This window comes from Sphingomonas sp. Leaf37 (assembly GCF_920939475.1).
Taxonomy (GTDB): Bacteria; Pseudomonadota; Alphaproteobacteria; order Sphingomonadales; family Sphingomonadaceae; genus Sphingomonas.
This window is the reverse complement of sequence record NZ_CAKLAX010000004.1, coordinates 306,491-363,800: the sequence shown is the minus strand read 5'-3', so window position 1 is coordinate 363,800 and position 57,310 is coordinate 306,491. Positions and strand designations below refer to the sequence as shown.

The following is a 57,310-nucleotide window of genomic DNA, read 5'->3' as shown; positions in this document are numbered from 1 at the left end:
GAACGACGATGCCAGCTTCCTCGAACCGATTCCGTTCGGCTCGCTGCCGCTCTACGCGGGCGAGAACCGCCGCTTCCGCACCGACCTGATCCGCCTCGATCTGCCCGCCACCGGCGCGGTGCGGGCGCCAGGCGAGGCGATCGGCACCTTCGCGGTCGAAAGCGCGATGGACGAGCTGGCGGAACGGCTCGATATCGATCCCGTCGAATTGCGGCGCATCAACGAACCCACCGTCGATCCGGTCAACGGCAAGCCCTTCTCCACCCGTCGCCTGCTCGACTGCTACGACGAGGGCGCGCGCCGCTTCGGCTGGGATGTCCGCGAAAAGCGCCGCGATGGCGAATGGCTGATCGGCCACGGCATGGCGGCTGCATTGCGCGGCAACTTCACCGTCAATGCGCAGGCGCGCGTGCGTCTGGACACCGAAGGTCGTGCGGTGGTCGAATGCGACATGACCGACATCGGCACCGGCACCTACACCATCCTCGCGCAGACCGCGGGAGAGATGCTCGGCCTGCCGGTCACATCGGTCGACGTCCGCATCGGCGACAGCGACCTGCCCGCCAGCGCCGGTTCCGGCGGGTCGTTCGGGGCGGGCAGCGCCTGTTCGGCGACGGTGCTGGCGTGCGAGGACATCATCACCGAACTCGCCCGCCGGATGAACGCCGCGCCCGAAGACCTGACGTTGCACGACGGCTGCGTCACCGCCGGCGGCCGCAGCGTCGCGCTCGCCGACCTGATCCGCGGCGACCCGATCGTCGCCACCGGCAAGACCGGTCCCGGCGCGGAAACCAAGCGCACCAGCCAGGCGAGCCACGGCGCCCATTTCGTCGAGGTCGCGGTCAACGCCGTCACCGGCGAGGTCCGCGTCCGCCGCATGCTCGGCGTGTTCGACATCGGCCGCGTGCTGAATGCGAAGACCGCCGCGAACCAGCTGATCGGCGGCATGGTCTGGGGCCTGTCCTACGCACTCGGAGAGGAGGCGGTGGTCGACACCCGGAACGGCCATTTCGCCAACCCGGACTTCGGCGAATACCACGTCGCCGTCCATGCCGACGTGCCGAAGATCGAGGTGCATTTCATCGAGGAGATCGACGACAGCGCCAATCCGGTGGGAGCGAAGGGCGTCGGCGAACTCGGTATCTCGGGAGCCGGCGCGGCGGTGGCCAACGCGATCTACGATGCGTGCGGGATACGCGTGCGCGACTTCCCGGTAACGCTGGACAAGCTGCTGGCGGGATTGCCGAACCCCTGAATCATTCCTCCCGTGCCAGAGGGAGACAAGCAACGAACGTGGTCGCTCGCGGAACCGCCCCCTCCACCATTCGCTACGCGAACGGTCCCCCTGCCTCGCTTCACGAGGGAGGAACTGGAAAGAAGAACATGGCCGAAAACGATTCCGTCCTCACCGCCGCCCGCAACTGGCGGAACGAACCCCTCGCCCTCGCGACGGTCGTCTCCACCTGGGGCTCGGCCCCCCGCCCGCGCGGCAGCCACATGCTCGTCCACGCCGATGGCCGGTTCGAAGGCTCCGTCTCCGGCGGCTGCGTCGAAAGCGACATCCTTCAGACGGCGGCGGACGTCATCGCTGGCGCGCCGTTCCAGCTCAGGCACTACGGCGTCGCCGATGCCGCGGCATGGGAAGTCGGCCTGCCCTGCGGCGGTGAGATCGCGGTGATGGTGCAGCCGGTGTCCGCGGCAGGCTTCGATCCCGAACTGTTCGATCGCATCGCCGAAGCACGCGACCACGGTCAGGCGCTCACGGTCACCACCGATCTCGCCACCGGCCACAGCGACCTGCGTCCGGTCGAAACGGGCGAGGTGTTCGTCAACCGCTACGACCCGCCGCGCCGGTTGCTGATCGTCGGCGCGGTCCAGATCGCGCAGGCGCTCGCCGCGCTGGCCACCACGCTCGGCATCGACACGACCGTCATCGACCCGCGCGCGCGCTTCCTCACCGAAGAGCGCTTTCCCGGCGTCACCCTCGACGACCGCTGGCCGGACGAGGCGATCGAGGCGCTGAAGCCCGGCCCCTCCACCGCCGTCGTCACGCTCAGCCACGATATCAAGATCGACGATCCCGCGCTGATCGCCGCGCTCGCCTCCAACGCCCCCTATGTCGGCGCGCTCGGCAGCCGCCGCAGCCACGCCGCCCGCCGCGAACGCCTCGCCGCCGCAGGGCTGTCGGCGGTTCAGATCGACCGCATCGACGCGCCGGTCGGCATCGATATCGGCGCGATCGGTCCATCGGAGATCGCGCTGTCGATCGCCGCCGCGATGGTGGGAGCGTTCCATGATCGCCGCTGAGGATTGCGTCCTCGTCCTCCTTGCCGCCGGCCGTTCGCTCCGCATGGGTGACGTCGGCAGCAAACTGGACGAGCCGTTCCTCGGTCGCCCGCTCGGCCTGCACGTCGCGGTGGCGCTGGAGGACATGCCCTTCATGGAGCGCGTCGCGGTCGTCGGTCGGGCGGATTGCGATTATGCCGCGCACGGCTTTACCATCGTCCGCAACGACGACCCTGCTCTCGGGATGGGCCGATCGGTCGCGCTCGGTGTGGACTGCGCCCGCGCACGCGGGGCGAAGGCGGTGGTCGTCGCCCTTGCCGACATGCCGCGCGTCACCGCGAGCCACATCCGTACGTTGCTGGATGCCGCAGATGGCGAGGACGCCGTCGTCGCCTCCAGCGACGGCCGTTCCCCCAAGCCCCCGGCCGTGTTCGGCCGCGCGCGGTTCGACACGCTGCTGACGCTGGAGGGCGATGCCGGCGCCCGCGACATGGTCCGCGCCGGCAAGCACGTCGTGACGAACCCCGCGGAACTGATCGACGTCGACACGCCGGAGGAACTGGAGCGGTTGCGGGCGCTGGTGAACGCACCGGAGGCGTATACCCGGCGCCGTCACACCTGAAGGCGTTTCCCTATTCGTGTCGCAACGCGTCGATCGGGTTCAGTGCCGCCGCCCGCCGCGCCGGGAAATAGCCGAACACCACGCCGATCACCGCCGATATCGCAAACGCGATCAGGTTGATCTGCAGGTCGAACGTCCACGGCACCTGCATCAACGGCGACAGCGCCAGGATAACCCCCTGCGCGATGATCAGCCCGATCACGCCGCCCAGACATGACAGCGCCACCGCCTCGACCAGAAACTGCAATAGCACCTCGCGCGCGACCGCGCCGATCGCCAGCCGGATGCCGATCTCGCGCGTCCGTTCGGTCACCGACACCAGCATGATGTTCATGATGCCGATGCCGCCGACGACCAGACTGATCGCCGCCACCGCCGCGACGATGCGGGTCAGCAGCGTGGTCGTGCCGGTCAGCGTGTCGGAAATCTGCTTGGTGTCGAAGATGTTGAAATCGTCGTCGCGCGCGCCCGTCAGATGCCGCCGCTCGCGCAGCAGATCGGTGATCGCCGCCTGCACGTTGCTCGTCTGGTAATCGGTGTTGACGCCGACCAGCATCAGGCGCACGTCGCGGTTACCGGTGAAGCGCCGCTGCACCGTCTTGATCGGCATAACCACGACATCGTCCTGATCGCCGAAGCCGCCTTGCCCGCGTGTCGTCAGCGCACCGATCACGTCGCAGCTGATATTGCCCAGCCGGATACGCGCGCCGACCGGATCGGCCCCGCGGAACAGGTTCTGGCGCACGGTATTGCCGATCAGGCACACGGCCTTGCCCGCCTCCTGCTCCGCCGGCGTCCAGTATCGCCCCAGCGCCAGCGGCCACGGCTGCACCGTCAGGAACGCGCTGGTCGTGCCGTTGATCGAGGTCGACCAGTTGGCGCCCTCGTATATCGCCGTCGCCGAAGCGCTCGCCTGCGGCGCGACCGCGGTCACGCCCGCGACCTGCTGCGCGATCGCCTCGACGTCCTCCGGCTTGAAATTGGGCGGCTGCGGCCCGCCACCACCACGGCCGAAGCCCTGACCCGGCCGAATTTGAAGAATGTTGCTGCCGAGCGCGCTGATCTGCTGCTGCACCGCCGCCGTCGTCGCCTTGCCCAGCGTCACCATCGTGACGACCGCGCCGACGCCGATGACGATACCCAGAATGGTGAGGAACGACCGCAACAGATGTCGCCGTATCGACCGCAGCGCGAGGATGAGCGTGGTCCCGAGCATCAGGAAAGCCCCTCCTCTTCAGAGGAGGGGTTGGGGGTGGTGGGCGTCTCACCGGGACCAGCGCCCGATGACCCGGCAACCCCAACCCCTCGGTCGGAGAGGAGTGGCTTTTCCGGCTCCGGCATCTGACCCGGCCGATGCTGCGCCTCGATCCGCTCGACCAGCCCGTCCTTGAAGTGGATCACCGTCCGCGCGAACGCCGCCATGTCGGGCTCGTGCGTCACCATCAGCACGGTGATGTTGCTGTTCTGGTTGAGGTCGGTCAGCAATTCCATGATCTCGACCGAACGTTCGCTATCGAGGTTGCCGGTCGGCTCGTCCGCCAGCAGCACGTCGGGCTGCGTCACGATCGCTCGCGCGATGGCGACGCGCTGTTGCTGCCCGCCCGACAATTCGGCCGGGGTGTGATCCCACCAGCGATCCAGCCCGACCTTCGCCAGCGCCGCCATGCCCAGTTCCCGCCGTGCCTTCTTGTCCTCGCCGCGATACAGCAGCGGCAGCTCGACGTTCTCCAGCGCACTGGTCCGGCTGAGCAGGTTGAACCCCTGAAACACGAAACCGAGATACCGTCGCCGCAGCAACGCACGCTGGTCGCGATCGAGCGTCTCGACGTGATGCCCGCGGAACAGGAACGTTCCCCCCGACGGCACGTCGAGACAGCCGAGGATGTTCATCGTCGTCGACTTGCCCGACCCCGATGGCCCCATGACCGCGACGAAATCGCCCGCCTGGATATCGAGGTCGACGCCCTTCAGCGCCTGGAACTGCGTCGCGCCCATCCCGTACACCTTGGTGACGTTGCGCATCGTGATGAGCGGCTCAGGCATGCCGGTGCTCCGGCGCACGCCGGCGCCCACGACCAGACAGACGGTCGGCCTGCATGTCCCGCAGCCGTGGACTCCAGCCTACGCCGGAGGCCATGGGCACAAGGTCGACTGGCTTACTGCCCACCGGCCGCACCCTGCCGCCGCTGACCGCCGGCTCCGCTCCGCCGCGCTCCCGCCGCGCCGTCGCTGCCGCTCGACAGCTGGCCGGTGATCACCTGTTGCCCCGGCTTCAGGTTACCACCCAGCACTTCGGTCATCGTCCCGTTGCTGTCGCCGGTGACGACCTGCACCGGCTGCGGCTTGCCTTCGGCATCCTTGACGTACACCGTCTGGCTCGCCCCGCGCGCCAGCTTGGCGGTTCGCTCGGGCCGGTCGCGGCGCGGGCGGAAGGTCAGCGATCCGGCGATGCCGCCGCTCGATGCGCCCGCACCGGCAGCGGTCGGCTTGAACCGCAACGCCGCATTGGGCACCAGCAACACGTTCTGCCGGTCCGACGTGACGATGTCCGCGGTCGCGGTCATTCCCGGTCGTAATTGCAGCGATGGATTGGCGACGGTCAGGTCGGCGGCATAGCTCACCACCTGCCCGGTCGTCGCGGTCGTGGTCGTGGTGGAGGTCGAACTCGCCGAGCTGACCGTCAGGTTCGAACCCAGATCGACCCGCGTGATCTCCGCCGGGAACGTCCGCCCAGGAAAAGCGTCGACGGTGAAGTTCGCCTTCTGCCCGACCTTGACCTCGCCGACGTCGGCCTCGTCGATCGCGACCTCCAGCTTCATCTTGCTGAGGTCCTCGGCGATCACGAACAGCGTCGGCGTGTTGAACGACGCCGCGACGGTCGCACCCGGATCGATCTGACGCGCCAGAACGACACCGTTGACGGGCGAGCGGATGATCGCCCGCGCCCGCTGCGTCTGGCTCTGCGCCAGCGCCGCCTGCGATGCGGTGACGTTGGCCTGTGCGACCCGCAACGCCGCGACGCTGCGCTGGTAGTTCGCCCGGCCCGTCTGCAACTCGGTTCCCGACGGAACGCGGCCACCGGACAGCTTGAACACCTCTTCCAGCCGCGCCAGCTGCGCGCGGCTTTCGCCGACGGTCGCCTGCGCCTGATTCACCTGCGCCTGATTGGCCGCGATCTGCGCCTGTTGCTGGCGGATCTGATCCTCGATCTGTTCGGGATCGATCAACGCCAGCGGCTGGCCCGCCGTAACGCGGTCGTTGACGTCGACCACCACCTTGGTGACCAGCCCTGACAGCTGCGACCCCACCGTCACCTGGTTGGTCGGCGCCAGCTTGCCGGTCGCCGACACGGTCACCGTCAGATTGCCGCGCTCGGCCGCCTGCGTCGAGAAACCAGCCTCCGCCTTCGGCCCGAAACAGCTCTTCAGCAGCAACGCGAGCAGGATGACGCCGATCGCGACGAACACCCATTTCAGGTAGCGCCGCCATGCCGGAACCGGCTTTACGCCCAGGAAATCGTCGATCTGTTCGTCGGCCATCAGCGGGTCTCGCCCTCGGGAGTTGGGGTTGCGCCGCGATCGGGCGCTTCGGGGATGACGCTCGCGTCCCAGCCACCGCCGAGCGCATTGTACAGCGCGATCAGCGCGGTCGCCTGATCCGACCGCGCCTGCACGAGGCCGTTCTGCGCGGACAGCAGCGCCGCCTCCTGCTGGTTGAGCGTCGTGAAATCGGTCAGGCCGCTGCGATACTGGCTGCGCGCGAGGATCGCCGACGCGCTCGCGGCGTCATAGGCGATGCGGAATTGAGTCTCGCGCTGCCGCGCCGTTTCGAGCGCGACGATGGCGTTCTCGACATCCTCCAGCGCCGTCAGCACCGTACCGCGATAGGTGGCGAGTGCGGCGTCGGTCGCCGCCTCGCTCGCGCGGACCTGACTGCGCAGCCGCCCGCCGTTGAAGATCGCCTGCGTCAACCCGGCGAACAGGCCGCCGGTGATCGCATCGCCGATGTTGCCGATACTGGTCGCATTGGTGTTGATGTTGCCGGTGATCGCCAGCGCCGGATACAGCCGCGCCTTGGCGACGCCGATCTGCGCCGTCGCCGCGGCGAGCGCCCGCTCGGCCGAACGCACGTCGGGACGCCGGCGCAACGTATCCGCCGGGATACCGACGCCGACCGTCGCCGGCCCCTTCGGGATCGGCTTCGCCGCCGCCAGCGCGCCGCGCAGCGCACCTGGCGCCTGCCCGGTCAGTACGCCCAGCCGCGCAACCGACGCGGCATATTGCTGTTCGATCTGGGGGACGGTCGCGGCCGTTTGCGCCCGTTGGCTGCGTGCCTGTTCGACATCGACCGAGGATACCAGCCCGGCCTGCACGCGAAAGCCGGCGATCTCCAGATTGTCGTCCTGTATCCCCAGACTGGCGCGCGCATTGGCGAGCTGCGCCTGATAGGCACGCGCCAGCACGTAATTGCGCGCGACCTCGCTCTCGACGGTCAGCAGCACCGTCGCATAATCGAACCCGCTCGCCTCGTATTGCGCCCGGCTGGCCTCGACCGTGCGACGGATCTCACCGAACAGTCCGACCTGGTAGCTGGCGGACAGACCGGCGGAAAAGCTGTTGGTGCCGCCCCCGCCCGTGTCGACCACCGTACCGTCCGGCAGCGTGAACGAACGCCCGCCGCCACGCAGATTTTCGTTGCGCTGATAGCCCGCCGAACCCGACAGCGTCGGCAGCAGCGACGCCCGGTTCTGCACCAGCGCCTCGCGCGCCTGCCGCAATCGTGCGATCGCCTGCGCGATATCGGGATTGGCGAGCCGCGATTGTTCGACCAGCTGACCGAGCACGGGGTCGTCGAAGTTCGACCACCAGCGCGTCAGATCCTCCGGGCTTTGCTGTGCCGACACCGAATAGCCGTCCGGCACGCCGAGATCGGCGGCGCTGTTCGGGCGATAATCGGGACCGACGGTGCAACCGGCCAGCGCCGCGGTGGCGAAAAGAAGGGCAGGAACACGGACCATAGCCTATCATGTGCTGAGCACACCGCGCGCCGTCCAGCGATTTTATGTCGCAATTTGTCTCTTGGTCATGTCAGCGCCGACACATACCGCTTCTATCGCCCCGTGAAGGCCGGCTTCCGCTTCTGAAGGAACGCCATACCGCCCTCCAGCGAATCCGCCGATGCGCGTGCCGTCCGCTGCGCTTCCGCCTCCGCCAGCAACGCCGTCGGATAGTCGCTGTCCAGCGCCCGGCCCAGGGCCTGCCGCATCAGCCCGAGCGCGACCGTCGGCCCTGCCGCCAGCCGGGTCGCCAACGCCAGTGCTTCCGTATCGAGCGCCTCGTCCGCGACGACCTTGTGGATCATTCCCCACTCCAGCGCCTTCGCCGCCGGAACCCGCTCGCCGAGCATCATCATCTCGGCGGCCCGCGCGCGTCCGATCAGCCGCGGCAGCATCCAGGACGCGCCGCCATCGGGCACCAACCCGATATTGACGAAGGCCTGCAAAAAATAGGCCTCCGCACTAGCCACACAAAAATCCACCGCCAGTGACAGCGAGCAGCCGATTCCCGCCGCCGGGCCACGCACTGCGCTGACCACCGGCACGCCCAGTTCGGCTATGGCGGTGATCGTCGGATTATAATGCTGCGTGAGTGCCGCATACGTCGTCTCGCCCGGATCGTCGCTGCCCAGCGCGCCGCCGCCGACGTCCGCCCCCGAACAGAACGCCCGCCCCGCCCCCGCGATCAACACCGCGCGCGCGCCGTCCAGATTATCGAGAGCGGCCCGCAGCTCGTCGAACATAGCCGGCGGCGCCGCATTCAGCCGCTCGGGCCGGTTCAGCGTCAGCACCAGAACGTCGCCACGCGCCTCGGCCAGAATGTGCCGGTAGGTCATCAGACTCACCCCCGCTGTGCGCAGCGCGCCATGGTCGGGACTGCGATGATGTGGTGCACCCGACTGGATTCGAACCAGTGGCCTCTGCCTTCGGAGGGCAGCGCTCTATCCAGCTGAGCTACGGGTGCCTGGAGACGGCGCGTAGCAAAGGGTCGCACGCTACGCCAGTGGGATTATGCTACCGCATCTGCCGCAACGGACTTCGGTGGCGGCGTCTTCGGTTTGTACACACACAGGTCGGCGACGATACAACGCCAACATTCCGGCCGCCGCGCCTTGCAGACGTAACGCCCGTGCAGGATCAGCCAGTGATGCGCGTGAAGGCGAAAGGGCTGCGGCGTTGCTTTGTCGAGCGTCGTCTCGACGGCTAGCGGCGTCTTGCCGCGGGCAAGACCGGTACGGTTGCCGACGCGGAAGATATGCGTATCCACGGCAAACGTCTCCGCACCGAACGCGACGTTCATCACGACGTTCGCAGTCTTGCGCCCTACGCCGGGCAGCCGTTCCAGCGCGGCACGATTCGCCGGAACCGCGCTGTCATGTTCCGCGATCAGCACTTCCGACAAGGCGATGACGTTCTTCGCCTTGGTATTGAACAGCCCGATCGTCCGGATGTGCTGCTTCAGCGCGTCAAGCCCGAGCGCCACCATCTGCTCCGGTGTCTCCACCTTCGCGAACAGCGCGCTCGTCGCCTTGTTTACGCCGGCATCGGTCGCTTGCGCCGACAGCACCACAGCGACGAGCAACTGATAGGCATTGTTCGATTCGAGTTCGGTTTCCGGGTGCGGATTGGCCTCCGCCAGCCGCCGGTAGAACTCGAAGACGTCGGCCTTCTTCACAGGTCCGTTGCCTTCACAGGCCCAGCACGTCGCCCATGCGGTAACGCCCTGCCGGCTGCCGCGCGATCCACATCGCGGCGCGTACGGCCCCCTTGGCAAAGATGCTGCGATCCTGCGCCAGATGCGCCAACTCGATCCGCTCTCCCTCGCTGGCGAACACGACATTATGGTCGCCGATCACCGATCCGCCGCGCACCGAGGCCATACCGATCGTTCCCTCGGTCCGAGCGCCGGTCAGCCCGGCGCGGCCATCGACGCGCAGTTCGGACAGGGTCGTCCCCCGCCCTGCCGCCGCCGCTTCACCCAGCAGGATCGCGGTGCCGGACGGCGCATCCACCTTGTGCCGGTGGTGGCTCTCGACGATCTCGATATCCCAATCGGTGCCGAGCTTCGCCGCGGCGTCGCGAACCAGCTGCGCCAGCAGCGTCACCCCGAGCGAGGTGTTGCCGGTCTGGAGCACCGCGATATCCGCCGCTGCCGCATCGATTGCGGCATGCTGTGCCTGTGTCAGCCCGGTGGTACCGATCACCAGCGGTGTACCCGCGGCGCGCGCGATAGCGAGATGCGCCTCCAGTGCCGACGGTGTCGAGAAATCGACCAGTACGTCCGCCACCCGCGCGAGCGCCGCCGGATCACCGCCGGCATCGACGCCGCCGGCCAGCCGCGCCCCCTCTGCCGCGATCTGTTCGGCGATGGCACGCCCCATGCGGCCGCTGCTGCCGTAGATGCCGATCGCGGTCATGCGCGTCCTCCGACACGGCGGGAAACGGACAAGCGCTGGCGGGAGAACATCATGGGCGGCTTGTGGCATAAAGCATGCGCCGGGGACAGGCAGCGCGCGCAAGGTCCGCCAAACGTGGTGCCTTTTCCGCTGTACCGATACAGCATGGCAGCTACGCTGCACCGATGAATAGCGTCCGCAATATCGTCGTCCTGACCGGAGCAGGCATCTCCGCCGAATCCGGTATCGCCACCTTTCGGGGGCCGGGCGGGCTGTGGGAGGGCCATCGCGTCGAGGACGTGTGTACGCCAGAGGCGCTGGCGCACGACCCGGCGCTGGTACACCGCTTTTACGATCTCCGTCGGGCGGCGCTGGCGACCGTCGAACCGAACGCGGCACATCATGCGCTGGCACGGCTCGACCGGGAATGGCGCGGCGAGTTGCTGATCGTCACGCAGAACGTCGACGACCTGCACGAGAGGGCAGGTACGCGCCGTCTGCTGCACATGCACGGGGCGCTGCAATCGGCGCTGTGCGCGGCATGCGGCGAACGCCGGCACTGGATAGATGCGCTGCCTGTCGGGTCGCGCTGCGATGCGTGCGGCGCAGCGGCGTTACGGCCCGATATCGTGTTCTTCGGCGAGATGCCCTATCGGATGGAGCGGATCGAAACGGCACTGGCGCAGGCCGACCTGTTCGTATCGATCGGCACGTCGGGTGCGGTCTACCCCGCGGCGGGATTCGTCCAGCTGGCGGATGCCTGCGGCGCCGATACGCTGGAGCTGAACCTAGAACGGTCAACGGGCAGCGATAGCTTTGCCGAAACGCGCCTCGGGCGGGCCGGCGAGCTGGTGCCGGCATGGGTCGAGGCGGTGCTCGGCGCCGCCTGACGCCTATTCCACCCAGTCGAGCCCCAGATCCTTGTAGACGTCGCGATCCTCGTCCCAGCCGGGCTTGACCTTGACGTGCAGGTAGAGGTGGACCGGCCGGCCCATGATGCCCGCCAGCTCCGTCCGCGCGCGCGCACCGATCTCCTTGATACGGCTGCCGCCCTTGCCGAGTACGATCGCACGCTGCGTCGGGCGCTCGACGAGGATCTGCTGGTGGATCTCGACCGATCCGTCCTCGCGTTCGCTGTACTTCTCGGTTTCCACCGTGCTCGCGTACGGCAGCTCGGCATGCAGCTGAAGATACAGCTGCTCGCGCGTCACCTCCGACGCCAGCGCGCGCTCGGTCGCGTCGGACACCTGATCCTCGGGATAATGCCATGGTCCCGTCGGCATCGCCGCGGCGAGTGCGGACTTCAGCTCTGGCAGGCCGTCGCCGGTCTGAGCCGAGACGAACCACGTATCGGCGAAGTGCATCAGCGCATTCAGCTTCTCTGCGTGGAGCAGCAGCTTCGGCTTGTCCGCGACGTCGACCTTGTTGAGGATCAAGATCTTCGGCTCGGGGCGATCCTTCAGCGCCCCGGCGATCGCGGTGACCTTGGACCCGATGCCGCCCTTGCCGTCAACGACGAGCGCGATCATGTCCGCGCCCTCGGTGCCGCTCCACGCGGCCGACACCATTGCGCGGTCGAGCCGACGCTGCGGTTCGAAGATACCGGGCGTGTCGACCAGCAGGATTTGCGCATCCCCCTCGATCGCGACGCCGAGCAGCTTGGTCCGCGTCGTCTGCGCCTTGGGGCTGACGATCGCGACCTTCTGTCCGACGAGCGCGTTCACCAGCGTGGACTTGCCGGCGTTGGGTGCACCGACGACGGCGACAAGGCCGCAATGTTGATTTTGGGTCATGGTCGCTTCTTTGGGGGGCTTGGGAGTGGAGGGCAAGGCGAGCGCTTCGCTCATCCGGTCAGCTTCGCCAGCAGCGCCTTCGCTGCCGCGGTTTCCGCTACCTGCTTGTTCGCGCCCTCGGCCGTCGCGTCGGCAAAGGTACCGATCTTGACCTGTACCTTGAACCGCGGAGCATGATGCGGCCCGCTACGGTCGATCACGACATATTCCGGGGTGCGCCGGCCCGCCGCGGCGGCCCATTCCTGCAGGGCGGATTTCGGATGCTGCGGCGCCTTGTGGCCGCTCTGGACGCGGGCACCCCAGGCCTTGCGGACGAAGCTGCGCGCGCCATCCAGGCCGGTTTCGCGATACCAGGCGCCGATCAGCGCTTCCATCACGTCACCCAGGATATTGTCGCTTTCATATGCGCCATCGTCGCGAGCCTGCTTGCCGAGGCGCAGGTAGGCTCGCACGCCCATCTCCCGCGCCACGTCGGCGCAGACCGCACCGGTGACCAGAGCATTGAGCCGCTTGGACAATTGACCCTCGGGCTCGGTGGGGAACAGCTCCCACAGCCATTCCGCCATGACGAGGCCGAGCACACGGTCGCCAAGGAATTCCAGCCGCTCGTAATTCTCGGCCGCCTGACTGCCATGCGTCAGCGCCCGTTCGTAGGGTTTCAGGTCGGCAGGCTTGCGACCGAACGTCGCGCTCAGCCAACCGGACAGATCGCTGCTCAGAAGCCCTCTCCCACGCGGCTCCAGCGAGCGGCGGTGAACCAACTGAACGGGTTGATCCACGACGCATTGCCGTCGGTGGAGAAGAAGGTCACGACCGCCTTGCCCTCGATCCGCTCCATCGGGATGTAACCCATGCCGATCGGCGCCGGGAAACGGCTGTCGGCGCTGTCGTCGCGGTTGTCGCCCATCAGGAACACGTTGCCGGCGGGTACGGTGTACAGGCCGGTGTCGTCGGCCTGCGGAATATCCGCCTGATCAAGCACCATATAGCTTTTGCCATTGGGCAAGGTCTCGCGAAACCGGGGATAGCGGCAGACGGGAGCACCGGCGGCATCGACGTCCTGGAAGCTCGCACCGCATTTTTCGGCGTCGAAATTGCCGGTCAACGGCAGGACGAAATCCGCGACGCGCTGCTTGGGAATGGCTTTCCCGTTCAGGATCACCTGACCGCGGCGCACCTGGATCGTATCGCCCGGCAGGCCGATGACGCGTTTTATCACGTCGTGATCGTCCGGCTCGGGCGACCGGAACACGACGACATCGCCGCGGGTCGGGTCACGGCCCAGAATGCGCCCGGGGATCAGTGGTACGCCATAGGGCAGCGACCAGCGCGAGTAGCCATAGTTCCACTTGGTGACGAACAGATAGTCGCCGATCAACAGTCGCGGCAGCATCGATTCCGAGGGGATCGAAAAGGGCGCGAAGATGAAGCTGCGCAAGATCAGCACCGCCAGCGCGAGCTTCACCAGGAAGCGCATCGTCTCGTTCAGTTCGGAGCGCTGCGGTTTCGGTTCGGCAGCGGCTATCGCGGGGGTCTCGTCCATAGATGCGGAGCCTTAGCGCTCCCCGCGCGTCCTGAGTAGTCGTTCCGCGTGGGCCGACAGGACTTGTCCTGTAACACAGGTTCGATACGGAGCTGTCACGAACACCCCCTCCCCGAAGGATGGATATAATGAGCGACTGGACCGCGATCGAAGCCCTGCCCTCCCCGAAGCTCACCGAGCTGTTCGATCAGGACGGCGAGCGGCTGTCGAAGTTCAGCCTGGACGTGGCCGGCATCCATTTCGACTGGTCGAAGACGCATCTGACCACCGAGGCGGTAGATGCCTTCGCTGCGCTCGCCAGGGTGCAGGATCTGGCTGGCAAGCGCGATGCGATGTTTGGTGGCGAGCATGTCAACGTTACCGAGGACCGCCCGGTCGAACACACCGCCGAGCGCGGCGAAGGCAATGCCGAGAGTGTCGCGCGCGCTCGCAAGTTCCATGAACGGATGCGCTCGCTGATCGACGCAATCGAAGGCGGCGCGCTCGGCGACATCCGCCACGTGCTGCACATCGGTATCGGCGGATCGGCGCTGGGGCCGCATCTGCTGATCGACGCACTGGGGCGCGAGGATGCGCGTTACGACGTGGCGATCGTCTCCAACGTGGACGGTGTCGCGCTGGAGGATGCGATCAAGGATTTCGATCCTGCTGCGACGCTGCTGGTGCTCGCCTCCAAGACCTTCACCACCAAGGAAACGCTGCTCAATGCCCAGTCGGCGCTGCAGTGGATGACCGAACATGGCGTCGAGGACCCGTACGGCAAGGTCATCGCGCTGACCGCCGCTCCAGACAAGGCGATGGAATGGGGCGTTGACGAAACCCGCATCCTGCCGTTCGGCGAGGGGGTCGGCGGGCGCTATTCGCTCTGGTCGTCGATCGGCTTCCCCGCGGCGATCGGCCTCGGCTGGGGCGCGTTCGAGGAATTGCTGGAAGGCGCGGCGGAAATGGACCGCCATTTCCGCCTGACCGCGCTGCATGAGAATGCGCCGGCGCTCGCCGCCTTCGCCGACCTTTATTATACGCAGGTTCGCCACGCCGAGACTCGTGCGCCCTTCGCCTATGATGAACGGCTGCGCCTGCTGCCGAGTTACCTCCAGCAACTGGAGATGGAGTCGAACGGCAAGGGCGTGAAGATCGACGGCACGCCGGTCGGTCGGCCGACCGCGGCGATCACCTGGGGCGGCGTCGGCACCGACGCGCAACATGCTGTGTTCCAGCTGCTGCATCAGGGGACGCATCTGGTCCCGGTCGAGTTCATCGCCGTGATCGAACCGGGCGATACGCTGGCCGAGGATCACCACCGTGAATTGCTCATCAATGCCTTCGCGCAGGGCGCCGCGCTGATGAAGGGCAAGCAGGTCGACGATCCCGCGCGCAGCTATTCGGGCGATCGGCCGTCGTCGACGCTGCTGCTCGATGTGCTCGATCCTCGGACGCTCGGGGCATTGATCGCCTTCTACGAGCATCGCGTGTTCGTGAACGGCGTGCTGCTGGGAATCAATTCGTTCGATCAGTTCGGCGTGGAGCTGGGCAAGGAAATGGCCAAGGCCGCGGACAAGGGCGGACAATCGTTCGACCCCTCCACCGAGGATCTGATCCGCCGCGCCGGTCTGGATTGATGGCGTCGATCGGGATCCTCGTGCGTTGAGCGACGATGATCCCGATCCTGCTCGCCGCGGCGCTGGCCGCGCCATCGACGGTCGCCGACATGCGATGGCAAAAACGTGTGCTGCTGCTAGCTGCACCGACACCCGACGATCCCGGCATCGCAGCCCAACGGCAGGCGCTGGTCGGTTGGGATGCTGAGGCGCTGGAACGGGATCTTGCCATCGTGACGGTGATCGGCGACCGCGTCTTTGGGTCGACCGATCCAGGGCCGACCTTGCGCGCAAGATATCGGATACCGGCAGGCCGGTTCGTTGCGATCCTGATCGGCAAGGATGGCGGCGAAAAGATGCGAACGGCGAAGCCCATCGCGCCGCAGGTATTGGCGGAGGCGATCGATGCGATGCCGATGCGGCGCGCGGGACGGCATTGATTGCAGATCCGTCGGATCTTTGACTATGTGTATGGCCGCGGCGGAAGATACATATGCGGATCGACATCAACGATTGGCGAGTGACCGATGCCGCAGCCCGCAATCACCGCCACTTGCGCAGTCTCGGTATCACGATCGGCAAATCGATCGATTAGCTGATCGCCAAACGCTGCATTATCGACCGACCGCCCCTACTTTACAGTGTTCGGGACTTCGATCCCGTCATTCAGCATCTCGGCCTGCGGTCGGCGATGGACCTTGCTACCGGAGTGAACTGATGGCCGACTACGATTACGATCTCTTCGTCATTGGCGCAGGGTCGGGCGGCACCCGGGCGAGCCGCGTCGCCGCTGCGCATGGCGCTAGAGTGGCAGTGGCGGAGGAATATCGCGTCGGTGGCACCTGCGTGATCCGGGGCTGCGTGCCGAAGAAGCTGCTGATCTACGGTGCCCATTTCGCCGAAGACCTGAAGGATGCAAAGCGCTTCGGCTGGCAGGTCCCGGATCAGTGCGACTTCGACTGGAAGACGCTGCGTGACAACGTGCTGGAAGAGGTCGACCGGATCAACGGCGCCTACACCCAGACGCTGGAGAACCACGGCGTCGAGATCATCCACCAGCGCGCGACGATCACCGGTCCGCACAGCGTCCGGTTGGCGGATGGGACGGAAAAGACGGCGGAGCGTATCCTCGTCGCGGTCGGCGCGCGGCCGGCCGTCCCGCCATGTTCCGGCGCCGAACACGGCATCACCAGCAACGAGGCGTTCCATCTCGACGCCCTTCCGAAGCGGGTACTGATCGCCGGTGCCGGGTATATCGCCAACGAATTCGCCGGCATCTTTCACCAGCTCGGCGCACACGTCATCATCATGAACCGGACGCAGGACATCCTGCGCGGTTACGACCTGTCGATCCGCGATCGCCTGCTCCAGATCAGCATGATGAAGGGATTGGAATTCAAGTTCGATGCGAATTTCGAAGGCATCGACAAGGGTGAGGACGGGTGCCTCACGGTCCGTATGTCCGGCCATGAGCCGGTGACGGTGGACATGGTGATGTTCGCAACCGGCCGCGTGCCGAACACCGAGGATCTCGGACTGGAAGATGCCGGCGTGACGCTGGAAAAGGGCGCGATCGTCGTCGACGAGCATAACCGTTCCAACATCGACAGCATCTTCGCGATCGGCGATGTCACCAATCGCATCCAGCTGACGCCGATCGCGATCCGGGAGGGGCAGGCGTTCGCCGACACCTATTACGGCAACAAGCCGACGGTCGTCGATTACGCCAACATCCCGTCTGCGGTCTTCAGCCATCCGCCGCTCGCCGGCGTCGGCATGACCGAGAGCGAGGCCAAGCAGAAGCTGGGGTCGGTCAGCGTCTATTCCTCGGACTTCCGGCCGATGAAGAACGTGCTGGCCGGCCGCAACGAACGGGCGCTCTACAAGATGGTGTGCGATGGCGAGACGGGACGGATCGTCGGCCTCCACATGATCGGACCCGACGTACCGGAAATCCTGCAAGCCGCAGCGATCGCGGTGAAGGCCGGCCTGACCAAGGCGCAGTTCGACGAGACGGTCGCGCTCCACCCGACGATGGCGGAAGAACTCGTGTTGATGAAGTAAGCTTCGCCACACGACCGTCGGGCAAGCCAAGCAACCCGGGACGCCGCAAGGCGCTCCGGGTGACGACATCGGCGTTGACGGTGAGGTGGCTCGACGACCGCCGACGATCGTTTCTCAGGCTCCTACGAAGCGCCCGGGGCGGCGTTCGTTCACCGCCCTCACCCCTTCGGCGAAGTCTCCGGTCTTTTGCAGCCACGCCTGTTCCGCCAGCTCGTGATCGGTCTGACGCTGCACCAGATCGAACAGATCGCCGCGCATCGTCACGCGGGTCGATCGGACCGCGAGCGGCGCACCGGCGGCAATCTCCTGGGCCAACGCCAGCGCCTCGGCGCGCAGGCGATCGGCGGACGCCAGCACGTCGACCAGCCCCCATTCCGCCGCCTGCTCGCCTTTGATCCGTCGCGCGGTCAGGTTCATCAGCAACGCGCGCTGGCGTCCGACGACCCGCTCCAGCACCGCCGAAATACCGAAGCCGGGATGGAAACCCAGCGCCACGAAATTGGCGACGAAGCGCGCTTCGGGTGCAGCGACGCGGAAATCGGCGACGAGCGCGAGACCCAGCCCCGCTCCCACCGCAGCCCCCTGCACCGCAGCGACTACCGGCGTCTGCACGGCGTACAATCGTGCCGCCGCCACATAGAACGGGTTACGGCTGCCGGCAGGTTGATCTTCGGCCACCGGATTGTCGCGCGCCAGATCGGCACCGGCGCAAAAGATCCGGCCATCCGACTGGAGTACGATCGCGCGCACGTCCGGATCGGCATCCGCGGCAGAGAATGCCGCCCCGATCGCCTCGATCGTCGCGAGATCGGCGAAATTGTGGGGTGGCCGCGCAAAGGTCACGATCGCGACATGGCCGTCCCGAACGACCTGGATCGACGGTGCTGAAGCGGATGGGGCGTTGCTCATCGTGACATTGTGCCGTGTCGCGGATGCACATGCCAGCCATCAAGCGTCGAAAGCACCGTTGCAGCAATATCACGGTCGCGGACAGAAGTGGTTCCGGTTCGGAACCGTAATGGTTTTCGCCGTATTGAACTGGTGTTGTCGGACACTCCACCATAAGGGAGCGGCCCTTCGACACGATAGAGGCGGACCACCGCCCGATCACACCATGGGACGGGGCGTCTTGCTCCACTCCGGGGAGGGATGAACAGGGCGCGGTGGCCGGCACCATCGCTTCCCTGACGGCCGGACGCAATATCGGCCGCAGCTCCTTTCCCCGGTCGCAGGATAACAGCTGCATTCGCCGCCGGGCGGATCGCGCAGGGGAACAGACATGAAGACCACCACGATCGTGGCGCTGCGCGCCGCACTTGCCACCACCACCGTCCTTGGCGGCATCGCGATGACCGCGCCGGTCGCGGCGCAGACCACGACCGCGCAGGTACGCGGTCAGGTTCGCGGCGCGGATGGCGCGCCCGTCGGGGCCGCAACGGTGACCGCCGTCAGCACCGCGACCAATCAGACCTTCCGCGCGACCAGTGACGCGAACGGCAGCTATACGCTGAACGGCCTGCGTCCGGGCGAATACCGCATCACGATCGCGGGTGCCGACGGGTCGGTGTTCGAGCGCGTTGTGGTGGTCGGCGTCGGCCAGTCCGCCACACTCGATGCCACGCTCGGCGCTGCACAGACCGAGACGACGACGGTACCCGGCGGAACCACAGCGGGCGATAACGGCGAGATCGTGGTCACCGGCAGCCGTCTGGTCGAGACGCGTACCAGCGAAGTCGCGACCAACGTCAGCCAGACGCAGATCCGCACGCTGCCGCAGACCGATCGCAACTTCCTGTCGTTCGCCGCGCTGGCTCCCGGCGTCCGCTACAACGACAGCGAAACCGACAAGGGCTTCAGCTCGGGCGCATCGACGGCTAGCCAGGTCAACGTGTTCGTCGACGGCATCAGTCTGAAGAACAAGCTCCGCGAGGGCGGCGTCGCCGGTCAGCAGAACAGTCGCGGCAATCCGTTCGGCCAGCTTGCCGTGCAGGAATTCCGTGTTCTGACCCAGAACTACAAGGCGGAATACGAACAGGCCGGCGCGGCAGTCATCACCTCGGTGACCAAGTCGGGCACAAACGAATTCCATGGCGAGGTCTTCGGCCAATACACCGACAAGAAGCTGAGCGAGAAGGCCTTCCTCGACAAGCTCAACAACCGTCCCGAACCCGCGTTCGAGCGCAAGCAATACGGCATCGCGCTGGGCGGCCCGATCATCAAGGACAAGCTGTTCTTCTTCGGCACGTACGAAGGCAACGATCAGGATCGTGCCTTTAACGTCGCCTCGACCGCCTCGGCGACGCAGCGGGCGGACTTCGAACGGATCAGCGGACGTCGCCTGAACGAATTCGAGGGCGCGTTCGTCAGCCCGTTCCGCGGCGACTTCTACTTCGGCAAGCTGACCTTCACGCCGGATTCGAGCCAGGTGTTCGACCTGTCGTACAGCCGTCGCTCGGAAACCGATATTCAGGGCTTCGGTGGTAACACCTCGTTCTCGGCGGCGGAGAACAAGATCAATACAGTCGATACCTATCTGTTCAAATGGACGTACACCGGCGATAACTTCGTCAACGAAGTCAACGTCAACTATCTCAACTACAAGTTCAGTCCGACCTCGTTGAACCCCGACCTGCCACAGTTCGACTACCAGGGCATCATCGTGTTCGGCGGCAAGGATTCGACCCGCCGCGAAGTCCAGCAGAGCTACACCCTCCGTGACGACGTGACGTGGACCGCGATCGACGGTCACACGATCAAGGTCGGCGGTCGCGTCGAGGTGACCGACATCGAATTCAACAACCAGTCGTTCATCCAGCCGCGCTACACCTTCACCACGGCCGGCGCGAACACGCCGAACGACCTTACCGACGACACCAACATCTCATTCCCGGCCGAAGCACGCCTTGGCCTGGGCAACGGCCGCATCTTCGGTGCGAACACCCAGCTCGGCTTCTATGCCCAGGACGATTGGGACGTCACCGATCGACTCCAGTTGAACGTCGGTGTCCGCTACGATTACGAAACGAACGGCTTCAACAATCATTACGTCACACCCGGCCGGGCCGCGGCGGCGTTGCGCTCGTTGCCCAGCACGTTCTACTTCAATCCCGAGGATTACATCACGGACGGCAACGATCGGTCGCCGTTCAAATGGGCATTCGCGCCGCGCTTTGGCTTTTCGTGGGACATCAACGACGACCAGAGCACCGTCATCTTCGGCGGCGCGGGCCGGTACTATGATCGCAACAACTTCAACAACACCGTCGACGAACTCAGCCGGACGATCAATCCGATCGGCCTGTTCCGCTTCTCGGCGACCGGCCTGCCGCGCAACGGCCAGCCGACGGTCCCGTGGAACCCGTCTTACCTGACCCGTGACGGCCTGCTGGCACTGGCGGCGACTTCGACGCAGGGCCTGCCGGAACTGTTTGCGGTCAAGAACGACGCCAAGCCTCCGGTCAACGACCAGTTCAGCCTCGGCGTCCGCCAGAAGGTCGGTGTATTCCAGGCATCGGTGACCGCGTCCTACCAGCGCGGCCGCAACGGCTATACCAACCTGTTTGCGACCCGTCAGAACAACGGTCTGGGCGGTTGCTGCAACACAGCCAGCGCGATCCGCAACGGCTATGCCAACGTCATCGTCGGCTATGACGGCCTCGATACCCGGTACAAGGCGATTTACTTTACGCTCGACAAGAACTACACGCAGGCGAGCGGCTGGGGCGTCAACATCGCCTACACGCTGGGCAAGGCCGAGAAGAACGGCGGCGATCTGTTCAGCCTCGATGGTCTGACGCCGGACGGCTACGGCTGGCGCAACAGCCCGGGCGACGAACGTCACCGGGTCGTGCTGTCGTCGATCATCGACCTGCCGCTGAACTTCCAGTTCTCGACCCTGACGACGCTGGGTTCGGGTTCGGCGTATAACGTCACCGACGGAACGCGCGGCACGGATAGCGGTGCCGCTCTGCCGACCACCTTCTATCCGATCAAGAACTGCATCAAGGGCCTGTTCGCTTTCTGCGAAGTAAACCTGACCTTGGCAAACAAGACCAAGATCTTCGGCAACCACGAAGTGGAGCTGGCGCTCGACGTCCTTAACGCCTTCAACAATAAGAACTTCAGCGGATTCGATGGCTTCTTCAGCGCAAGCGATCCGCTGATCCGCACGGAGATCGGCACCAGCACGATCACCCTGCCCCGGCGCCTTCAGCTGCGCGCCGGATATCGCTTCTGACTTGCACGGGCGGCCTTTTCCCAAAGGTCGCCCGCTCCTTTCCGGTTCTGCGTAACAACATGAGGCGTTTGCGCCGATGATCGACAGACGACACCTTCTCGGCACCGGCGGGCTGGCGCTCGCCGGGGTGGTGGGCGGTTGCGCCACAACGCGAGCGCCCTCTCCTGCGTCGGCCAACGCGCCACTCGATCTGATCGCCGATCTTCAGGAACGCAGCTTCCGCTTCTTCTGGGACACCACCGATCCCGCCACAGGGTGGGCGCCCGATCGCTGGCCTACCCCCAGCTTCTCCTCGATCGCCGCGGTCGGGTTCGCGCTCACCGCCTATCCGGTCGGCGTGGTCAACGGCTGGATCACCCGCGAACAGGCCCGCGCCCGCACCCTCGCCACGCTGGAATGGTTCGCCGCCGCACCGCAGGGGTCGGGTGCCGACGATGCCAGTGGCCACAAGGGCTTCTTCTATCACTTCCTGGGCGTGACCAAGGGGTTGCGCTTCGCGCGTGCCGAACTGTCGACGATCGATACCGCGCTGCTGATCGCCGGGGTTTTGTTTGCGGGCACGTGGTTCGACGATGGCACCGATCCTGCCGAGGCGCGGATCAGGACACTTGCCGACCAATTGTATGTCGCGATCGACTGGACGTGGATCGTCCCGCGGCCGCCGTTCCTCTCAATGGGCTGGCACCCGGAAAGCGGCTTCATCCCGTCCGACTGGAATATCTATAATGAGGGGATGCTGATGTACCTCCTCGCGATCGCATCGCCGACGCACCCGCTGCCGCCCGCAACATGGGGTGCGCTGACGCAGCGTTTCGAAGCGGCGTGGACCGATGGCTGGGGCGAACCGTACCTGCATTATCCCCCCCTGTTCGTGCATCAGTACAGCCACGTCTGGATAGATTTCCGCGGCATCCAGGATCCCTTCATCAAGTCGAAGGGTATCGATTATTTCGAGAACAGCCGCCGCGCGGTGCGCAACCAGCGCGCTTATGGCATAGTCAATTCCGGCGGCTGGGTCGGCTATGACAAGGATTGCTGGGGCTGGACCGCATGCGACGGCCCCGGAGATTTCAAGTTGACGCTACGTGGCCGTCAGCGCGAATTCTTCAGCTATTCCGAACGGGGTCCGGGCACGCGCGACGACGGCACGATCGCGCCGACCGCCGCCGCCGGATCGATCGCTTTCGAACCGGAGCTGGCCGCGACCTGTCTCCGCACGATGCACCAGCGTTACGGCGAAGGCATCTACGGCAAATACGGTTTCCTCGATTCGTTCAATCCGACGCTGACCGACGCGAACGCACCGTTGAAACACGGGCAAATCGTGACTGGCACTGGCTGGGTCGACAAGGATTATCTGGGAATCGATCAGGGTCCGATCGTCGCGATGATCGAGAACCAGCGGACCGGCCTGATCTGGAAGACGATGCAGCGCAATCCGCATCTGCGCCGCGGACTCGAGCGGGCAGGCTTTCATGGCGGCTGGCTGGGATAACACCTCTTCCAACACTGCGGACCGCCGCCTAGAGAGGATGCATACCCGATCCTCGAAGGGCCTGCATCATGCGTGAAGCTGCGATCGTCTCCACCGCCCGCACCGCCATCGGAAAAGCGTATCGCGGCGCCTTCAATGCGACCGAAGCGCCGGTGCTGGCAGGCCATGTGATGAATGCCGCGGTCGAACGGGCGGGGATAGACCCGGCGCGGATCGACGACATCTTCTGGGGCGTCGGCAATCAATGGGGCATGACCGGCGGCAATGCCGGAAGGATGGCGGTGTTCGCCGCAGGCCTGCCGCAAAGTGTGCCGGCGTTCACGCTCGATCGCAAATGCGGGTCGGGCCTCACCTCCGTGGCATTGGCGGCGCGCACCATCATGTGCGGCGAGGCGGATGTCGCGCTCGCCGGAGGCATGGAATCGATCAGCCATACCGTGACGAAGGACGCGCCCCGCTACGTCAACCGTAGCGTCGTCGACCGGGAACCCGCCGCGTACATCCCGATGATCGAAACGGCCGAGATCGTCGCGCAACGCTACGGGATCACACGCGCCGCTCAGGACGAATATGCCGCGATGAGCCAGCAACGCGCCGCCGCCGGACTGGCCCGCGGCGCCTTTTTCGAAGAGATCGTACCGATCACGGTCGAGCGCACGCTGTTCGACAAGGGCGGCAATCGCACCGGCAGCGAGACGATCACCGTGTCTGCCGACGAAGGCATCCGCGCGGGCACGACTTTTGAGGGGCTCGCCGGGTTGAAGACGGTATGGGCCGGCGGTGACTTCACCGGTCCCGGCATCAGCGTCACTGCCGGCAATGCCAGTCAGTTATCCGACGGCGCGTCTGCGCAATTGCTGATGGACCGCGCGACGGCCGAAGCAGAAGGCAAGGATATCCTCGGCATCTACCGCGGCTTCCAGTCCGCGGGCTGCGGTCCGGACGAAATGGGCATCGGCCCCGTCTTCGCCGTACCGAAGCTCCTTGATCGCGCCGGACTGTCGGTGGCGGACATTGGCCTGTGGGAACTCAACGAGGCGTTCGCATCGCAATGCCTGTATTGCCGCGATACGCTGGGGATCGATCCCGACCGCTATAATGTCAACGGCGGTGCGATCGCGGTGGGGCATCCGTTTGGCATGACCGGCAGCCGCCTGATCGGCCATGCCCTGATCGAGGGCCGCAAGCGTGGCGTTCGCTATGTTGTGGTGACGATGTGCACGGCAGGGGGCATGGGAGCGGCCGGGCTGTTCGAGATCGTCTGACGCTGGATGGCGTTCATCGATACCAGCAATGGCGTGGTGTGCCCGTTTTGGACATTGTTCATATTGTTGAGGTAAGGTTCTCCTCATGCGGAGAACACAACGATTAGCCGCGATCATCGCGACCCTGTATTTCGCGGGTCCGGCCGACGCCGGGCCGGATCTGGAGCGTGATCGTATGTATGCAGCGACGGGTGCACGGCAACAGGCGTATTTCGTCGAACGGCTGAAGCGACTGGCCGCCGCCATCGACCGAAGCAGGGGACGCGGAGCCATCGCGCGCGCACCGGCTATGTTCATGCGTCAGGACCTGGATCGCGTCTGGCAGGAACTGAACAGGATACTCGCGCTCGACGGGCGGCTGCGCGCGCAGCAATATGCGAGCTGCGCCGCGATGCTATCCCGAATCGAACGCCGCCTGATCGAGGCCGGGTCGCAACGCGGCACGGCCCCGATCGCTACCGGCGTCAGTCGGCGAACAGCAGGACCGGCGTCTCCAGCTGCTTTTTGAGCGCCTGAACATAGCTGGCCGCGTCCCAGCCGTCGACAACGCGGTGGTCGCAACTGATCGACAGGTTCATCAGCTTCGCGCGCCGGATCTCGTCGCCCCGCCCCGTAAATACCGGGCGTTCAACGATCTTGTTGGGGCCGATGATGGCAACTTCCGGGCGATTGATGACCGGAGTCGTCGCGATACCGCCGAGCGGTCCCAGAGACGTCACGGTAATCGTGCCGTTTCCGAGTTCGTCCGGCTTCAGCTTGTTCGCGCGCGCAGCCTCGGCCAGGCGGGTGATCTCGGTCGCGAGTTGCCAGACGTTCTTGTCCTGCGCATCGCGGATCACCGGCACGGTCAGCCCCGCGTCCGTCTGCGCCGCCATGCCGAGGTGGACGCGGCCCGATCGCGTGACCACGCCGGCCTCGTCGTCGTAGCGCGCATTGAGCATCGGGAATTCGGGCAACGTGCGGCAAATCGCGACGATCAGCAGCGGCAGCATCGTCAGCTTCGGGCGTTGGCCACGGTGATCGTTCAGGTCGGCGCGCATCGCCTCCAGCGCGGTGACGTCGATTTCATCGACGTACGTGAAGTGCGGGATGTTGCGCTTCGACGCCGCCATGTTCTCCGCGATGCGACGGCGCATGCCGATGACGCGAACCTGCTCATCGGGGCGCGCGCGCGACGCACCGGGGGACTGGTAGCCCTGCCCGGCATTGTAACGCAGATACGCGTCGAGATCGGCGTGGCGCACGCGGTCGACGTCGGTCTTCACCTGGGCAAGGTCGATACCGAGGTCCTTTGCCCGCGCGCGGACTGCGGGCGATGCGAGGACATGCTCCCTCTCCCCTTGTGCCAGAGGGAGGGAGCCGCCAACGGCGGCGGAAGGGTGAGGGGGACTTTGAGGGGCGGACTCGCTTGCGCCACTCCCCCTCACCTTCCCACTCGGCTGCGCCGGGCGAGCCCCTTGCTCTGCCACAAGGGGAGAGGAGATTTTAGCCTCTTCGACCCCTGGGTTCTCCGCCTCATACTGCTGGGCGACCTCGGCCTGCTCCGGGCTGGGCGGCGCAGCCATCACGTGGCCATCCTCGTCCGCCGCATCGGTTTCGATGACCACCAGCGCGGCACCGATCGCAACCTGATCGCCGACCTCGCCCGCCAGTTCCACGACGACGCCAGATACCGGCGACTCCATCTCGACCGTCGCCTTGTCGGTCATCATGTCGGCGATGTTCTGGTCTTCCTCGACGCGGTCGCCGATCGCGACGTGCCATGCGACGATCTCGGCCTCGGCGATGCCTTCGCCGATGTCGGGCAGCTTGAAGGTGAAGCGAGCCATTATGCGTCCTTCATGATCTTCTTGAGGGCCTGGCCGATGCGGACCGGCCCCGGAAAATATGCCCATTCCAGGCTGTGTGGATACGGCGTGTCATAGCCGGTGACGCGCTCGATCGGCGCTTCGAGGTGATAGAAGCAGCGCTCCTGCACCAACGCCGACAGCTCCGCGCCGAAACCGCTGGTGCGCGTCGCCTCGTGCACGATCATGCAGCGACCGGTCTTCTTCACCGACGCCTCGATCGTCTCGATGTCGAGCGGCACGAGCGTGCGAAGGTCGACGATCTCGGCGTCGACGCCATGCTCGGCCATCACCGCGGTGCAGACGTGCACCATCGTGCCGTAGCAGAGCACGGTCAGCGCCTCGCCCTCTCGCACCACTGCCGCCTTGCCGAGCGGGACCTTGTAGTAACCGGTCGGCACCGCACCGGCGTCATGCTTCGACCAATTCTCGGCCGGCTTGTCCCAATAGCCGTTGAACGGGCCGTTGTAGATGCGCTTGGGTTCAAGAAACAGGACCGGATCGTTATCCTCGATCGCGGCGATCAGCAGCCCCTTCGCGTCATAGGGGGTCGCCGGGATCACCGTCTTCATGCCCGACACGTGCGTGAAGATGCCCTCGGGCGACTGCGAGTGCGTTTGTCCGCCGAAGATGCCGCCGCCGTAGGGCGAACGGATCGTGATCGGGGAGGTGAACTCGCCTGCCGAGCGATACCGCAGGCGCGCCGCCTCGCTGACCAGCTGGTCGAGCGCAGGGTAGATATAGTCGGCGAACTGGATTTCCGGGACCGGGCGCAGGCCATAGGCACCCATGCCGATCGCAACGCCCATAATGCCGGTCTCGGTGATCGGCGTATCGAACACCCGAGTCTTGCCGTGCTTCGCCTGCAAGCCGGCAGTGGCGCGGAAGACACCACCGAAATAGCCGACGTCCTCGCCCATCACCAGCACGTCCGGATCGCGGGTCATGCAGATGTCGAGCGCGGAGTTGATCGCCTGAATCATGTTCATGCGGGTGGTGTCGGCCGACGGTTCCGGCATGTCAGGCTGGTCCTGCATCATCGCGCCCTCGCTCACTTGCGTGCCCATGGCCGGCCGCTCGCTTCTTCTTCCGCCATCATCTGGGCCTGCTGTTCGCGCAAATGCCACGGCATCTCCTCGAACACGCCCTCGAACAGGGTATCGAGCGGCTGGTGCAGGCCGTGGCCGAGAATACCGTTCTTCTCGGCTTCCTTCTGCTCGGCCTTGACGTACTCGGCCAATTCCCGGTCCTGCGCCGCGTGGCGCTCCTCGTCCCATTCGCCGATGGTGATGAGGTGGTGCTTCAACCGCGCGACCGGATCGCCCAGTGGCCATGCCGTCGGTTCGCCCGCACTGCGATACTGGGTAGGATCGTCGGAGGTCGAATGACCCTCGGCCCGATAGGTGAAATGCTCGATCAGCGTCGGGCCGGCGTTGGTCCGCGCACGCTCGGCGGCCCACATCGTCGCGGCATAGACCGCCAGCGCATCGTTGCCGTCGACACGCAGTCCAGCGATCCCGTAACCGATCGCCCGCGCGGCGAAGGTCGTCGCTTCCGCGCCCGCGAACCCGGAGAAGCTCGAAATCGCCCATTGGTTGTTGACGACGTTGAAGATCACGGGCGCGCGATACACCGCGGCAAAGGTGCAGGCGGAATGGAAGTCGCCCTCCGCGGTCGATCCCTCGCCGCACCACACCGCGGCGATCCGCGTGTCGCCCTTCGCGGCGGACGCCATCGCCCACCCGACGGCCTGCGGATATTGCGTGGTGAGGTTGCCCGAGATCGAGAAGAACCCGTGGTCGCGCGCCGAATACATGATCGGCAGCTGCTTGCCCTGCAACTTGTCGCCGCGGTTCGAATAGATCTGGTTCATCATCTCGACCAGCGGATAGCCGCGCGAGATCAGCAGGCCCTGCTGACGATAGGACGGGAAGCACATATCCTCGAAATCGAGCGCCTGCGCCGCGGCGATCGACACCGCCTCCTCGCCTGTCGCTTTCATGTAGAAGCTGGTCTTGCCCTGCCGCTGCGCGCGAAACATTCGCTCGTCGAAGGCACGAAGCAGCGCCATGTTGCGCAACATCCGGCGCAATACATCGGGCGACAGCTTCGGATCCCATGGCCCGACCGCCCTGCCCTCTTCGTCGAGAACACGAACCATCGTGTACGCGAGTTCGGTGAAATCGTGTGCGGAATCCGCAGTATCGGGACGTCGCGCCGAACCAGCAGGCGGCACGTCCACACCGACGAAATCGACGGCATCGCCTGGCCGGAACTTGGGTTCCGGCACGTGCAGCGTAAGCGGCTGCAAATTGGCGCGAGGATGCTCGCTGGCCACGTGTCTCTCTCCTCTACGTCCGGCGAGAGTCGCCGACGCTGTTGATTGATCCTGTTGCGCCGTTGTAATTAAATTTCAAGCGGGTTTTATGGTGTGCGGGACGTACCGAATGGAACGCAGGATGTGCAGCGACGCTCCGAGCTCCTCCCCCGCTAAAGCGAGGGAGGAATCACAGCGACCTACTCCACCGTCTGCTCGATAACGCCAAAGATCGGGTGATGCTTGTCATCCTCCGCCCAGATGCGGATCGTATCCCCCTTCTTCAGGAACGGCGTCACCGGTTTGCCTCCGGCAATCGTCTCGACCGTGCGGATTTCTGCGAGACAGGAATAACCCACGCCACCCGCTTCGATCGTCTGTCCGGCTCCGCCATCCGGTCCGCGGTTCGAAACGGTGCCAGAACCGACGATCGTGCCGGCCCCCAGCTTCCGCGTCTTCGCCGCATGTGCGACCAGAGTGCCGAAGTCGAAGGTCATGTCCTCACCCGCCTCGGCGCGGCCGAACGGCTTGCCGTTCAGGTCGACCATCAGCTTGCGGTGCAGCTTGCCGCCCTGCCACCACTCGCCCAGCGCATCCGGCGTCACGAACACCGGCGAAAAAGCGCTCGCGGGTTTGGACTGGAAGAACCCGAAACCCTTGGCGAGTTCGCCGGGGATCAGGTTGCGCAAGGACACGTCGTTGGTCAACCCGACCAGTCGTACGGCGGCCAGCGCCTCGTCCCGGCTGGCGCCTAGGGGCACATCGCCGGTGACGACCACCACCTCGCCCTCCAGATCGCACCCCCAGGCCTCGTCGGCGAGCGGGATCGGATCGCGCGGGCCGAGGAAGCCGTCCGATCCGCCCTGGTACATCAGCGGATCATGCCAGAACGTCTCCGGCATCTCGGCGGCGCGTGCCTTTCGCACCAGCGCGACGTGGTTCACATAGGCCGATCCATCCGCCCATTGATAGGCGCGCGGCAACGGCGCTGCCGCGTCGTGTTCGTGGAACCGTTCGCGCGGGATGACCGCATGCTCCAGATCGGTCGCGAGATTCAGCAGGTCGGGAAGCAGCCGGTCCCAATCGTCGAGCGCCGCTTGCAGGGTCGGCACGATATGGCCTGCGTCGGCATACCAGGCGAGATCGTTGGACACGACGACGAGCTTGCCGTCACGTCCATGCTTCAGGCTGGCGAGTTTCATGCAGGCATCCTCTTGTCGTTGAACTGCCTGTGTATCGGCTCCGCCACGGCCGTGCACCGGAAAAGTAACACGCGATACCTATCGCCATAACATTTGTTACTTTGTACTTGACGGGTGACGCCGGGGTCCGCAGCCTCTCCGCAAAACGGAAGAGGAGAGATCGGCATGACGCTCGACGATGTCGCGGGACGGTTCGCCTATGGCGAGGATCAAGAGGCATTCCGCCAGACGGTGCGCAGTTTCCTGCGCAAGGAAGGCGTGCCGAACGTCACCGACTGGGAAGCGAACCGGCTGGTGCCCCCGTCGTTCTGGCGACAGGCGGGCGAGGTCGGCATGCTATGCCCTACGGTGCCCGAGGCATATGGCGGCCTTGGTCTCGACTTCGGCTACAACGCGATCGTCAACGAGGAGCTGACCTACAACGGCGTCCCCGCCGGCTTCACGCTGCAGTCCGACATCGTCGTCGGCTATCTCGAGCATTACGGGTCGGAAGAACAGAAGCGATACTGGCTGCCGCGCATGGTGTCGGGCGAGACGATCAGCGCGATCGCGATGACCGAGCCGGGGACGGGCAGCGACCTTCAGGCGATCCGCACCTCGGCGAAGCGCGACGGCAATCATTACGTCGTCAACGGCAGCAAGACCTATATCACCAACGGCCAGAACGCCGACCTGATCCTGGTCGTCGCCAAGACTGATCCCGCCGCACAGCCTGCCTATAAGGGCATGTCGATCATCCTCGTCGAGGCGGACCGCGAAGGCTTTCGCCGCGGCCGCAAGCTCGACAAGATCGGGCAGGAGGCGGCGGACACGTCGGAATTGTTCTTCGACGACGTGCGCGTGCCGATCACCAATTGCCTCGGCGAAGAGGGCAAGGGCTTCGTCTATCTGATGAGCCAGTTGCCACAGGAACGTCTGTCGATCGCGGTCGGCGCACAGGCCTCGTCCCAGAAGGCGTTCGACGAGACGGTCGCCTTCACCAAGGATCGCAAGGCGTTCGCCGGTGTGGTCTTCGATTTCCAGAACACCCGTTTCGTCCTGGCAGAGCTCGCGGCGAAGCTTCAGGTCGGCTGGGCGCATCTCGACTGGGCGATCTGCCGCCATCTGGACGGCAAATTGACCAACGAGGAGGGCGCCGCGGCGAAGCTGTGGCACACCGACCTGCAATGGGAGGTGATGGACGCCTGCCTCCAGCTGCATGGCGGGGCGGGATATATGAACGAATACCCGATCGCGCGGGCATGGCGCGCCGCGCGGGTCAGTCGAATCTACGGCGGCACGAACGAGATCATGAAGGAGGTGATCGGCCGCAAGCTATAGGCGGGATCGTCCGGAGGTCACGATGCCCGGATCGTACCGCTCCGCAATTCCCGGACCACGCTGTCCGTGGACACGCGCAGGCTACGCGCATGCTCCGACAGCCGCGCCGCCGCCTCGCGCACTTCGGCCGACAGCGTGCCGGCGGTGTTCGCCGCCGCGGCGACGTCGCCGATCCGCTCCTCGATCGTCTTCGCGCCCGCCGCCGCCTCTCGCACGCTGCGTTCGATCCGGGTCGCGGCATCGCGCTGGCCCTGCATGGCCGTCCGGATGTCCGCCGTCGCGATCGCCACGCGCGAGACCGCGGCGGATGCCTTGCCGAGATCGTTCGCGGCGGTGTCGACGCCATGTTCGACGCTGGCGATCAGCGCCGCGATCTTGTCCGTCGTGCGGCTGGTCGCGGACGCCAGTTGCTTGACCTCCCCCGCCACCACCGAAAAGCCGACGCCCGCGGCCCCGGCCCGCGCGGCCTCGATCGTCGCGTTCAACGCGAGCAGGTTCGTCTGGGCGGCGATGCCGTTGATTTCGCCGACGAAGCCGTTGATCGCACCGGCACGGACGGCGAGATCCTGCACCGCCCGATCGCCATTGGCCGCATTGTCCTGCGCGGTGACGGTCAAGGCGCTTTGCTCTTCCGCACTGCGCGCGACGCTGGCGATGGTGTTGGCGAGGTCGACCACATCCCGCTGCACGCCGCGTACCGCTTCCGCCGCCTTGGTCGCCCCTGTCGCCGCATCGTTGGCGCGACGGCCGGTATCGGCGGCGATCGCGTTGAGCGACGTCGCCGACCCCTCCAGGCGGCCGGAGGCTTCCTCCAGCGCAACGGCGACCTCGACGACCGTCGCTTCCATGCCGGCAGCAAGCGTCAGCAGCTCGGCATGACGGCGCGCCTTGATCCGGGCTTCCGCTGCATTGCGTTCGCGCCGTTCGTGCATCTCTCTCGCTTCGGCGCTGCGTGCCGCATCAAGTGCGGCAACCGCCCGCTCGCGCGCTTGCGCCGCCACGGCGCGTTCGGTATCCGCCGTCGCCGCCAGCCGCTCGCTTTCGACCCTTGCCACGTCTTGCTTCGTCAGCAGACGCAGCAGTTGCTCCGCCGCATAGCTCAGCGCGATCGTCTGCAAACCGACCGCCGCGGCATGGAATAGGACGCGGCCGGTATCGGTCTGGCCATCGGCGAACACCAACGCCGGCATCACCAGATCCAGCGTCAGATGATGCACGGCGATCAGCACCGCCGCGAGCACGATCGGCCGCCAGTCGCACAGCAGCACGAGCATCGACAGGCCCACGAAGAAGAACATATGGCCGTCCATCTGCCACGGCCCGCCCGCCAGCAATATCACCAGCAGCGCCGGAAGCAGCGCCAGCACGACGGCAATGGACAGCAATGCCGGCAGATCGGCGCGACCCTGCAGCGCCATCCGGGTAGGCAGCAGCAGGAACAGTCCGCCGATCACCGGACAGACGAGCGCGATGCCATGCCCGATCCCGATCGCCATGACGGCGAGTGCCGTGACACAGAGCCACCCGAACAGCACGAGCTTGCGCACACCGCCCGCACGCAAGGCATAGACCGAATCGACCGTCATGCCGCCGCCTCCTTCCCGCAGATCACCGTCGGCGCTCCGAGCGTCAGCACGCCCTTCGACAGCAACGGCCATGCGAGGCTCATCAGGCGCCCGCGAACCAGCAGACTGCCCCGTGTCGGCCCGGCCGCGACGATCAAAGCGCCATGGCGCACCGCTATGTCCGCCGGTGAGCGGTCAGACCGGAGCGGTACGAGCAACAGATCACCCTCGATCGGCGGCGCCAGGGCGAATGCGGGGACCAGCACCATCGCTGCCGCCACCTGCCATGCGGTTGCGAGCCAGGGGGATGATCGGGCGTGTCGACCGGAAAGAACCATAATGGTCACATACGGCCAGGCTGGTTTCCCGAAGGTAAACGCCGCGCCAACCAACAGCGGCTAACGGTCCGTCGACACTACATAAAAGACGGCGTTGACGTGCTGCACTGCGCTATTTCCCGCATCGTTGCGCCGCCGGTTTGCAAGACGCGTTTGCTGAATATCCGGCCGGTCGCATGCATGACGGACGGCCAAAATCCCATACGGCAGACAGCAGGATGGCTCCGATGCGAGCATCGGAGCCATCACGTTGCGTTCGGCTGTTACATGCGGTCGCTCGCCCGGGCAAGGCAGCGACCGCATGTGGCTATGCCGCGATCAGAACTTGAACTTGACCGCGCCGCGATACGCCTGGTTGCGGACGTCGTCGCGTTCGATCGTCGTGTCCGCGCTCAGCGACAGTTCGAACATGCCGCTCGAATAGGACAGCCCCGCCGCGATCTCGCCCCAGTTGCGATCCTGGCTCGTCAGCGCGAAGCCCGCCGGCGCGGTGCCGCCGAAGAAGTTCGCGGTGAACACACCCGGCTGGTTCTTGAAGTCGTGGACGAAATAGGCCGAGGCGAACGGCTTGAGCACCTGACCACCCGCGATCTGCAACCCTGCACGACCCTGATGGCTTTCCAGTTCGTACCGGTCGAACCGCAGCGCACCGTTCCCGCCGGTCTCCACCGTCGGGGTGAAGCCGACGCGGTTGATCCGGCCGGCGACGCGCGGCCCGATCTGGAAACCGCCGACGTCGAACATCTGCGCCACACCGACCTCCGCCGACACCGCGAGCGCATTGTCGCGACTGCGCAGGTTCGACGTGGTGCCGACGATCGACACGGTGCGATTGGTGCGTGCCTGGAACACGCCGCCGCTCACCTGTGCGTCGAGCACCTGACCGCTCGGGCTCTGCGCCTTGGCGAACAGCGTTCCCTGGAACAGCTCGCCACGCGCGCTCTGCGCCACGCCGCCGGTGCTGCCGTCGAGCTTGGTGTAGCCGAAGCCGAAGCCGATCACGCCATTGTCGCCGGCCTTCGCCTCGATCCCGCTGACCACATAGAAGCCGTCGAAATCGTCACGGCCACCGAAAGGCCGTGCATCGCGCAGGCTGCGGCTGTCGCCGTCGACATAGCCGCCTGCGATGAAGACGTTGACGTTCTCGGGCAGCACGCCCTCGCGGACCGTGGTCGACGTCGTGTCGCTCGCGGTCGCTTGCGTCGCCGGCAGGTCGCTCGCCATCAGCGAGGCGAACTGCAACGGCTGACCGGTCATGGTCAGCGTTCCGCCCATCGTCTCGCTGGCGTCGATCCCGGCGAGGTGCTGGCGATAGAAGCGCGACATATTCTCGGTCGCGACCGTGGCCATGCCGAACTTCAGCGGCGTGGTGCGCGGCGCGAAGCCTTCCAGCGTCGACTGGATCGTCGCCGCATTCTGAAGGTCGAGGATGCCGTACAGGCCGGACAGGCTGCCATAGTTCGCGGCGCGGTTACGATCGAGCAGGCCGGCGAACGCGGTCTGGATCGGCGTGGCGGCGACGACGCTGGCATAGGTGCCCGCGACGATCCGCGCCTGTACGCTGTTCGCCGAATAGACGAACTGCGGGGTCAGGATCGCGGACAAGGCGGCCGGCGACTGGAACGTGCCGGAGATGCCGCCCGCGGCGGTCAGAATGGTGTAGACGTCGTTGAAGCGGATCGTGTGTCCGGCCACCGCGGCGAAGCCGACGCGTCCGCCGATGTTGGCGAGACCATCGGTGGTGCCGTTGCGGACCACGGCGATGCTGTCCGACGATCCGTTCGGACCGACATCCACCAGCACCGTGCTGGCCGATGCCAGGATCAAGTTGCCGCCGACGGTCAGCGTGCCGATCGTCCCCGTCGTCCCCGGCGCGATCATGCCCGACACGTTGGTGAGGAACGGCGCATTGAACCGGCCCGAACCGGTGATCATGCCACCCAGGTTCATGTAGTCGCCGCGGCTGTTGATGATGCCGTTGTTGTCGACGACGCCGGTCACCTGCGTGACGCCCATCAGGCTGGTCAGCGATCCACCGGACGTGACCGCAAGCCGGGCGGTGCTGCCCGCGACGGTGAAGCGATCGATCGTCACCGCGGTGTTGAGCGTCGTCGTTCCCGCGGCCGTCAGCGAGACGTCGTAATAGCGCGCGCTCACCTTCGTCACCCGGTTCGGATCGACGTTGTTGGGGACGAAGTTGGTCGCACCGGGCAGACCGTTGGCCGGCGTCGGCGCTGGTGTGGCGACGACCGCCAACGGAGCGGCCTCGCCGGCCTGTGCGACGTTCTCTCCCCCGACCAGCAGCGATGCGTCGGCGCGCGTCGGCTGGCTGGCGTTCTCGACCCCGATCCCGGTGCCGACGATCGCAGCCGTATCGGCGGTGGTTGCCGGAACCGTGCCCGATCCCGCGACCGGCTGGCCGTTGATGAACTCGATGCCGGTCTTCAGATCCTGACAGTCACTGACCGTCGCGGTCTCGAAGCAGACCTTGCCGAACTTGTTGGCGTCCCCCGCGATGCCCGCACCCGTCAGGGTCGGCAGGCCGTTCGCCAGCTGGCCGTTGACGATCACCTGATAATTGGGATCGAGCGCCGTCACCCAGCGCGCTGCGTCCGTCCACAGGCCGTCGCCGGCCTTGGTCTGCGCATAGCGATAGGGATTGTTCGCGACCACATAGTCCCAGAACAGGTAGAGCGGCTGGTAGAAGCTTTCCGTTCCGTACGAGCCGAACGGCTGCGCGGCATAGAACCGGCTGCCACCCGACAGCACGCCGATCACGACCTGCTTCGCGAACGCCCGGTCGAGGATCAGCGGACCACCAGAATCGCCGCCTGCCGTGGTGCCCTCGTTGGGCAGCGCGTTGTCCTTGAACAGGTTGAAGTCGTACGGGCTCTTGGCGGCCGTGCCACGACGCGGATCGTCCATGTCGAGCTGGTACAGGTTCTGCGGCAGGCCACTGGTCGAACCGAAGATGAAGGCATCGCGATCGTTGAACGATCCGAGGATACCGATCGTGTTCTCGGCGATACGGCGGCGGTAATCGACGGCCAGCGTGTCGCCGGTGGTCGTCGTCGCGGTGCCGCTGCGCCCATAACCGGTGATCGTGACGTGATAGCCGGTTCCGGTCGTGTCGCTGATCGACGCAGGGGCCGGCAGAGCGGAGAACAGCAGCGCCCAGGTCGGCACGTTCGCCGCTGGCGTATCGAGCGTCGCGATCGCGACGTCCGCCTGCAGGAAGTTCTGTGCGAGACCGAGCTTCAGCGAGTCGGCGTTATAGACGACCTGATTGACGTTATAGAGGAAATTGGAGGTGCTGGTTTTGAATTGGTTGGCGTTGGCCGCGCCGGTGGCGGTCGTCGCCAGATACCAGTCGCGCACTGCGGGCAGGTTGTTCGCCTGGAAACCGAAGGCGATCGGGATGCCGCCGCCGGCGGAGCCATACTGCCACGGGTCCTGTGCGCCGGTGCCTGCGCTGTTCTCGTTGACGCAGTGCGCGGCGAAGATCACGGTGCGCGGGTTGATGAGCGTGCCGGTGCAGACGCCGATGCCGTCGGCATAGGCGATCGTCATGTTGCCGACGCCGTTGACGCTGGTGCCGAGATCGAGCGACGTCGTCGAAGTGCCCGGCTGGCGGATGACGATGTTCGGCTCGTTCTGCAGCGACGACAGCGGCAGCGCGCGATTCTGCTCGATCATCGCGCCGAGGTTCGCGAGCGGCGTCAGCGTCACGCCCTGTGCGATGTTGTCGACGAACACCGGCCGCTCCGAGTGGGCGATCGTGTCCAGACCGGAGATCGAAAGCCGGCCGGTGGCCTGCGCGACATTTTCCACCGATGTCGGTGCGACCTGCGCATGCGCCATCGTCGGCAGCGCGATCAGAGCAGTGGATGCGAGAAGCGCGCGGCGCGCGGCGCCACGGATTGCGGTGTCAGCCATCGTCGTATTAAACCCCTGTTTATCCGCCGCTCTCCCAAGCGGCTTATCGGATGGCGGCGACCGTATCGGTGGGCCGATGCGTGTCAAGGCAAGAAGCCGGCCGGGCGGGCTTTCGAACCAGATCGGACCAGAGTGTTGATAGAGTGCAACACTTCATGTTGGTCGCGTAACGGCTTTCGGCATCCGTCTTGACTTTTGCCGCAGCGCAGCGCACATGGCGCTCAATCGAGGCGTCATGCAGCGTGAACGGGTCGGCCTAGCGCCAACCCCGGCTCCGCCTCGGTCGATACGCTCAGGGCTTCCCTATTCACGCGGGGTGTCAGTTTCCCCCGCCCCCTGCGAGCCGTTTCCACCCATGGATTCCGGCGCGCGGGTCAGGCCCCGTTTTGAAGGCTAACTACCCATGTCATTCGCCAACCTCGGCCTCGCCGAGCCCCTCGTCCGTGCGCTCGAAGCCAAGGGCTACACCACCCCCACCCCGATCCAGGCGCAGTCGATCCCGATCCTGCTTGAAGGCGGCGACCTGCTCGGCATCGCGCAGACCGGCACCGGCAAGACCGCCGCGTTCGTGCTGCCGTCGATCCAGCGCCTGACCGAAAACCAGAAGCGCGTGCTGCCGACGCATTGCCGCATGCTCGTCCTCGCGCCGACGCGTGAACTCGCCAGCCAGATCGCCGACAATGCGCGTGGCTACGGCCAGTTCAGCAAGCTGTCGGTCGCGACCGTGTTCGGCGGCACCAGCATCAACAAGAACCGCCAGGATCTCAGCCGCGGCGTCGACATCCTCGTCGCCACGCCGGGCCGCCTGATCGATCTGGTCGAGCAGGGCATGTGCAACCTGTCGATGATCGAGATCCTGGTGCTCGACGAAGCCGACCAGATGATGGATCTGGGCTTCATCCATGCGCTCAAGAAGATCGTGCGGATGATCCCGCGCAAGCGCCAGACCCTGTTCTTCTCGGCGACGATGCCGGTCGCGATCCGCGAGCTGGCCAACCAGTTCCTGCACGAGCCGAAGACGGTGTCGGTCGTTCCGGCATCGACCACCGCCGAGCGCGTCGACCAGTATGTCACCTTCGTCAACCAGTCGGAAAAGCAGGCGCTGCTGACGATCGTGTTGCAGGACCCGACGATCAATCGCGCATTGGTCTTCACCCGCACCAAGCACGGCGCCGACCGCGTCGTGAAGCTGCTGGCGGGCAACGGCATTCCGGCGAACGCGATCCACGGCAACAAGAGCCAGGGCCAGCGCGAGCGCGCATTGGGCGAGTTCAAGGACGGCAAGACCAAGGTGCTGGTCGCCACCGACATCGCCGCGCGCGGCATCGACGTGTCGGGCGTCAGCCACGTCATCAACTTCGAACTGCCGAACGTCGCCGAGCAATACGTCCACCGCATCGGCCGCACCGCGCGTGCGGGTGCCAGCGGCATCGCTGTCGCGTTCTGCGCGGATGACGAGCGTCCGTACCTGAAGGATATCGAGAAGCTGACCCGCCAGAAGGTTGCCGTGCAGCCGCTGCCGGAGAACTTCCAGGGACTGTCGAACGAGATCAAGGCGACCCGCGTCAAGGCGATCGGTGCCGATCCCGCCCCGCGCGCCGACCTGCCGCGCGGCCAGCGCCAGCCGGCGCGGCCGCGCGCGACGCATGCGCCGACCGCAACGCGCAACTACGCCAACGCCAGCCGTGGCGGTCAGCGTAGCGGTAGCGGCGGTGGTTCGGGTGGTGGCGGTCGCGGCCGTTCGGGCGGCGGCGGCGGTGGTCGCGGCCAGGGCAGCGGCGCGGCGCGCTGATCCCCCTTCCCTGCTGACGCATGACGGCCCGGTGAGCTTCGCTTGCCGGGCCGTTTGCTTTGGGCTCGCAACCGACGCGGACCTCAGGCATTCTCCCGTCGAAGGAGAGCCAATATGGACGTGTCCACCACGCCGATCGCCGAACGGATCGCCCGCGTACTTGCCGGGCAGCGGATCAGCGTCAATGCCGGCGGCTACGCCGAGAGCGCCGGGGATCAGGTGGACAGCGCGTGGCGCGATTACCTGCCCGATGCGCTGGCCGTGTTGCGGACGCTACGCGAGCCGGATCAGGCAATGGCCGCGGCGGGCGATCCGGCAGTATGGGAGCGGATGGTGCTGGCAGCGATCAAGGAGTCGAAGCCGGTCAGCGTGGTTCTGTAGCTCCGCGGTCGCCCCAACGCTTCCGTCACCCCGGACTAGTTCCGGAGTGACGAAGGATGTTCGGTGGGCCTTTACGCCCAAACATCACAGTTGCCACTCACGCAACGACGCTCAGCCACTCCCCCGCATCCGCCCTCTCGCTCCGCAGCGCATTGGCCGGCGCATCGATGTCCTCGAACCCGATCGCCACGCCACAGAACAGCATCCGTCCCTCCGGCAGCCCAAGCGTCACCCCCACCGTCTCCGGAAACATCGCCCAGCATTCCTGCGGACACGTCGCCAGCCCCGCCTCCACCGCGAGCAGCATCAGCGTCTGGAGGTACATGCCGAGGTCCGACCATTGCGGCGGCCCCATTTCCCGGTCGACCGAACAGAAATACGCCGCCGGCGCCCCGAAGAAGCGGAAGTTCTCCGCGAACCAGCGCCGCCGGGCATCACGATCCGCCCGCGGGATGCCGAGGTGGCCGTACAGCGCCTCCCCCACCTCCGAGCGCCGCGCGCGATAAGGATCATCCAGCTCTAGCGGATAGACCGCATAGTCCGGCGTCTCCGTCTCGCCGCGCATCAGCTTCGCAGCGACCATGGCCTTCAGTCGCGCCAGAGCGTCGCCGTGAACGATATGCACGTGCCACGGCTGCAGGTTGCCCCCGGACGGCGCCCGCGCCGCCGCCTCCGCCAGCCCGCGCAGCGTCGCCAGCTCGACCGGCGTATCCAGGAACCCGCGCACCGATCGCCGCGCCTGCACCGCGTCCCGCACATCCATATCGATCCCCTTGCGCTTCGCCGCCGATTACGCGACACAGCACCACAATAACAAGAGTTATGGAGAGAGGATGATGGCGGAAGCCTATATCGTCGAGGCGGTGCGGACCGCCGGCGGGCGTCGCGGCGGACGGCTTGCGGGGTGGCACCCGGCGGACATGGCAGCGGCGGTGCTCGACGCGATCATCGACCGCAGCGGCATCGATCCCGCCGCGGTCGAGGACGTCATCATGGGCTGCGTCAGCCAGGGCGGCGAGCAGGGCTTTCAGGTCGGTCGCGGCGCGGTGCTCGCCTCTAAACTGCCGACCAGCGTCCCCGCCGTCACCATCGACCGCCAGTGCGGATCGAGCCAGCAGGCGATCCAGTTCGCGGCGCAGGCGGTGATGAGCGGCACGCAGGACGTCGTTATCGCCGCCGGCGTGGAGAGCATGACCCGCGTACCCATGGGATCGACCGGCGCATTGTTCGCGCAAGCGGGCCTCGGCAAGGCGAAGAGCCCGCGGCAGGAGGCGCGCTTCCCCGACGTCCAGTTCAGCCAGTTCATGGGCGCGGAGATGATCGCGCGCAAATACGGCTTCGATCGCGCGGCGCTCGACGCCTATGCGCTCGAAAGCCACCGCCGCGCCGCGGCCGCCACCCAGGCCGGCGTGTTTCGCGGCGAGATCGTCGGGCTGGAGGTGGAGACGCCCGACGGCCCGGCGCTGCACGACCATGACGAGGGCATCCGTTACGACGCCTCGCCCGAGACGATCGGCGCGGTCAAGCTGCTACAGGAGGGCGGCACGATCACCGCCGCCAACGCCAGCCAGATCTGCGACGGATCGAGCGCGGTGCTGGTGGTGAGCGAGGCGGCGCTGAAGACGTACGGCCTGACCCCGCTGGCGCGCATTCACAATCTGACCGTCACCGGCGGCGATCCCGTCATCATGCTCGAGGAACCGCTGTTCGCCACTGACAAGGCGCTGCGGCGCGCCGGCATGCGGATCGAGGACATCGACCTGTACGAGGTGAACGAGGCATTCGCACCGGTGCCGCTGGCATGGTTGCAGCACATCGGCGGCGACCCCGCGCGGCTCAACGTCAACGGCGGCGCGATCGCGCTCGGCCATCCGCTCGGCGCGAGTGGCACGAAGCTGATGGCGACCCTGATCCACGCGTTGCACGCGCGCGGCGGCCGCTACGGCCTCCAGACGATGTGCGAAGGCGGCGGCATCGCCAACGTCACGATCGTCGAGCGGCTCTGACCCGCCACGTTCCTCCCCCGCCAGGGGGAGGTGGCGCGGCGAAGCCGTGACGGAGGGGGAGGCAAGCGGCGAATTCTGTATCAAGCGCGTCGCTTACCTCCCTCTCCACCATTCGGCTGACGCCGAACGGTCCCCCTCCCCCTCGCGGGGAACGCATGCAGAGAAAAGGGAAAGCATGATCATCACCGACACCACAGCCGCCATCGTCACCGGCGGTGCCTCCGGCCTCGGCGCCGCGACCGCCCGCGCGCTCGCCGCCAAGGGGGCAAAAGTCGCGATCTTCGACCTGCAATGCGAAAAGGGCGAGGCGCTCGCGGCCGAGATCGGCGGCGTCTTTTGCGAGGTCAACGTCACCAGCGACGACAGCGTCGATGCCGGCTTTGCCCGCGCTCGCGAGGCGCACGGCCAGGAATCGGTGCTGGTCTGCTGCGCCGGCACCGGCAACGCGGTGAAGACCGCCAGCCGATCGAAGGAAGATGGCAGCATCAAGCACTTCCCGCTGGAAGCGTTCAACTGGCTCATCCAGATCAACCTCGTCGGCACCTTCCGCTGTGTCGCCAAATCGGCCGCCGGCATGCTGACGCTGGCGCCAGGTGAGCACGGCGAGCGCGGTGCGATCGTCATGACCGCCAGCGTCGCGGCGGAGGACGGCCAGATCGGTCAGGCCGCCTATTCCGCGTCGAAGGGAGGCGTCGTCGGCATGACCCTGCCGATCGCGCGCGACCTGATGAGCGAAGGCATCCGGGTGAACACGATCCTGCCCGGCATCTTCGACACACCGCTGCTGCAAGGCGCTCCGCAGCCGGTCAAGGACGGGCTCGCCGCCAGCGTCCCCTTCCCGAAGCGACTGGGCGATCCGGCAGAATATGCCCATCTCGCCCTGACGCTGATCGAAAACGGCTATTTCAACGGCGAGGATATCCGCCTCGACGGTGGGATCAGGATGGCGCCGCGCTGACGCCATCCCGAACCGGCGTTCAGTCGACGAACGCTCGCTCGATCACATACGTCCCGGCCTTGGCGTTCGACCCTTCCTCGAAGCCGATTGAGTCGAGCATCGCCGCCGTTTCCCGGATCATAGCCATGCTTCCGCACAGCATGATCCGGTCGGTTTCCGGATCGAGCTTCTTCGCACCCTGTACCGGATCGCCGAACAGCGCCGCGCTTTCGATCAGGTCGCCGATACGCCCCGTCGTCCGGAACGGCTCGCGCGTCACGGTCGGGATATAGTGGAACTGCTGCTGCGCCTCGTCCGATACCAGCGGGTCGTCCGCCAGCCGTGCCTGCAATTCGTCGTGATAGGCCAGATCGCTGACCTGCCGCACCGAATGCACCAGAATGACCTGATCGAACATGCTGTACACGTCGGGATCCCGCGCGAGGCTCAGGAACGGCGCAAGGCCCGTGCCGGTCGAGAAGAAGAACAGCCGCTTGCCGCCGACCAGAGCGTCGGTGACCAGCGTCCCCGTCGGCTTCCTGCCCATATACACTTCGTCGCCCGGCTCGATCAGCTGAAGCTTCGACGTCAGCGGCCCGTCCTCGACCTTGATCGACAGGAACTCCAGTTCCTCGGCATAATGCGGCGACGCGATCGAATAGGCGCGCATGATCGGCTTCGCGCCCTGGCCCTCACCCGGCAACCCGATCATCACGAACTCGCCCGAACGGAAGCGGAAGCTCGCCGGCCGCTCGACCGCGAAGCTGAACAGCCGGTCGTTCCAATGACGCACCCAGAGCACCTTGACGTTGGCGAACGCCTTGGTCTCGGGCAGGGTTATTGGGCTACGGACATCGGTCATCGATCAGGCGCTTCGGGTTGTTTGCGAAGGGATCGCATTATGAACCCCGCGCGCCACGGTCAACCAAAGCAAAGCTTTCCCGCCCTCCAGCGCTCCTGCGCACGCAGCAGCACACTGGTGTTCACGGTCTGTTGCCTCCACCCGCGCGCGCACCCATATTCATCATCGTATGGCCATCCAGATCCGCACCAGCCTCGCCGAACCTGAAACCGGCGAGAACTTTGTCCCCCACCGCCCCGCCCGCCCCGCGAAGGTGGAGGGCGGCCGCCCGTTCAAGCTGGTGAGCGAGTACAGCCCATCGGGCGACCAGCCGACGGCCATCGCCGAACTGACCGCGACGGCGCGCGCCGGCGAAAAGGATCAGGTGCTGCTCGGCGTCACCGGATCGGGCAAGACCTTCACCATGGCCAAGGTGATCGAGGAGCTTCAGCGCCCGGCGCTGATCCTCGCCCCCAACAAGATCCTCGCGGCGCAGCTCTACGGCGAGTTCAAGAGCTTCTTCCCCGAGAATGCCGTCGAATATTTCGTCAGCTATTACGATTACTACCAGCCCGAGGCCTACGTGCCGCGGTCGGACACCTACATCGAGAAGGAATCCTCGACCAACGAATCGATCGACCGGATGCGCCATTCGGCGACGCGGTCGCTGTTGGAACGCGACGATTGCATTATCGTCGCCTCGGTGTCCTGCCTGTACGGTATCGGCTCGGTCGAAACCTATTCGGCGATGATCTTCGACCTCAAGAAAGGCACCGCCGTCGATCAGCGCGAGATCGTACGCAAGCTGGTCGCCCTCCAATACAAGCGCAACGACGCTGCCTTCGCTCGCGGCAACTTTCGCGTGAAGGGTGACACGCTCGAAATCTTCCCGTCTCACTACGAAGACAGCGCGTGGCGGATCAGTTTCTTCGGCGACGATATCGAGGATATCACCGAATTCGATCCCCTCACCGGCAAGAAGGTCGCGAGCCTCAACAGCGTCCGCGTCTACGCCAACAGCCATTACGTCACGCCCGGCCCGACGCTCAAGCAGGCCGGCGACGCGATCAAGCACGAACTCGCCGAACGCCTCAAGGAATTGGTCGCCGAGGGTAAACTCCTCGAAGCCCAGCGCCTCGAACAGCGCACCAACTTCGACCTCGAGATGATCGCCGCCACCGGATCGTGCGCAGGCATCGAGAATTACAGCCGCTTCCTCACCGGCCGCCTCCCCGGCGAACCGCCCCCCACCTTGTTCGAATACCTTCCCGAAAACGCAGTGCTGTTCGTCGACGAAAGCCACCAGACCGTGCCGCAGATCGGCGCGATGGCGCGCGGCGATCACCGTCGCAAGATCACGCTCGCCGAATACGGCTTTCGCCTGCCGTCGTGCATCGACAACCGCCCGCTGCGCTTCAACGAATGGGACGCGATGCGCCCGCAGACAGTCAGCGTCTCGGCGACGCCGGGCAATTGGGAGATGGAGCAGACCGGCGGCGTCTTCGCCGAACAGGTCATCCGCCCCACCGGCCTGATCGACCCGCCCGTCGAGATCAAGCCGGTCGAGGAACAGGTGCAGGACCTGATCCAGGAATGTCACAAGACCACGGCGCTCGGCTATCGCACTTTGGTGACGACGCTCACCAAGCGCATGTCCGAAGACCTTACCGAATATATGCACGAAGCGGGCATCAAGGTCCGCTACATGCACAGCGACGTCGAGACGCTGGAACGTATCGAGCTGATCCGCGACCTGCGCCTCGGCGTGTACGACGTGCTCATCGGCATCAACCTGCTGCGCGAGGGATTGGACATTCCCGAATGCGGGCTGGTCGCGATCCTCGACGCCGACAAGGAAGGCTTCCTGCGTTCCGAAACCTCGCTGATCCAGACGATCGGCCGCGCCGCACGCAACGTCGACGGCCGCGTCATCCTCTACGCCGACCGGATCACCGGCAGCATGGAGCGGGCGATGAACGAAACCGCCCGCCGCCGTGAAAAGCAGGAGGAATACAACACCCTCCACGGCATCACGCCGACGACGATCAAGCGCAACATCGGCGACATCATCGCCCACGTCAGCCAGGGCGATCAGGTCACCATCCCGATCGACGAGGACCGCCCGCACATGGTCGGCCACAATTTGCGCGCCTATATCGAGGACCTCGAAAAGAAGATGCGCAAGGCGGCATCCGACCTCGAATTCGAGGAAGCCGGCCGCCTCCGCGACGAAATCCGCCAGCTGGAAAACGAGGAACTCGGCCTCCCCGTCGACGAACAGAAAGCACCGATCATGGGCCGCAGCAACGAAGGCAAACCCGGCACCCGCAAGACCCGCTACGGCAAGGAACAGAAGATGCGGATGGGCGGACGCCGCGGACGGTAGATACAGCGATCCTGTCATCCTCCCGGCGAGGACGACGGGATCGCTGCGTCGCTTACCCCGTCGTCAGGTTCGCCGCGCTCACCCCGTAATAGCTCGCCACGCGATCGGCATAGGCTTGGTCGAACACCGGCGCGTTGTTCGACCAGCTCGGCCCACCTTCCAATATGCGGCGGTCGATCGTCACCACGTACAGGTCGCGCACCGGGTCGAATTGCAGCAGCTCGAAGGGCAACGGATAGAAGCTCTTGCCCATGCCCAGAAACCCGCCCAGGCTAAGCACCGCATGCGTCGATCGGCCCGTGCCCTTGTGCACCATCAGCGCATAGACCGATCCCACCTGATCCCCGTCCCGGCTCTCGACCTTCAGCGAGTGGGCGATATTCGACTGGACGAGCAACTGGGTGGCGGCGGCGGTCTGGGTGTCGGTCGACATCGGATGCTCCTGATTGTTACGCCGGTGAACCGCCCGGCAGCCACGCCGGTTCCCTGATCCGCCGCACCATCGCGGGTTGAGGGCGACGCACCCTTCGCCCATAAGCCATGCGATGCGCCGTTCCCTTGCCCTGATCCCGATCCTTGCCGTGGCAGCCTGTGTCCCGCAGGCCGCTCCGCCGCCGCCCGCGCCCGCACCGGTGACGGTTGCCCCGCCGCCACCGCCGCCGGTCGTCAACGCCGGAAGCGACTGGCGGGACTGGCCGCTCACGCCCGGCACGTGGACGTATCGCCGCGACGATCGCGGCAGCATCGCGCTGTTCGGTGTCACAGGCAGCGACGCCCGGCTGACGCTTCGCTGCGACACGGCCGCGCGCCAGGTCTATCTGTCGGTCGCCGGCGCCGTGGCGACCCCGCTGACCGTCCGCACCACCAGCGTCACCCGTGCCGTCCCCGTCCGCCCGACCGGCGGCACCCCCGTCTACGTCGCCGCCGCGTTGCTGCCGAACGACGGACTGCTCGACGCGATGGGGTTCAGTCGCGGGCGCTTCGTCATCCAGCAGGCGGGCGGATCGACGCTGGTCGTTCCCACCTGGGCGGAGATCGAACGGGTGACCGAGGATTGCCGCGGCTGAGGCTGAGACTGCGGCGGCGGGGCAGGATCGTCCTGCAAAATGTCGTGCATTACAAGTCTTGCATCCACACGCGGGTATGCGCACATTGCCGGTGTGGCCGGGATACCGGTCACATGGCTAACACAAGCGAAAGGAGGTGATCCGATGTCTCATGGTTCAGCAAGGGGGTCGGTTCAGTTCGTTCGGGGGACTCGCTTCTAGAATCCGCTTGATGTCTGCCGGGGGGTATCCTCCCCCAATCAACGGCATGACGAGGGTTGTAGAGGCCTCATGGTCTCCCGGGCTGGAGCTCTCCGGCCGCTGACCATGTTTGGGGGGTGTCGGGTCGCCGGGAGGCGCCCGGCACCCTCTTCTCATTTTACGGTCAGAGGAACGTCCGCGCCCGGTTCAGCACCAGGTTGCACACCTGTCCCTTCACCTGTCCACGCAGCGTATCGAGCGACAGCGACGATCCCGCCGGCGTCTGCACCTGCCCAGCCTGTCCAGCCTCATATCCGGGCAAGGTCCGCACATCCTTCTTGCCGGTCAACCGGCCGAGCACGCCGGCCGCACCCGTTCCATTACCGGTCGCAGCGAGCAGCCTGTTCTTGACGCAATAGCTCAGCAATCCCGCAGCATTGCCCGCGCCGATCGACCCGATCTGCGGCAATCCGCCGCCCAGCAAGCTTCCCGCCTGCCCCAGCAACCCGCCGCCACGCGGCGCCGATGCCGTGGCGCCTGCAGCCGGCGTCGGGCTGGTGCCGGTCTGTGCAATGGCGACAGCGGGCGCGATCAGCAGCGCGGCTGCGAGGAACGTCTTCATGGCGGGGTCCGATCCGTCGGGAATGATCCGCATCAACCGCTCCACCGCCAACGCGTTCCCGTCATGCCGGCCGTCGCTGCGATGTCGGCGCGTCTGCCGCTCCCCGGGAAGCGAACGTGGATGCGCCGACGCCCCGCTCACGCCGGCGTCAGCAACCCCTCGCGCGCGATCTTGTCCCGCCAGACGAGCGGGGCGAGCTGGTGGACGTTCTTGCCCTCGCTATCCACCGCGACGGTCACCGGGAAATCGCTGACCTCGAATTCGTAGATCGCCTCCATCCCCAGATCCTCGAACCCGACGACCTTGCTGCCTTTGATGGCGCGGGCGACCAGATAGGCAGCGCCGCCGACCGCCATCAGATACGCCGACTTGCCCTCCGCGATCGCCTTGGTCGCATCGGGTCCGCGCTCGGCCTTGCCGACCATCGCCAGCAGGCCCTGGTCCAGCATCATGCGGGTGAACTTGTCCATCCGCGTGGCGGTGGTCGGACCCGCCGGCCCGACGACCTCTTCGCCGACCGGATCGACCGGCCCGACATAATAGATGACACGTCCCGCGAAATCGACCGGCAAGGCCTCGCCCTTCGCCAGCATGTCGGCGATCCGCTTGTGCGCCGCATCGCGCCCGGTCAGCATCTTGCCGTTGAGCAGCAGCCGGTCGCCATGCTGCCACGTCGCCACCACGTCGGGCGTCAGCGTGTCGAGGTCGACGCGGATCGCCGCCTTGTCGGGCGTCCAGTTCACCTGCGGCCATTCGCTCAGCTTCGGCGCCTCCAGATACACCGGGCCGGTCCCGTCGAGCGTGAAATGCGCATGCCGGGTCGCGGCGCAATTGGGGATCATCGCGACAGGCTTCGACGCCGCATGCGTCGGCCAGTCGAGGATCTTGACGTCGAGCACCGTCGACAGCCCGCCCAGCCCCTGCGCGCCGATGCCGAGCGCATTCACCTTGTCCATCAACTCGATACGCAGCGCCTCGATATCGTTCCGCGGCCCGCGCGCCTTCAACTGGCCCATGTCGATCGCGCCCATCAGCGATTCCTTGGCGAGCAGCATCGCCTTTTCCGCCGTCCCGCCGATACCGATGCCGAGCATGCCCGGCGGGCACCAGCCCGCGCCCATCTGCGGGATCATCTCCAGCACCCAGTCGACGATCGAATCGCTGGGGTTCATCATCTTGAACTTCGACTTGTTCTCCGACCCGCCGCCCTTCGCGGCGACTTCCACCGACACCTTCGATCCCGGCACCATCTCGACGTGCAGGACGCTCGGCGTATTGTCCTTCGTATTGCGGCGGGTGAAGGCGGGATCGGCCAGAATCGACGCGCGCAGCTTGTTCTCGGGGTGCAGGTAGGCACGGCGTACGCCCTCGTCGATCACCTGTTGCAGGCTGTCATCGCCGTCCAGCCGGCAGTCCTGTCCCCATTTGACGAAGACGGTGACGATGCCGGTGTCCTGGCAGATCGGTCGATGCCCCTCGGCGCACATCCGGCTGTTGGTCAGGATCTGCGCGATCGCGTCCTTCGCCGCCGGGCTCTGCTCCGCCTCATACGCCTCGCCGAGCGCGCGGATGTAATCCATCGGGTGGTAGTAACTGATGAATTGCAACGCGTCGGCGACGCTCTCGATCAGGTCGGCGGGGCGGATGGTCACGGTCGGCACGGGCAAGGCTCCTTCGCCGCCGCCTTTAGAACCAGCCTGCGCCGTCGCCAAGCGGCCGGCATCCGACCGTTTCACACCTTATCTCGCATTCCGTCGAAAATGTCGGGGATCGCAAAGCTTTCTCAACCATCACCGGCGTAGCAACGGATATATGCCGAAATCGGTCTCACGCTCCCTACCGGACACGGGTCTGTCCCCGGCCGCGATCCTGCGCCTGCTCGCCTTGCGCGACGATCACGACGATCCCGATGCACAGGCGCATGCCTTGCGCTTGTTCAGCGTCGCGGCGATCTGGCCGTTCGCGCTCGTGGCACAGTCGGTGGCCTGCGCCGTGCTGCTCGGCGCCGCGCTCGCGCAGTCGCACGCGCTGGCGATCGCCGAACTCGGCGGCACCATCGCCCTCGCCTTGCTCGTCGCCTGTGCCGCTTATGCCGTGCTCATGACGCCATGGTCCCGCGAATGGGCCCCGCACATCCGCACCCGCTGCCTCGCGCTCGCGGCCAGCGGCACCGCGGCTGCGCTGTCGTCGCTGCTCTGGGCCTCGACGAAGCTGCCGATGGGACCGGTCCAGCTCGGATGCTTCGTCGCCGTTGCCGGCGCGATCGGCATCACCACGATCGCCTTGCACCCCGTCCGGGCCGCGACTCTGGGCTTCGGCACCGGACTGGTGCTCATGCTGCCGATACTGTCGGAACGGCTCCTGCCCTCGACGGTCGCCTTCGTCTTCCTCATCTGTCTGGGCATCGCCACGATCCGCCTCGCACGTCTCGATGCGCGTGCGGCGCACGCCCGTGCCGCCGAGGCGAGCGAAGGCCGGCTCGCCGCCAAGATGATCGCCGAATTCGAAGGACATGGTACCGGCTGGTTCTGGGAGTCCGATCGCCAGGGCCGCCTGACCTATCTGTCGGACAAGGTCGCCGCCGATCTGCGCAGCGACGGCGACGAACCCGTCAGCCGCATGCTGACCGATGTCTTTCGCATGGACAGCGCGGCGCCCGGCACCGAACGGACGCTCGCCTTCCATCTGTCGTCGCGCACCTCCTTCTCCGATTATACGGTCTGTGCCGCCGGCCGTCGGATCGAGAATGCGGAGACCGACCGGTGGTGGTCGATATCCGGCCGCCCCGTCGTCGACGATCTCGGCCGGTTCCAGGGTTTCATCGGATCGGGCAGCGACCTGACCGAAAAGCGCAAGTCGGATGCCGAGATCACGCGCCTCGCGCTGTTCGACGGCCTGACCGGGCTCGCCAATCGCCAGCGCATGCGGCACAGCCTCGACAAGACGCTGCTCCAGCAGCGGGTCGGCCCGTTCCGGCCGACGTCGCTGTTCCTGATGGACCTCGACCGGTTCAAGGCGGTCAACGACACATTGGGTCATCAGGCCGGCGATGCGTTGCTCAAACAGGTCGCACAGCGACTGGAACGCGTGGTCGCCGATGCCTGCGTGGTCGGTGGTCTGGTCGGACGCCTCGGCGGCGACGAATTCCAGGTGCTGCTGCCCGGCATTGATAATCGCGATTCGCTGGCGACGCTGGCGAAGGAGCTGATCGGCTCGCTGTCGCAGCCCTATTTCATCGCCGGCGCATCGGTCACGATCGGCTGTTCGATCGGCATCGCCATCGCGCCGCAACATGGCGAGGACGCCGAGGAGCTGATCCGCAACGCCGATCTCGCGCTCTACGCCGCCAAGGCGGACGGACGGGGCGTGCACCGCTTCTATTCCGACGAGATGCTGGCAGGCGCCAAGAGCCGCAAGGCGCTGGAAGACGACATGCGCGACGCGCTTGGCACCGGCGGTTTCCATCTCGCCTATCAGCCCGTCGTGTCGACCCTGTCGACCGAGATCGTCGGCTATGAAGCGCTGCTCCGCTGGAATCATCCGACCCGCGGCGCGATCTCTCCCGCCGATTTCATCCCGGTCGCCGAGGAATGCGGGCTGATCGAGGCATTGGGCGAATGGGTGATGCGCACCGCCTGCGACGAGGCGATACGCTGGCCGCGCGAGGTTCGCGTCGCGGTGAACGTCTCGCCGATCCAGTTCGCCAATCCCGCCTTCCCGACCCTGGTCACCTCCGCGCTCGCCCACAGCGGACTGCCGCCGCACCGGCTCGAACTCGAGATTACCGAGGGCGTCTTCCTCGACGAATCGGGTTCGACCGATGCGATGTTCAAGGCGCTGAAGGCGATCGGCGTCCGCCTCGCACTCGACGATTTCGGCACCGGCTATTCCAGCCTCGGCTACCTGCGCAACGCCCCGTTCGACAAGATCAAGATCGACCAGAGCTTCGTGCGCGGTGCTGCGCAGCCGGGCAACCGCAACGCCGCGATCATCCGTGCGATCGTCACGCTGGCCGATACGCTGGGCATGGAAACCACGGCCGAGGGCGTCGAGATCCAGGACGAGATCGATCTGGTCCGCGACCTGGGGTGCAGCCACATTCAGGGCTATGTCTACGGCCGCGGTGTCGTCGCGGACGAGGTGATGGTGCAACTGGGTGGCGCCGCGCAGGCCGCGCCCGTCGGCCACAAGACGAGCCGTGCGCCGCGGACCAAGATGTTGCGCTCCGCCCGCATGGCGATCGGCCGCAACGAAGGCGACGTGCGCATCCGCAACATCTCGACCAGCGGCGCGATGATCGACGGTATTGCCGTCGACGGCCACGCCGTCGGCCTCGATGTCCTGATCGAACTGGTCGAGGATCAGATGTTCAGCGCCCGGATCGCCTGGGCGAAGGACGGCAAGGCGGGGTTGCAGTTCGTCGAACCGTTCAACCTCGACCGGCTGAACCATCCGCAACTCGGCCGGGTGCAGCGGCGCGCGGTCTGACCGGCGAACGCATCTGCCTCGCGGGGGCACGACAAATCCGCCGAACGCCCGGGCGTCCCGTCATTCGCCGATTGCAAAACCGTTACGCCCGCGCCACCTGCGTGCCCCGACGTCGCGTTCATCCAGGATGTATCTCATGGTCGATCGACCCGAAAGCGATGGCATCGACCCTCGCCGCACCTCATGGGGCCGGCTGGTGGGCGATCACGATCGCATCGCCCGTCAATGCGGTGCTCTCGTCGCGCTCACCCGGCGCGACGATCGTCCGGCAGAGGATGTGACCGTCGCCCTGCTCGAATTGACGGTGTCGGTGGCGGATCATCTGGGCGTCGAGGATCAGGTGATCGACATGACCACCGTCGCGATCCGCGGCGGCACCTCGCCGGATCATGCCGCGGCGATGGCCGACGAGCTGGAGGCGCTGAAGAGCGACTGGACCGCCTTCATCGTTCGCTGGAACCCGACGGCGGTCGTCGCGCAGTGGGATGCGTTCGCTGAAGATGCCGCGGCGATGCTTCCCCGCCTGGTGGCGCAGGTCAAGCGCGAGAACGAGCTGCTCTACACCGCGGCGCTGCGTCATGGCGTCATCGACGCCGGCCACGCCACCCGCCACTGATCCCGGACGGGCAGTCGCAAACACGCGCCGGCGCAACCCGTCGATATCGCGTCGAAAACGGTCACGACGGCACCGTTGGCCGTCGATCGGTGCCGGTCCGACGACACCATCAAAAAATTTTCGTTCGCCCGCTGTTCTCTTGCGCTTTGCGAAACCCGCGGAAGTCCACGCGTCGTTCGTATCGACCCGTCGCGAGAAGCCGGACAGCGATGGAACGGCATCGTCGCTGCATCATTAACCCCTTGCCTGCCGGGCCGCTTTGCCACAATTTGTGGGGGTTGAGTTCGGGGGCGGACCCAATTGCTGGTAGAGAGCGGCGCTGATGCCCATATCGGGTTTCGGTGACGAACACGACGCGGCGACGCGATGTGCTCATTTTGTTCTCACGGCCGGGCCGCTACGGTGATAGCATGGAAATGCGCCGCCGATTCGAACACTTAGAGAACGAAGGAGCGGTTTCGATGGACTTCAGGGACACGCAGGGTGATGCAATGACCGACACGATGGAAGCGACCGCCGAGACGACCACCAGCGCCGCGACGGAAGCCGTCGGCACCGGCAGCAAGGCCGTGCGCGCGCGTCCCTACCCCGTCGAGGTCGACCACAGCCGCGACGCGCTGCTCACCGATTTCGGCAAGGAAACGCTGAACGATCGCTACCTGCTCCCCGGCGAAGGCTATCAGGACCTCTTCGTCCGCGTCGCCTCGGCCTATGCCGACGATGCCGCGCACGCCCAGCGCCTGTACGATTACATCTCGAAGCTGTGGTTCATGCCCGCGACGCCCGTGCTGTCGAACGGCGGCACCGGTCGCGGCCTGCCGATCAGCTGCTACCTCAACTCGGTCCCCGACAGCCTCAACGGCATCGTCGACACCTGGAACGAGAACGTCTGGCTCGCCTCGCGCGGCGGCGGCATCGGCACCTATTGGGGCAACGTCCGCGGCATCGGCGAACCCGTCGGCCTCAACGGCAAGACCAGCGGCATCATCCCGTTCGTCCGCGTGATGGACAGCCTCACCCTCGCGATCAGCCAGGGCAGCCTGCGCCGCGGTTCCGCCGCCTGCTACCTCGACATCAGCCATCCGGAGATCGAGGAGTTCCTCGAAATCCGCAAGCCCAGCGGCGACTTCAACCGCAAGGCGCTCAACCTCCACCACGGCGTGCTCATCACCGACGCCTTCATGGAAGCGGTGCGCAACGGCGAGGAATGGCATCTGCGCAGCCCCAAGGATCAGGCGATCCGCCAGACGGTCGACGCGCGCTCGCTGTTCCAGAAGCTGGTCGAGACCCGCCTCCAGACCGGCGAACCGTACATCGTCTTCGCCGACCACGTGAATTCGAATATGCCCAAGCATCACCGCGAGCTGGGCCTCAAGGTCTCGACCTCGAACCTGTGCAGCGAGATCACGCTGCCGACCGGCGTCGACCACCTCGGCAACGATCGCACCGCGGTCTGCTGCCTGTCGTCGCTCAACCTCGAAACGTGGGACCAGTGGAAGGACGAGAAGGGCTTCGTCGAGGACGTGATGCGCTTCCTCGACAACGTCCTGCAGGATTACATCGACCGCCACGAACCCGGTATGGAGCGCGCCGCCTATAGCGCCGGCCGCGAGCGCTCGGTCGGCCTCGGCGTGATGGGCTTCCACTCGTTCCTCCAGGCGCGCGGCCTCCCGTTCGAGGGCGCGATGGCCAAGTCGTGGAACCTGCGCATGTTCAAGCACATCAAGAGCCAGGCCGACGAAGCCTCGATGCAGCTCGCGATCGAACGCGGCCCCTGCCCCGACGCCGCCGACACCGGCGCGATGGAGCGGTTCAGCTGCAAGATGGCGATCGCGCCCACTGCCTCGATCAGCATCATCTGCGGCGGCACCAGCGCGTGCATCGAGCCGATCCCGGCCAACATCTACACCCACAAGACGCTGTCGGGCAGCTTCTCGGTCAAGAACCCCTATCTCGAAAAGCTGCTCAACGAGAAATCGAAGAACAGCGAAGCGGTGTGGTCCTCGATCCTCGAACACGGCGGCTCGGTCCAGCACCTCGACTTCCTCTCCACGGAAGAAAAGGACTGCTACAAGACCAGCTTCGAAATCGACCAGCGCTGGCTCCTCGAACTCGCCGGCGACCGGACGCCGTACATCGACCAGGCGCAGTCGCTGAACCTGTTCATCCCCGCCGACGTCGAGAAGTGGGACCTCCTGATGCTCCACTTCCGCGCGTGGGAGCTGGGCATCAAGTCGCTTTATTACCTGCGTTCCAAGTCGGTCCAGCGCGCCGGTTTCGCCGGCTCGGGCGGGGTCGAGGCGGACAACACGATCAGCGCACCGAAGTTCGAGATCGGCGAGACGACCGACTATGACGAATGCCTCGCGTGCCAGTGAGGTGACGGGTCGGCGGTGCGTCTGACAACGGACGAGCAGGGTACATGACGCTTCCCCCTCACCCTTCCGCGCCTGCGGCGCTCCCTCCCTCTCCCACAAGGGGAGAGGGAAAAGCGGACCAAAATCCCTCTCCCCTCGTGGGAGAGGGAAGGGGCCCGCGGCCGCAGGCCGTGGGAAGGGTGAGGGGGAATGCGAACGGCCTGACCAAACGCCAGCAACTCCCGCCGCTGACCGTCACCAAATCAAGAACGCTCCGCCAGGAAACCGGTGAACCCGAACGACGCCTGTGGCGCGCGCTCCGCGAAGCCTTTCCCGACACCCGCTTTCGCCGCCAGGTCCCGTTCGGCCCCTATCATGCAGACTTCTGCGCCCATGCCCACCACCTGATCGTCGAAGTCGACGGCGACGACCACGCCACCAAGATCAAGCAAGACGCCGCCCGCACCCGCTTCCTCGCTACCGAAGGCTACCACGTGATCCGCTTCGCCAATGCCGATGTGATGGATACCATCGACGGCGTCGTGCAGGCGATCGCCGCAGCCATCGCGCATAAGCAAAAGGGCCGCCCATAATGGACAGCCCCCTCATGCGTTCGTCGGAACGGACCACCCTCTCCCACAAGGGGAGAGGGATCAGCGGATCACTCCGCCTCTTCGAACATGTCCACGGCGTTCTGCGCGGTGGCGCTCAGCCGCACCGTGTCGCCCTCGATCGCCGCGACCAGACCGGCCGGCAGGTAATGATGCTTGCCGCCCTGCCCGTCCTCGGTGCTCGGCGAATCGTTCTTGGTCAGCTTGATGCGCTCGCCGTCGACGTGATCGACCGTGCCGACATGCACGCCGTCCGCGCCGATGACGGCCATATGTTCCTTGATGTTGCTGTGGTCGTGCATGATGCGTCTCCTGTGATGGGTTCGGGGGTGAAACGAGCCGCCCCGCATTTGGATGCATCCCCGACAGGAGCGATCCACTGATGCCCCTGCAAAGCCTCATCATGTTCATCGTCGCCGCGGTCTTCGGCCTCGTCGGCACCGGCCTGCTGCTCGCCCTCCGCAAGCCGCAAGCCCCGGCCCGCGTCTACGTCTACCGCATGGTCGGCATCATGGCCGTCAGCCTCGCCATCGTCCTCGCCTTCTCCGCCCACGCCATGTGGCAGTGGAGCGTCACCCCTTCCCCCGTTTCCTGAAATCCACCGGAGTAACCCCATGTCCCTCCTCCAAGCCTCCAAGCAGTACAAGCCGTTCGAATACCCCTGGGCGTTCGAATTCTGGAAGCGTCAGCAACAGCTCCACTGGCTCCCCGAAGAGGTGCCGCTGGGCGAGGATTGCCGCGACTGGGCGCAGAAGCTCAGCGACCACGAACGCAACCTCCTCACCCAGATCTTCCGCTTCTTCACCCAGGCGGACGTCGAGGTGCAGGATTGCTACCACGAGAAATACGGCCGCGTGTTCAAGCCGACCGAGATCAAGATGATGCTGACCGCGTTCAGCAACATGGAGACGGTGCACATCGCCGCCTACAGCCATCTGCTCGACACCATCGGCATGCCCGAGAGCGAATATGGCGCCTTCCTCGAATATGCCGAGATGAAGGAGAAGCATGACTACATGGGCAGCTTCGGCGTCGACAATGACGAGGACATCGCCCGCACGCTCGCCATGTTCGGCGGCTTCACCGAAGGCGTGCAGCTGTTCGCCAGCTTCGCGATGCTGATGAACTTCCCGCGCTTCAACAAGATGAAGGGCATGGGCCAGATCGTCACCTGGTCGATCCGCGACGAGTCCCTCCATTGCGAGGGCATCATCAAGATGTTCCACACCTTCTGTCAGGAGCGCCAGTGCCTGACCAAGGCGGTGAAGGACGACATCGCCGACGTCTGCCAGACCACGATCCGGCTCGAGGACAATTTCATCGACCTCGCGTTCGAAATGGGTCCGGTCAACGGCATGACGCCCAAGGAGATCAAGAAGTACATCCGCTACATCGCCGACTGGCGGATGGGCCAGTTGGGCCTCAAGCCGATCTACATGATCGATGAACACCCGCTGCCTTGGTTGGCCCCGATGCTCAACGGCGTCGAGCACGCCAACTTCTTCGAACAGCGCGCCACCGAATATTCGAAGGCCGCGACCAAGGGCCAGTGGAACGACGTCTGGGATTCGTTCGACAAGCGCCAGAAGGCGAAGATCATCCGCCCGACCGAGCAGGACCTGGGACTGCTGGACAGCGGCGATATGTTCTCGCGTGCTGGCGTGGCGGCGGAGTAATTTTGGGGAGTGTGCTATGAAAAATAGTAAGCGTGTTCTTGATGAACTACTATCTGTTGAAGCGTGGCATACTCCCTTCGGTCAGTTCGGTGGAGCCGCTTCTATCCATGCTGACGTAGTGTTTCGTGACGCACGGATGGGCCAAGAAGCGGAATCGAAAGTTCGCTTTCGCGTGCGTTTACGTCGCGCGGAAATCGTTTTAGTGATCCCATCCGGCGAACCGTTGCGAATGATCCAAGACAGCGTTGCTAGAGATAATCCATTTTCTAGCACTAAGGTTATCGATCGGATTGATTCAACATCTTCTGGTTCATCGAGTGTAGCCGGTAGAATTTCACTTTCCGGCAAAGGAGTGAATGCCGGTGCGTCAATTTCTGGAAACCGGAACCAGTCGGAGAGCGCGAAGCAGACTGTGGAATCGACGCTCCGTTTGATACTATCGACCCAAGGTCGAACCTCCGAAGGAGATT

Annotated in this window: 49 protein-coding genes and 1 tRNA gene (2 of these 50 cut by a window edge); 25 read left to right on the top strand and 25 right to left on the bottom strand. The window is 65.8% G+C overall.

Annotation, left to right across the window (positions count from 1 at the left end; all coding sequences use genetic code 11):
* The 3 genes from LRA87_RS15540 to LRA87_RS15530 form a co-directional block, all read left to right on the top strand.
* Positions 1-1,255 carry the 3' portion of a xanthine dehydrogenase family protein molybdopterin-binding subunit gene (locus tag LRA87_RS15540; protein WP_230781500.1) on the top strand. The gene continues 938 nt to the left of window position 1, outside the view, so only the last 1,255 of its 2,193 coding nucleotides appear in the window; the start codon falls outside the window, past its left edge; it ends in the stop codon at positions 1,253-1,255.
* A 128-nt stretch (positions 1,256-1,383) separates the two neighbouring features.
* Entirely contained in the window at positions 1,384-2,307 is a 924-nt protein-coding gene (locus LRA87_RS15535; RefSeq protein ID WP_230781499.1) for an XdhC family protein, read from the top strand.
* Complete coding sequence (locus LRA87_RS15530; RefSeq protein ID WP_230781498.1) at positions 2,294-2,908, top strand: nucleotidyltransferase family protein; 615 nt, start codon at positions 2,294-2,296, stop codon at positions 2,906-2,908. The genes LRA87_RS15535 and LRA87_RS15530 overlap by 14 nt, the downstream gene beginning before the upstream one ends.
* Positions 2,909-2,918: 10 nt before the next feature.
* On the opposite strand, the gene LRA87_RS15525 is transcribed toward LRA87_RS15530, so the two are convergent.
* The 8 genes from LRA87_RS15525 to dapB all read right to left on the bottom strand — a co-directional run bounded on the left by LRA87_RS15525 (position 2,919) and on the right by dapB (position 10,381).
* The gene (locus LRA87_RS15525) at positions 2,919-4,124 is read right to left on the bottom strand and encodes an ABC transporter permease (RefSeq protein WP_230781497.1); all 1,206 of its coding nucleotides are present in this window, start codon (positions 4,122-4,124) and stop codon (positions 2,919-2,921) included.
* Positions 4,124-4,951 carry an ABC transporter ATP-binding protein gene (locus tag LRA87_RS15520; protein WP_329958600.1) on the bottom strand — a complete coding sequence of 276 codons (828 nt, stop codon included), beginning with the start codon at positions 4,949-4,951 and terminating at the stop codon, positions 4,124-4,126. Before LRA87_RS15520 ends, LRA87_RS15525 begins: the two co-directional genes overlap by 1 nt.
* Before the next feature lie 113 nt (positions 4,952-5,064).
* Positions 5,065-6,447, bottom strand: coding sequence for an efflux RND transporter periplasmic adaptor subunit (locus tag LRA87_RS15515; protein ID WP_230781496.1), 1,383 nt, complete (start codon positions 6,445-6,447; stop codon positions 5,065-5,067).
* Positions 6,447-7,925 carry an efflux transporter outer membrane subunit gene (locus tag LRA87_RS15510; protein WP_230781495.1) on the bottom strand — a complete coding sequence of 493 codons (1,479 nt, stop codon included), beginning with the start codon at positions 7,923-7,925 and terminating at the stop codon, positions 6,447-6,449. The genes LRA87_RS15515 and LRA87_RS15510 overlap by 1 nt, the downstream gene beginning before the upstream one ends.
* Before the next feature lie 92 nt (positions 7,926-8,017).
* The gene (locus LRA87_RS15505; protein WP_230781494.1) at positions 8,018-8,800 is read right to left on the bottom strand and encodes an enoyl-CoA hydratase-related protein; all 783 of its coding nucleotides are present in this window, start codon (positions 8,798-8,800) and stop codon (positions 8,018-8,020) included.
* A 51-nt stretch (positions 8,801-8,851) separates the two neighbouring features.
* Positions 8,852-8,928 (bottom strand) — tRNA-Arg (locus tag LRA87_RS15500).
* 45 nt (positions 8,929-8,973) lie between these two features.
* Positions 8,974-9,639, bottom strand: a complete 666-nt coding sequence (gene nth, locus LRA87_RS15495; protein WP_230781493.1) for an endonuclease III — start codon at positions 9,637-9,639, stop codon at positions 8,974-8,976.
* A 13-nt stretch (positions 9,640-9,652) separates the two neighbouring features.
* Positions 9,653-10,381, bottom strand: coding sequence for a 4-hydroxy-tetrahydrodipicolinate reductase (dapB, locus tag LRA87_RS15490; RefSeq protein WP_230781492.1), 729 nt, complete (start codon positions 10,379-10,381; stop codon positions 9,653-9,655).
* A 164-nt stretch (positions 10,382-10,545) separates the two neighbouring features.
* Here dapB and LRA87_RS15485 point away from each other — a divergent pair, with 164 nt between their 5' ends.
* Positions 10,546-11,250: an NAD-dependent deacylase gene (locus tag LRA87_RS15485; protein WP_230781491.1), complete on the top strand. Its 705-nt coding sequence runs from the start codon at positions 10,546-10,548 to the stop codon at positions 11,248-11,250.
* A 3-nt stretch (positions 11,251-11,253) separates the two neighbouring features.
* On the opposite strand, the gene era is transcribed toward LRA87_RS15485, so the two are convergent.
* The 3 genes from era to lepB are packed head-to-tail and all read right to left on the bottom strand — an operon-like array spanning position 11,254 to position 13,696.
* Entirely contained in the window at positions 11,254-12,153 is a 900-nt protein-coding gene (era, locus tag LRA87_RS15480) for a GTPase Era (RefSeq protein WP_230781490.1), read from the bottom strand.
* 50 nt (positions 12,154-12,203) lie between these two features.
* A complete protein-coding gene (gene rnc / locus LRA87_RS15475; RefSeq protein ID WP_443024900.1) occupies positions 12,204-12,872 on the bottom strand; it encodes a ribonuclease III in 669 nt (222 codons plus the stop codon).
* Positions 12,869-13,696: a signal peptidase I gene (gene lepB, locus LRA87_RS15470; RefSeq protein WP_230781488.1), complete on the bottom strand. Its 828-nt coding sequence runs from the start codon at positions 13,694-13,696 to the stop codon at positions 12,869-12,871. Before lepB ends, rnc begins: the two co-directional genes overlap by 4 nt.
* A 128-nt stretch (positions 13,697-13,824) precedes the next feature.
* Between lepB and pgi the strand changes: the two genes are divergently transcribed.
* From pgi to gorA, 3 genes are all read left to right on the top strand, one after another.
* Entirely contained in the window at positions 13,825-15,315 is a 1,491-nt protein-coding gene (gene pgi / locus LRA87_RS15465) for a glucose-6-phosphate isomerase (protein ID WP_230781487.1), read from the top strand.
* 35 nt (positions 15,316-15,350) lie between these two features.
* Positions 15,351-15,734, top strand: coding sequence for a DUF4174 domain-containing protein (locus LRA87_RS15460; RefSeq protein WP_230781486.1), 384 nt, complete (start codon positions 15,351-15,353; stop codon positions 15,732-15,734).
* A 277-nt stretch (positions 15,735-16,011) separates the two neighbouring features.
* Positions 16,012-17,358, top strand: coding sequence for a glutathione-disulfide reductase (gorA, locus tag LRA87_RS15455; RefSeq protein ID WP_230781485.1), 1,347 nt, complete (start codon positions 16,012-16,014; stop codon positions 17,356-17,358).
* A gap of 114 nt (positions 17,359-17,472) precedes the next feature.
* Here gorA and LRA87_RS15450 read toward each other — a convergent pair whose 3' ends face one another.
* On the bottom strand, positions 17,473-18,267 hold the full coding sequence (locus LRA87_RS15450) for an enoyl-CoA hydratase/isomerase family protein (protein ID WP_230781484.1): 795 nt from the start codon (positions 18,265-18,267) through the stop codon (positions 17,473-17,475).
* Between the two features lie 370 nt (positions 18,268-18,637).
* Here LRA87_RS15450 and LRA87_RS15445 point away from each other — a divergent pair, with 370 nt between their 5' ends.
* From LRA87_RS15445 to LRA87_RS15430, 4 genes are all read left to right on the top strand, one after another.
* The gene (locus tag LRA87_RS15445) at positions 18,638-21,595 is read left to right on the top strand and encodes a TonB-dependent receptor (protein ID WP_230781483.1); all 2,958 of its coding nucleotides are present in this window, start codon (positions 18,638-18,640) and stop codon (positions 21,593-21,595) included.
* Positions 21,596-21,671: 76 nt separating this feature from the next.
* Positions 21,672-23,090 carry a glucoamylase family protein gene (locus LRA87_RS15440; protein ID WP_230781482.1) on the top strand — a complete coding sequence of 473 codons (1,419 nt, stop codon included), beginning with the start codon at positions 21,672-21,674 and terminating at the stop codon, positions 23,088-23,090.
* Positions 23,091-23,158: 68 nt separating this feature from the next.
* Complete coding sequence (locus LRA87_RS15435; protein WP_230632789.1) at positions 23,159-24,355, top strand: acetyl-CoA C-acyltransferase; 1,197 nt, start codon at positions 23,159-23,161, stop codon at positions 24,353-24,355.
* An 85-nt stretch (positions 24,356-24,440) separates the two neighbouring features.
* Positions 24,441-24,863 (top strand): hypothetical protein, encoded by a 423-nt coding sequence (locus tag LRA87_RS15430; RefSeq protein ID WP_230632787.1) that lies wholly within the window; start codon positions 24,441-24,443, stop codon positions 24,861-24,863.
* Here the strand turns inward: LRA87_RS15430 and LRA87_RS15425 are convergent.
* From LRA87_RS15425 to LRA87_RS15410, 4 genes are all read right to left on the bottom strand, one after another.
* Positions 24,820-26,184, bottom strand: a complete 1,365-nt coding sequence (locus LRA87_RS15425; RefSeq protein WP_230632785.1) for a dihydrolipoamide acetyltransferase family protein — start codon at positions 26,182-26,184, stop codon at positions 24,820-24,822. The two genes, LRA87_RS15430 and LRA87_RS15425, sit on opposite strands and share 44 nt — an antisense overlap.
* The gene (locus LRA87_RS15420) at positions 26,184-27,191 is read right to left on the bottom strand and encodes an alpha-ketoacid dehydrogenase subunit beta (protein WP_230781638.1); all 1,008 of its coding nucleotides are present in this window, start codon (positions 27,189-27,191) and stop codon (positions 26,184-26,186) included. Before LRA87_RS15420 ends, LRA87_RS15425 begins: the two co-directional genes overlap by 1 nt.
* Positions 27,192-27,253: 62 nt before the next feature.
* Positions 27,254-28,540: a thiamine pyrophosphate-dependent enzyme gene (locus LRA87_RS15415; RefSeq protein WP_230632783.1), complete on the bottom strand. Its 1,287-nt coding sequence runs from the start codon at positions 28,538-28,540 to the stop codon at positions 27,254-27,256.
* A 179-nt stretch (positions 28,541-28,719) separates the two neighbouring features.
* Complete coding sequence (locus LRA87_RS15410) at positions 28,720-29,721, bottom strand: fumarylacetoacetate hydrolase family protein (RefSeq protein WP_230632780.1); 1,002 nt, start codon at positions 29,719-29,721, stop codon at positions 28,720-28,722.
* A 165-nt stretch (positions 29,722-29,886) separates the two neighbouring features.
* Between LRA87_RS15410 and LRA87_RS15405 the strand changes: the two genes are divergently transcribed.
* The gene (locus LRA87_RS15405) at positions 29,887-31,041 is read left to right on the top strand and encodes an acyl-CoA dehydrogenase family protein (RefSeq protein ID WP_230632778.1); all 1,155 of its coding nucleotides are present in this window, start codon (positions 29,887-29,889) and stop codon (positions 31,039-31,041) included.
* Positions 31,042-31,058: 17 nt separating this feature from the next.
* Here LRA87_RS15405 and LRA87_RS15400 read toward each other — a convergent pair whose 3' ends face one another.
* From LRA87_RS15400 to LRA87_RS15390, 3 genes are all read right to left on the bottom strand, one after another.
* The gene (locus tag LRA87_RS15400; RefSeq protein ID WP_230632776.1) at positions 31,059-32,627 is read right to left on the bottom strand and encodes a methyl-accepting chemotaxis protein; all 1,569 of its coding nucleotides are present in this window, start codon (positions 32,625-32,627) and stop codon (positions 31,059-31,061) included.
* Complete coding sequence (locus LRA87_RS15395; protein WP_230632774.1) at positions 32,624-32,944, bottom strand: hypothetical protein; 321 nt, start codon at positions 32,942-32,944, stop codon at positions 32,624-32,626. Before LRA87_RS15395 ends, LRA87_RS15400 begins: the two co-directional genes overlap by 4 nt.
* 318 nt (positions 32,945-33,262) lie before the next feature.
* Entirely contained in the window at positions 33,263-36,880 is a 3,618-nt protein-coding gene (locus LRA87_RS15390) for an autotransporter domain-containing protein (protein ID WP_230632772.1), read from the bottom strand.
* 403 nt (positions 36,881-37,283) lie between these two features.
* Here LRA87_RS15390 and LRA87_RS15385 point away from each other — a divergent pair, with 403 nt between their 5' ends.
* On the top strand, positions 37,284-38,672 hold the full coding sequence (locus LRA87_RS15385; RefSeq protein WP_230632770.1) for a DEAD/DEAH box helicase: 1,389 nt from the start codon (positions 37,284-37,286) through the stop codon (positions 38,670-38,672).
* 114 nt (positions 38,673-38,786) lie between these two features.
* Positions 38,787-39,053, top strand: a complete 267-nt coding sequence (locus LRA87_RS15380) for a hypothetical protein (protein WP_230632768.1) — start codon at positions 38,787-38,789, stop codon at positions 39,051-39,053.
* A gap of 97 nt (positions 39,054-39,150) precedes the next feature.
* Here the strand turns inward: LRA87_RS15380 and LRA87_RS15375 are convergent, their stop codons facing one another.
* A complete protein-coding gene (locus LRA87_RS15375; protein WP_230632766.1) occupies positions 39,151-39,816 on the bottom strand; it encodes a nitroreductase in 666 nt (221 codons plus the stop codon).
* A gap of 73 nt (positions 39,817-39,889) precedes the next feature.
* Here LRA87_RS15375 and LRA87_RS15370 point away from each other — a divergent pair, with 73 nt between their 5' ends.
* Positions 39,890-41,059, top strand: coding sequence for an acetyl-CoA C-acetyltransferase (locus LRA87_RS15370; RefSeq protein WP_230781637.1), 1,170 nt, complete (start codon positions 39,890-39,892; stop codon positions 41,057-41,059).
* 175 nt (positions 41,060-41,234) lie between these two features.
* A complete protein-coding gene (locus LRA87_RS15365; RefSeq protein ID WP_230632765.1) occupies positions 41,235-42,017 on the top strand; it encodes an SDR family NAD(P)-dependent oxidoreductase in 783 nt (260 codons plus the stop codon).
* 19 nt (positions 42,018-42,036) lie between these two features.
* Here the strand turns inward: LRA87_RS15365 and LRA87_RS15360 are convergent, their stop codons facing one another.
* Positions 42,037-42,858 (bottom strand): ferredoxin--NADP reductase, encoded by an 822-nt coding sequence (locus LRA87_RS15360; protein WP_230632763.1) that lies wholly within the window; start codon positions 42,856-42,858, stop codon positions 42,037-42,039.
* Positions 42,859-43,027: 169 nt separating this feature from the next.
* Between LRA87_RS15360 and uvrB the strand changes: the two genes are divergently transcribed.
* Positions 43,028-45,223: an excinuclease ABC subunit UvrB gene (gene uvrB / locus LRA87_RS15355; protein WP_230632761.1), complete on the top strand. Its 2,196-nt coding sequence runs from the start codon at positions 43,028-43,030 to the stop codon at positions 45,221-45,223.
* A gap of 52 nt (positions 45,224-45,275) precedes the next feature.
* Here uvrB and LRA87_RS15350 read toward each other — a convergent pair whose 3' ends face one another.
* Positions 45,276-45,656: a PRC-barrel domain-containing protein gene (locus tag LRA87_RS15350; RefSeq protein WP_230632759.1), complete on the bottom strand. Its 381-nt coding sequence runs from the start codon at positions 45,654-45,656 to the stop codon at positions 45,276-45,278.
* Positions 45,657-45,768: 112 nt separating this feature from the next.
* Here LRA87_RS15350 and LRA87_RS15345 point away from each other — a divergent pair, with 112 nt between their 5' ends.
* Positions 45,769-46,290 carry a hypothetical protein gene (locus LRA87_RS15345; RefSeq protein WP_230632757.1) on the top strand — a complete coding sequence of 174 codons (522 nt, stop codon included), beginning with the start codon at positions 45,769-45,771 and terminating at the stop codon, positions 46,288-46,290.
* A gap of 364 nt (positions 46,291-46,654) precedes the next feature.
* Here LRA87_RS15345 and LRA87_RS15340 read toward each other — a convergent pair whose 3' ends face one another.
* Positions 46,655-47,125, bottom strand: coding sequence for a DUF2501 domain-containing protein (locus tag LRA87_RS15340; RefSeq protein WP_230632755.1), 471 nt, complete (start codon positions 47,123-47,125; stop codon positions 46,655-46,657).
* Positions 47,126-47,229: 104 nt separating this feature from the next.
* Entirely contained in the window at positions 47,230-48,753 is a 1,524-nt protein-coding gene (locus LRA87_RS15335; RefSeq protein WP_230632753.1) for a fumarate hydratase, read from the bottom strand.
* 151 nt (positions 48,754-48,904) lie between these two features.
* Here LRA87_RS15335 and LRA87_RS15330 point away from each other — a divergent pair, with 151 nt between their 5' ends.
* The 4 genes from LRA87_RS15330 (at position 48,905) to LRA87_RS15315 (ending at position 55,146) form a co-directional block, all read left to right on the top strand.
* Positions 48,905-51,580 (top strand): EAL domain-containing protein, encoded by a 2,676-nt coding sequence (locus LRA87_RS15330; protein ID WP_230632752.1) that lies wholly within the window; start codon positions 48,905-48,907, stop codon positions 51,578-51,580.
* A gap of 136 nt (positions 51,581-51,716) precedes the next feature.
* Positions 51,717-52,196 carry a hemerythrin domain-containing protein gene (locus tag LRA87_RS15325; RefSeq protein WP_230632750.1) on the top strand — a complete coding sequence of 160 codons (480 nt, stop codon included), beginning with the start codon at positions 51,717-51,719 and terminating at the stop codon, positions 52,194-52,196.
* A 491-nt stretch (positions 52,197-52,687) separates the two neighbouring features.
* Positions 52,688-54,574: a ribonucleoside-diphosphate reductase subunit alpha gene (locus tag LRA87_RS15320; protein ID WP_443024899.1), complete on the top strand. Its 1,887-nt coding sequence runs from the start codon at positions 52,688-52,690 to the stop codon at positions 54,572-54,574.
* A 179-nt stretch (positions 54,575-54,753) separates the two neighbouring features.
* Complete coding sequence (locus tag LRA87_RS15315; RefSeq protein WP_230632746.1) at positions 54,754-55,146, top strand: endonuclease domain-containing protein; 393 nt, start codon at positions 54,754-54,756, stop codon at positions 55,144-55,146.
* A gap of 68 nt (positions 55,147-55,214) precedes the next feature.
* Here LRA87_RS15315 and LRA87_RS15310 read toward each other — a convergent pair whose 3' ends face one another.
* On the bottom strand, positions 55,215-55,466 hold the full coding sequence (locus LRA87_RS15310) for a DUF2171 domain-containing protein (protein WP_230632744.1): 252 nt from the start codon (positions 55,464-55,466) through the stop codon (positions 55,215-55,217).
* A gap of 80 nt (positions 55,467-55,546) precedes the next feature.
* On the opposite strand from LRA87_RS15310, the gene LRA87_RS15305 reads away from it, so the two are divergent.
* The 3 genes in view from LRA87_RS15305 to LRA87_RS15295 are tightly spaced (at most 19 nt apart) and all read left to right on the top strand, a layout consistent with a single transcriptional unit that may run on beyond the window.
* Positions 55,547-55,759, top strand: coding sequence for a hypothetical protein (locus LRA87_RS15305; RefSeq protein ID WP_230632742.1), 213 nt, complete (start codon positions 55,547-55,549; stop codon positions 55,757-55,759).
* Positions 55,760-55,778: 19 nt separating this feature from the next.
* Positions 55,779-56,840: a ribonucleotide-diphosphate reductase subunit beta gene (locus tag LRA87_RS15300; protein WP_230632740.1), complete on the top strand. Its 1,062-nt coding sequence runs from the start codon at positions 55,779-55,781 to the stop codon at positions 56,838-56,840.
* Positions 56,841-56,856: 16 nt separating this feature from the next.
* Positions 56,857-57,310 carry the 5' portion of a hypothetical protein gene (locus LRA87_RS15295; RefSeq protein ID WP_230632738.1) on the top strand. Its footprint extends 359 nt past the window's final position, so 454 of the gene's 813 nt are visible here — the first part of the coding sequence; its start codon is at positions 56,857-56,859; its stop codon lies beyond the right edge, outside the window.

What these genes read in the sequence shown, in the direction of transcription:
- LRA87_RS15445 (WP_230781483.1), top strand. Translation starts at nt 18,638, where the DNA reads ATGAAGACCACCACGATCGTGGCGCTGCGCGCCGCACTTGCCACCACC.
- LRA87_RS15320 (WP_443024899.1), top strand. Translation starts at nt 52,688, where the DNA reads ATGACCGACACGATGGAAGCGACCGCCGAGACGACCACCAGCGCCGCG.
- LRA87_RS15340 (WP_230632755.1), bottom strand. Translation starts at nt 47,125, where the DNA reads ATGCGGATCATTCCCGACGGATCGGACCCCGCCATGAAGACGTTCCTC.
- LRA87_RS15400 (WP_230632776.1), bottom strand. Translation starts at nt 32,627, where the DNA reads ATGACGGTCGATTCGGTCTATGCCTTGCGTGCGGGCGGTGTGCGCAAG.
- LRA87_RS15385 (WP_230632770.1), top strand. Translation starts at nt 37,284, where the DNA reads ATGTCATTCGCCAACCTCGGCCTCGCCGAGCCCCTCGTCCGTGCGCTC.
- gorA (WP_230781485.1), top strand. Translation starts at nt 16,012, where the DNA reads ATGGCCGACTACGATTACGATCTCTTCGTCATTGGCGCAGGGTCGGGC.
- LRA87_RS15365 (WP_230632765.1), top strand. Translation starts at nt 41,235, where the DNA reads ATGATCATCACCGACACCACAGCCGCCATCGTCACCGGCGGTGCCTCC.
- LRA87_RS15525 (WP_230781497.1), bottom strand. Translation starts at nt 4,124, where the DNA reads ATGCTCGGGACCACGCTCATCCTCGCGCTGCGGTCGATACGGCGACAT.
- LRA87_RS15520 (WP_329958600.1), bottom strand. Translation starts at nt 4,951, where the DNA reads ATGCCTGAGCCGCTCATCACGATGCGCAACGTCACCAAGGTGTACGGG.
- LRA87_RS15360 (WP_230632763.1), bottom strand. Translation starts at nt 42,858, where the DNA reads ATGACCGATGTCCGTAGCCCAATAACCCTGCCCGAGACCAAGGCGTTC.
- LRA87_RS15405 (WP_230632778.1), top strand. Translation starts at nt 29,887, where the DNA reads ATGACGCTCGACGATGTCGCGGGACGGTTCGCCTATGGCGAGGATCAA.
- LRA87_RS15420 (WP_230781638.1), bottom strand. Translation starts at nt 27,191, where the DNA reads ATGAACATGATTCAGGCGATCAACTCCGCGCTCGACATCTGCATGACC.
- LRA87_RS15450 (WP_230781484.1), bottom strand. Translation starts at nt 18,267, where the DNA reads ATGAGCAACGCCCCATCCGCTTCAGCACCGTCGATCCAGGTCGTTCGG.
- LRA87_RS15515 (WP_230781496.1), bottom strand. Translation starts at nt 6,447, where the DNA reads ATGGCCGACGAACAGATCGACGATTTCCTGGGCGTAAAGCCGGTTCCG.
- LRA87_RS15390 (WP_230632772.1), bottom strand. Translation starts at nt 36,880, where the DNA reads ATGGCTGACACCGCAATCCGTGGCGCCGCGCGCCGCGCGCTTCTCGCA.
- LRA87_RS15310 (WP_230632744.1), bottom strand. Translation starts at nt 55,466, where the DNA reads ATGCACGACCACAGCAACATCAAGGAACATATGGCCGTCATCGGCGCG.
- LRA87_RS15325 (WP_230632750.1), top strand. Translation starts at nt 51,717, where the DNA reads ATGGTCGATCGACCCGAAAGCGATGGCATCGACCCTCGCCGCACCTCA.
- pgi (WP_230781487.1), top strand. Translation starts at nt 13,825, where the DNA reads ATGAGCGACTGGACCGCGATCGAAGCCCTGCCCTCCCCGAAGCTCACC.
- LRA87_RS15395 (WP_230632774.1), bottom strand. Translation starts at nt 32,944, where the DNA reads ATGGTTCTTTCCGGTCGACACGCCCGATCATCCCCCTGGCTCGCAACC.
- LRA87_RS15530 (WP_230781498.1), top strand. Translation starts at nt 2,294, where the DNA reads ATGATCGCCGCTGAGGATTGCGTCCTCGTCCTCCTTGCCGCCGGCCGT.
- lepB (WP_230781488.1), bottom strand. Translation starts at nt 13,696, where the DNA reads ATGGACGAGACCCCCGCGATAGCCGCTGCCGAACCGAAACCGCAGCGC.
- LRA87_RS15410 (WP_230632780.1), bottom strand. Translation starts at nt 29,721, where the DNA reads ATGAAACTCGCCAGCCTGAAGCATGGACGTGACGGCAAGCTCGTCGTC.
- dapB (WP_230781492.1), bottom strand. Translation starts at nt 10,381, where the DNA reads ATGACCGCGATCGGCATCTACGGCAGCAGCGGCCGCATGGGGCGTGCC.
- LRA87_RS15330 (WP_230632752.1), top strand. Translation starts at nt 48,905, where the DNA reads ATGCCGAAATCGGTCTCACGCTCCCTACCGGACACGGGTCTGTCCCCG.
- LRA87_RS15505 (WP_230781494.1), bottom strand. Translation starts at nt 8,800, where the DNA reads ATGACCTACCGGCACATTCTGGCCGAGGCGCGTGGCGACGTTCTGGTG.
- LRA87_RS15370 (WP_230781637.1), top strand. Translation starts at nt 39,890, where the DNA reads ATGGCGGAAGCCTATATCGTCGAGGCGGTGCGGACCGCCGGCGGGCGT.
- LRA87_RS15300 (WP_230632740.1), top strand. Translation starts at nt 55,779, where the DNA reads ATGTCCCTCCTCCAAGCCTCCAAGCAGTACAAGCCGTTCGAATACCCC.
- LRA87_RS15305 (WP_230632742.1), top strand. Translation starts at nt 55,547, where the DNA reads ATGCCCCTGCAAAGCCTCATCATGTTCATCGTCGCCGCGGTCTTCGGC.
- LRA87_RS15380 (WP_230632768.1), top strand. Translation starts at nt 38,787, where the DNA reads ATGGACGTGTCCACCACGCCGATCGCCGAACGGATCGCCCGCGTACTT.
- LRA87_RS15430 (WP_230632787.1), top strand. Translation starts at nt 24,441, where the DNA reads ATGCGGAGAACACAACGATTAGCCGCGATCATCGCGACCCTGTATTTC.
- LRA87_RS15460 (WP_230781486.1), top strand. Translation starts at nt 15,351, where the DNA reads ATGATCCCGATCCTGCTCGCCGCGGCGCTGGCCGCGCCATCGACGGTC.
- uvrB (WP_230632761.1), top strand. Translation starts at nt 43,028, where the DNA reads ATGGCCATCCAGATCCGCACCAGCCTCGCCGAACCTGAAACCGGCGAG.
- LRA87_RS15485 (WP_230781491.1), top strand. Translation starts at nt 10,546, where the DNA reads ATGAATAGCGTCCGCAATATCGTCGTCCTGACCGGAGCAGGCATCTCC.
- LRA87_RS15435 (WP_230632789.1), top strand. Translation starts at nt 23,159, where the DNA reads ATGCGTGAAGCTGCGATCGTCTCCACCGCCCGCACCGCCATCGGAAAA.
- LRA87_RS15425 (WP_230632785.1), bottom strand. Translation starts at nt 26,184, where the DNA reads ATGGCTCGCTTCACCTTCAAGCTGCCCGACATCGGCGAAGGCATCGCC.
- LRA87_RS15345 (WP_230632757.1), top strand. Translation starts at nt 45,769, where the DNA reads ATGCGCCGTTCCCTTGCCCTGATCCCGATCCTTGCCGTGGCAGCCTGT.
- era (WP_230781490.1), bottom strand. Translation starts at nt 12,153, where the DNA reads ATGACCCAAAATCAACATTGCGGCCTTGTCGCCGTCGTCGGTGCACCC.
- LRA87_RS15535 (WP_230781499.1), top strand. Translation starts at nt 1,384, where the DNA reads ATGGCCGAAAACGATTCCGTCCTCACCGCCGCCCGCAACTGGCGGAAC.
- LRA87_RS15375 (WP_230632766.1), bottom strand. Translation starts at nt 39,816, where the DNA reads ATGGATGTGCGGGACGCGGTGCAGGCGCGGCGATCGGTGCGCGGGTTC.
- LRA87_RS15510 (WP_230781495.1), bottom strand. Translation starts at nt 7,925, where the DNA reads ATGGTCCGTGTTCCTGCCCTTCTTTTCGCCACCGCGGCGCTGGCCGGT.
- LRA87_RS15350 (WP_230632759.1), bottom strand. Translation starts at nt 45,656, where the DNA reads ATGTCGACCGACACCCAGACCGCCGCCGCCACCCAGTTGCTCGTCCAG.
- LRA87_RS15440 (WP_230781482.1), top strand. Translation starts at nt 21,672, where the DNA reads ATGATCGACAGACGACACCTTCTCGGCACCGGCGGGCTGGCGCTCGCC.